The organism is Paracoccus sp. IB05, assembly GCF_016405985.1.
Lineage (GTDB): Bacteria > Pseudomonadota > Alphaproteobacteria > Rhodobacterales > Rhodobacteraceae > Pseudogemmobacter.
Genome location: NZ_JAEFCF010000011.1, coordinates 1 through 55775 on the forward strand (window position 1 = coordinate 1; position 55775 = coordinate 55775).

The 55775-nt window shown below is 64.5% G+C and carries 56 protein-coding genes (1 of these 56 running past the window's edge); 33 read left to right on the forward strand and 23 right to left on the reverse strand.

What is annotated here, in order from left to right:
- Positions 1-380 precede the first annotated feature (380 nt).
- The 3 genes from JC607_RS09290 to JC607_RS09300 all read right to left on the reverse strand — a co-directional run bounded on the left by JC607_RS09290 (position 381) and on the right by JC607_RS09300 (position 2466).
- Positions 381-1172, reverse strand: a complete 792-nt coding sequence (locus tag JC607_RS09290; RefSeq protein WP_370584781.1) for a lysophospholipid acyltransferase family protein — start codon at positions 1170-1172, stop codon at positions 381-383.
- 68 nt (positions 1173-1240) lie between these two features.
- Positions 1241-2023, reverse strand: coding sequence for a GNAT family N-acetyltransferase (locus tag JC607_RS09295; protein WP_198836656.1), 783 nt, complete (start codon positions 2021-2023; stop codon positions 1241-1243).
- Positions 2024-2292: 269 nt separating this feature from the next.
- On the reverse strand, positions 2293-2466 hold the full coding sequence (locus tag JC607_RS09300) for a DUF3553 domain-containing protein (RefSeq protein ID WP_092895843.1): 174 nt from the start codon (positions 2464-2466) through the stop codon (positions 2293-2295).
- A 25-nt stretch (positions 2467-2491) separates the two neighbouring features.
- On the opposite strand from JC607_RS09300, the gene JC607_RS09305 reads away from it, so the two are divergent.
- The gene (locus JC607_RS09305) at positions 2492-3142 is read left to right on the forward strand and encodes a histidine phosphotransferase family protein (RefSeq protein ID WP_198836657.1); all 651 of its coding nucleotides are present in this window, start codon (positions 2492-2494) and stop codon (positions 3140-3142) included.
- 58 nt (positions 3143-3200) lie between these two features.
- Here JC607_RS09305 and JC607_RS09310 read toward each other — a convergent pair whose 3' ends face one another.
- The 6 genes from JC607_RS09310 to JC607_RS09335 form a co-directional block, all read right to left on the reverse strand.
- Positions 3201-3932 carry a sulfate/molybdate ABC transporter ATP-binding protein gene (locus JC607_RS09310; RefSeq protein WP_198836658.1) on the reverse strand — a complete coding sequence of 244 codons (732 nt, stop codon included), beginning with the start codon at positions 3930-3932 and terminating at the stop codon, positions 3201-3203.
- 69 nt (positions 3933-4001) lie between these two features.
- Entirely contained in the window at positions 4002-4877 is an 876-nt protein-coding gene (cysW, locus tag JC607_RS09315) for a sulfate ABC transporter permease subunit CysW (RefSeq protein ID WP_092895837.1), read from the reverse strand.
- A complete protein-coding gene (locus JC607_RS09320; protein ID WP_370584777.1) occupies positions 4870-5772 on the reverse strand; it encodes an ABC transporter permease in 903 nt (300 codons plus the stop codon). The genes cysW and JC607_RS09320 overlap by 8 nt, the downstream gene beginning before the upstream one ends.
- Positions 5773-5811: 39 nt before the next feature.
- Entirely contained in the window at positions 5812-6990 is a 1179-nt protein-coding gene (locus tag JC607_RS09325) for a sulfate ABC transporter substrate-binding protein (protein WP_233092809.1), read from the reverse strand.
- A 13-nt stretch (positions 6991-7003) separates the two neighbouring features.
- Positions 7004-7258 carry a hypothetical protein gene (locus tag JC607_RS09330; protein WP_092895833.1) on the reverse strand — a complete coding sequence of 85 codons (255 nt, stop codon included), beginning with the start codon at positions 7256-7258 and terminating at the stop codon, positions 7004-7006.
- Positions 7259-7506: 248 nt separating this feature from the next.
- Positions 7507-7959 carry an Rrf2 family transcriptional regulator gene (locus JC607_RS09335; protein WP_198836660.1) on the reverse strand — a complete coding sequence of 151 codons (453 nt, stop codon included), beginning with the start codon at positions 7957-7959 and terminating at the stop codon, positions 7507-7509.
- A 214-nt stretch (positions 7960-8173) separates the two neighbouring features.
- Between JC607_RS09335 and JC607_RS09340 the strand changes: the two genes are divergently transcribed.
- The gene (locus JC607_RS09340; RefSeq protein WP_198836661.1) at positions 8174-8647 is read left to right on the forward strand and encodes an Lrp/AsnC family transcriptional regulator; all 474 of its coding nucleotides are present in this window, start codon (positions 8174-8176) and stop codon (positions 8645-8647) included.
- Positions 8648-8790: 143 nt separating this feature from the next.
- Here the strand turns inward: JC607_RS09340 and JC607_RS09345 are convergent, their stop codons facing one another.
- Positions 8791-9396 carry a LysE family translocator gene (locus tag JC607_RS09345; protein ID WP_198836662.1) on the reverse strand — a complete coding sequence of 202 codons (606 nt, stop codon included), beginning with the start codon at positions 9394-9396 and terminating at the stop codon, positions 8791-8793.
- 72 nt (positions 9397-9468) lie between these two features.
- Between JC607_RS09345 and JC607_RS09350 the strand changes: the two genes are divergently transcribed.
- A complete protein-coding gene (locus JC607_RS09350; RefSeq protein ID WP_198836663.1) occupies positions 9469-9921 on the forward strand; it encodes an Lrp/AsnC family transcriptional regulator in 453 nt (150 codons plus the stop codon).
- Positions 9922-10087: 166 nt separating this feature from the next.
- The gene (locus JC607_RS09355; RefSeq protein WP_198836664.1) at positions 10088-11398 is read left to right on the forward strand and encodes an O-acetylhomoserine aminocarboxypropyltransferase/cysteine synthase family protein; all 1311 of its coding nucleotides are present in this window, start codon (positions 10088-10090) and stop codon (positions 11396-11398) included.
- 48 nt (positions 11399-11446) lie between these two features.
- On the opposite strand, the gene JC607_RS09360 is transcribed toward JC607_RS09355, so the two are convergent.
- The gene (locus tag JC607_RS09360) at positions 11447-12154 is read right to left on the reverse strand and encodes an SIMPL domain-containing protein (RefSeq protein WP_233092810.1); all 708 of its coding nucleotides are present in this window, start codon (positions 12152-12154) and stop codon (positions 11447-11449) included.
- Between the two features lie 171 nt (positions 12155-12325).
- Here JC607_RS09360 and JC607_RS09365 point away from each other — a divergent pair, with 171 nt between their 5' ends.
- On the forward strand, positions 12326-15781 hold the full coding sequence (locus JC607_RS09365) for a hypothetical protein (protein ID WP_198836665.1): 3456 nt from the start codon (positions 12326-12328) through the stop codon (positions 15779-15781).
- A gap of 82 nt (positions 15782-15863) precedes the next feature.
- On the opposite strand, the gene cobT is transcribed toward JC607_RS09365, so the two are convergent.
- Positions 15864-16889: a nicotinate-nucleotide--dimethylbenzimidazole phosphoribosyltransferase gene (cobT, locus tag JC607_RS09370; RefSeq protein ID WP_198836666.1), complete on the reverse strand. Its 1026-nt coding sequence runs from the start codon at positions 16887-16889 to the stop codon at positions 15864-15866.
- Between the two features lie 126 nt (positions 16890-17015).
- On the opposite strand from cobT, the gene cobS reads away from it, so the two are divergent.
- The 3 genes from cobS to JC607_RS09385 all read left to right on the forward strand — a co-directional run bounded on the left by cobS (position 17016) and on the right by JC607_RS09385 (position 18862).
- Positions 17016-17780, forward strand: a complete 765-nt coding sequence (gene cobS, locus JC607_RS09375) for an adenosylcobinamide-GDP ribazoletransferase (protein ID WP_198836667.1) — start codon at positions 17016-17018, stop codon at positions 17778-17780.
- Positions 17781-17878: 98 nt separating this feature from the next.
- Positions 17879-18343, forward strand: coding sequence for a transcription antitermination factor NusB (nusB, locus tag JC607_RS09380; protein WP_198836668.1), 465 nt, complete (start codon positions 17879-17881; stop codon positions 18341-18343).
- An 87-nt stretch (positions 18344-18430) separates the two neighbouring features.
- A complete protein-coding gene (locus JC607_RS09385) occupies positions 18431-18862 on the forward strand; it encodes an META domain-containing protein (protein WP_198836669.1) in 432 nt (143 codons plus the stop codon).
- A 16-nt stretch (positions 18863-18878) separates the two neighbouring features.
- On the opposite strand, the gene JC607_RS09390 is transcribed toward JC607_RS09385, so the two are convergent.
- Both JC607_RS09390 and JC607_RS09395 read right to left on the reverse strand, forming a co-directional pair.
- The gene (locus tag JC607_RS09390) at positions 18879-19829 is read right to left on the reverse strand and encodes an alpha/beta hydrolase (protein ID WP_198836670.1); all 951 of its coding nucleotides are present in this window, start codon (positions 19827-19829) and stop codon (positions 18879-18881) included.
- Complete coding sequence (locus JC607_RS09395) at positions 19826-20113, reverse strand: SCP2 sterol-binding domain-containing protein (RefSeq protein ID WP_198836671.1); 288 nt, start codon at positions 20111-20113, stop codon at positions 19826-19828. The genes JC607_RS09390 and JC607_RS09395 overlap by 4 nt, the downstream gene beginning before the upstream one ends.
- Here JC607_RS09395 and JC607_RS09400 point away from each other — a divergent pair.
- From JC607_RS09400 to JC607_RS09420, 5 genes are all read left to right on the forward strand, one after another.
- The gene (locus tag JC607_RS09400) at positions 20112-20753 is read left to right on the forward strand and encodes a lipopolysaccharide assembly protein LapB (protein WP_233092811.1); all 642 of its coding nucleotides are present in this window, start codon (positions 20112-20114) and stop codon (positions 20751-20753) included. The genes JC607_RS09395 and JC607_RS09400 overlap by 2 nt on opposite strands.
- Positions 20754-20772: 19 nt before the next feature.
- Positions 20773-23790 carry a helicase-related protein gene (locus JC607_RS09405; RefSeq protein ID WP_233092812.1) on the forward strand — a complete coding sequence of 1006 codons (3018 nt, stop codon included), beginning with the start codon at positions 20773-20775 and terminating at the stop codon, positions 23788-23790.
- A 3-nt stretch (positions 23791-23793) separates the two neighbouring features.
- Complete coding sequence (locus tag JC607_RS09410; RefSeq protein ID WP_233092813.1) at positions 23794-24189, forward strand: RNA-binding S4 domain-containing protein; 396 nt, start codon at positions 23794-23796, stop codon at positions 24187-24189.
- Between the two features lie 51 nt (positions 24190-24240).
- The gene (gene fdxA / locus JC607_RS09415; RefSeq protein WP_092895806.1) at positions 24241-24579 is read left to right on the forward strand and encodes a ferredoxin FdxA; all 339 of its coding nucleotides are present in this window, start codon (positions 24241-24243) and stop codon (positions 24577-24579) included.
- Positions 24580-24913: 334 nt separating this feature from the next.
- Positions 24914-25423 carry a CarD family transcriptional regulator gene (locus tag JC607_RS09420; protein ID WP_092895804.1) on the forward strand — a complete coding sequence of 170 codons (510 nt, stop codon included), beginning with the start codon at positions 24914-24916 and terminating at the stop codon, positions 25421-25423.
- Between the two features lie 169 nt (positions 25424-25592).
- Here JC607_RS09420 and JC607_RS09425 read toward each other — a convergent pair whose 3' ends face one another.
- Positions 25593-26189: a riboflavin synthase gene (locus JC607_RS09425; protein WP_198836672.1), complete on the reverse strand. Its 597-nt coding sequence runs from the start codon at positions 26187-26189 to the stop codon at positions 25593-25595.
- A 241-nt stretch (positions 26190-26430) separates the two neighbouring features.
- Between JC607_RS09425 and JC607_RS09430 the strand changes: the two genes are divergently transcribed.
- From JC607_RS09430 to JC607_RS09440, 3 genes are all read left to right on the forward strand, one after another.
- Positions 26431-27717: a capsule biosynthesis protein gene (locus JC607_RS09430; protein ID WP_198836758.1), complete on the forward strand. Its 1287-nt coding sequence runs from the start codon at positions 26431-26433 to the stop codon at positions 27715-27717.
- 90 nt (positions 27718-27807) lie between these two features.
- A complete protein-coding gene (locus JC607_RS09435; RefSeq protein WP_198836673.1) occupies positions 27808-28944 on the forward strand; it encodes a polysaccharide biosynthesis/export family protein in 1137 nt (378 codons plus the stop codon).
- 8 nt (positions 28945-28952) lie between these two features.
- The gene (locus JC607_RS09440; RefSeq protein WP_198836674.1) at positions 28953-31022 is read left to right on the forward strand and encodes a capsular polysaccharide biosynthesis protein; all 2070 of its coding nucleotides are present in this window, start codon (positions 28953-28955) and stop codon (positions 31020-31022) included.
- Here the strand turns inward: JC607_RS09440 and JC607_RS09445 are convergent.
- Together JC607_RS09445 and ppk2 are read right to left on the reverse strand one after the other, a co-directional pair.
- Entirely contained in the window at positions 30981-32375 is a 1395-nt protein-coding gene (locus JC607_RS09445; RefSeq protein WP_198836675.1) for an MATE family efflux transporter, read from the reverse strand. The two genes, JC607_RS09440 and JC607_RS09445, sit on opposite strands and share 42 nt — an antisense overlap.
- Before the next feature lie 56 nt (positions 32376-32431).
- Complete coding sequence (ppk2, locus tag JC607_RS09450) at positions 32432-33418, reverse strand: polyphosphate kinase 2 (protein WP_233092814.1); 987 nt, start codon at positions 33416-33418, stop codon at positions 32432-32434.
- 378 nt (positions 33419-33796) lie between these two features.
- On the opposite strand from ppk2, the gene JC607_RS09455 reads away from it, so the two are divergent.
- The 3 genes from JC607_RS09455 (at position 33797) to JC607_RS09465 (ending at position 37825) form a co-directional block, all read left to right on the forward strand.
- Complete coding sequence (locus JC607_RS09455) at positions 33797-34456, forward strand: glutathione S-transferase family protein (protein ID WP_198836677.1); 660 nt, start codon at positions 33797-33799, stop codon at positions 34454-34456.
- 139 nt (positions 34457-34595) lie between these two features.
- Positions 34596-35615: an LLM class flavin-dependent oxidoreductase gene (locus JC607_RS09460; protein WP_198836678.1), complete on the forward strand. Its 1020-nt coding sequence runs from the start codon at positions 34596-34598 to the stop codon at positions 35613-35615.
- Between the two features lie 233 nt (positions 35616-35848).
- Positions 35849-37825, forward strand: coding sequence for a type IIA DNA topoisomerase subunit B (locus JC607_RS09465; RefSeq protein ID WP_198836679.1), 1977 nt, complete (start codon positions 35849-35851; stop codon positions 37823-37825).
- Positions 37826-37865: 40 nt separating this feature from the next.
- Here JC607_RS09465 and JC607_RS09470 read toward each other — a convergent pair whose 3' ends face one another.
- Both JC607_RS09470 and JC607_RS09475 read right to left on the reverse strand, forming a co-directional pair.
- Complete coding sequence (locus JC607_RS09470; protein WP_198836680.1) at positions 37866-38525, reverse strand: thermonuclease family protein; 660 nt, start codon at positions 38523-38525, stop codon at positions 37866-37868.
- A 183-nt stretch (positions 38526-38708) separates the two neighbouring features.
- The gene (locus tag JC607_RS09475) at positions 38709-39020 is read right to left on the reverse strand and encodes a hypothetical protein (RefSeq protein WP_198836681.1); all 312 of its coding nucleotides are present in this window, start codon (positions 39018-39020) and stop codon (positions 38709-38711) included.
- On the opposite strand from JC607_RS09475, the gene JC607_RS09480 reads away from it, so the two are divergent.
- From JC607_RS09480 to JC607_RS09510, 7 genes are all read left to right on the forward strand, one after another.
- Positions 39019-40038, forward strand: a complete 1020-nt coding sequence (locus JC607_RS09480) for an MBL fold metallo-hydrolase (protein WP_198836682.1) — start codon at positions 39019-39021, stop codon at positions 40036-40038. The two genes, JC607_RS09475 and JC607_RS09480, sit on opposite strands and share 2 nt — an antisense overlap.
- On the forward strand, positions 40035-40538 hold the full coding sequence (locus JC607_RS09485) for a DUF6173 family protein (RefSeq protein ID WP_198836683.1): 504 nt from the start codon (positions 40035-40037) through the stop codon (positions 40536-40538). The genes JC607_RS09480 and JC607_RS09485 overlap by 4 nt, the downstream gene beginning before the upstream one ends.
- 146 nt (positions 40539-40684) lie before the next feature.
- On the forward strand, positions 40685-40834 hold the full coding sequence (locus JC607_RS09490; RefSeq protein WP_198836684.1) for an aa3-type cytochrome c oxidase subunit IV: 150 nt from the start codon (positions 40685-40687) through the stop codon (positions 40832-40834).
- A gap of 97 nt (positions 40835-40931) precedes the next feature.
- On the forward strand, positions 40932-41558 hold the full coding sequence (locus tag JC607_RS09495; RefSeq protein ID WP_198836685.1) for a hypothetical protein: 627 nt from the start codon (positions 40932-40934) through the stop codon (positions 41556-41558).
- Positions 41559-41606: 48 nt separating this feature from the next.
- Entirely contained in the window at positions 41607-42191 is a 585-nt protein-coding gene (gene mobA / locus JC607_RS09500; protein ID WP_198836686.1) for a molybdenum cofactor guanylyltransferase MobA, read from the forward strand.
- A complete protein-coding gene (mobB, locus tag JC607_RS09505; protein ID WP_198836687.1) occupies positions 42188-42688 on the forward strand; it encodes a molybdopterin-guanine dinucleotide biosynthesis protein B in 501 nt (166 codons plus the stop codon). The genes mobA and mobB overlap by 4 nt, the downstream gene beginning before the upstream one ends.
- Complete coding sequence (locus JC607_RS09510) at positions 42678-43289, forward strand: GNAT family N-acetyltransferase (protein WP_233092816.1); 612 nt, start codon at positions 42678-42680, stop codon at positions 43287-43289. Before mobB ends, JC607_RS09510 begins: the two co-directional genes overlap by 11 nt.
- Before the next feature lie 25 nt (positions 43290-43314).
- Here the strand turns inward: JC607_RS09510 and JC607_RS09515 are convergent, their stop codons facing one another.
- Complete coding sequence (locus JC607_RS09515; RefSeq protein ID WP_198836688.1) at positions 43315-44346, reverse strand: hypothetical protein; 1032 nt, start codon at positions 44344-44346, stop codon at positions 43315-43317.
- Between the two features lie 12 nt (positions 44347-44358).
- Entirely contained in the window at positions 44359-44829 is a 471-nt protein-coding gene (greA, locus tag JC607_RS09520) for a transcription elongation factor GreA (protein ID WP_198836689.1), read from the reverse strand.
- Positions 44830-45145: 316 nt separating this feature from the next.
- On the opposite strand from greA, the gene JC607_RS09525 reads away from it, so the two are divergent.
- The 3 genes from JC607_RS09525 to JC607_RS09535 all read left to right on the forward strand — a co-directional run bounded on the left by JC607_RS09525 (position 45146) and on the right by JC607_RS09535 (position 49947).
- Positions 45146-46810, forward strand: a complete 1665-nt coding sequence (locus JC607_RS09525; RefSeq protein WP_198836690.1) for an electron transfer flavoprotein-ubiquinone oxidoreductase — start codon at positions 45146-45148, stop codon at positions 46808-46810.
- A 373-nt stretch (positions 46811-47183) separates the two neighbouring features.
- Positions 47184-49085, forward strand: coding sequence for a tetratricopeptide repeat protein (locus JC607_RS09530; RefSeq protein ID WP_198836691.1), 1902 nt, complete (start codon positions 47184-47186; stop codon positions 49083-49085).
- Entirely contained in the window at positions 49024-49947 is a 924-nt protein-coding gene (locus tag JC607_RS09535; RefSeq protein ID WP_198836692.1) for a 4-(cytidine 5'-diphospho)-2-C-methyl-D-erythritol kinase, read from the forward strand. The genes JC607_RS09530 and JC607_RS09535 overlap by 62 nt, the downstream gene beginning before the upstream one ends.
- 128 nt (positions 49948-50075) lie before the next feature.
- Here the strand turns inward: JC607_RS09535 and JC607_RS09540 are convergent, their stop codons facing one another.
- Positions 50076-50411, reverse strand: a complete 336-nt coding sequence (locus JC607_RS09540; protein WP_092895770.1) for a TIGR02300 family protein — start codon at positions 50409-50411, stop codon at positions 50076-50078.
- 168 nt (positions 50412-50579) lie between these two features.
- Between JC607_RS09540 and JC607_RS09545 the strand changes: the two genes are divergently transcribed.
- Both JC607_RS09545 and JC607_RS09550 read left to right on the forward strand, forming a co-directional pair.
- The gene (locus JC607_RS09545) at positions 50580-51272 is read left to right on the forward strand and encodes a M48 family metallopeptidase (RefSeq protein WP_198836693.1); all 693 of its coding nucleotides are present in this window, start codon (positions 50580-50582) and stop codon (positions 51270-51272) included.
- Positions 51273-51347: 75 nt separating this feature from the next.
- Positions 51348-52004, forward strand: coding sequence for a GntR family transcriptional regulator (locus tag JC607_RS09550; RefSeq protein ID WP_198836760.1), 657 nt, complete (start codon positions 51348-51350; stop codon positions 52002-52004).
- A gap of 3 nt (positions 52005-52007) precedes the next feature.
- Here the strand turns inward: JC607_RS09550 and JC607_RS09555 are convergent, their stop codons facing one another.
- The gene (locus JC607_RS09555) at positions 52008-53702 is read right to left on the reverse strand and encodes an acyl-CoA dehydrogenase (protein WP_198836694.1); all 1695 of its coding nucleotides are present in this window, start codon (positions 53700-53702) and stop codon (positions 52008-52010) included.
- A gap of 159 nt (positions 53703-53861) precedes the next feature.
- Here JC607_RS09555 and JC607_RS09560 point away from each other — a divergent pair, with 159 nt between their 5' ends.
- Together JC607_RS09560 and JC607_RS09565 are read left to right on the forward strand one after the other, a co-directional pair.
- A complete protein-coding gene (locus tag JC607_RS09560) occupies positions 53862-54821 on the forward strand; it encodes an L-threonylcarbamoyladenylate synthase (RefSeq protein WP_198836695.1) in 960 nt (319 codons plus the stop codon).
- A 122-nt stretch (positions 54822-54943) separates the two neighbouring features.
- Positions 54944-55775 carry the beginning of a DNA polymerase III subunit gamma/tau gene (locus tag JC607_RS09565; RefSeq protein ID WP_198836696.1) on the forward strand. Its footprint extends 968 nt past the window's final position, so 832 of the gene's 1800 nt are visible here — the first part of the coding sequence; its start codon is at positions 54944-54946; its stop codon lies beyond the right edge, outside the window.

Below are 55775 nucleotides of genomic sequence, written 5' to 3' on the forward strand. Positions count from 1 at the left end.
CGTCCGTTCCGTTTCGGTGAGGCGGTATCTAGGCCCGGCAGACGGAACCCGCAAGCATAAAAATGCGTTTCGTGACGATTTTTTGTCAGGCGCCAATAAAATAAGGCCTCTCCGCGAAACACCGCCCGAAGCCCGAGCAGCCTTATCCCCAGAGTTGCGCCCAAAATGGGCATAACTTCCCCGGCCAAAGCCCTCAAACACCAGAATCACAACGATGATTCTGCCAAAATCCCGCCAGAAAACCCAAACCAAACCAGAATCGGCCTCAGAAACAGAACCGCATCCCGCCCCAGACACCCCCCGCCGCGCCAGGACCGCTCAGGAAACAAATGAAAATGGCCCGGCAGGGGCCGGGCCTTATGGTGTCTCTCTCTTACAGGTCAGTGGCGCGCCAGTGGATGGGCAGTTCGGATCACCCGCTCGCAATAGAGAGCCAGCTCCTTCCGTCCGGGAAAGGCATCCACCGGCACCGGCGGATGCCAGATCACCTCGACCCGGCCCTGACGCGGCACCGACAGCACCCGGAGAAGATGCGTCGCGAAGTCCATATCGCCCCACCAGCCATAGAAACGCGGATCCTCGCCCGCCGGCGCATGCCAGACCACGGTCACCGGCTGGATCAGCAGCACGCGGTCCAGCCCATGGGTATAGAAAGCCTGGAACAAAGTTGATTTGAACGGCAGCACGGTCAGGCTGTCGGTCGAAGTCCCCTCTGGAAAGAACAGGAGCTGATGTCCGGCGCGCAGACGGGTTTCGAAGACCTCTTGCTGACGTTTCGCCTCGGTCCCCTTGCGCGAGATAAAGACCGTGCCGGTGGCTTTCGCGAGCAGGCCGATGCCGGGCCAGGAGGAAACCTCGGCTTTCGAGACGAAATAGATGCTCTGCCCGGCATTCAGGGGAAAGATGTCCAGCCAGCCGGCGTGATTGGAGACCACGGCACCCTTATGGGTCATCGGCGCGCCCCTGGTCGAATAGCCGATCCCCAGGATACGCAGCGCGATACGGCAGACGAGCCGGGTGATCCGGGGCGTCATCGGGCGATTCCGGCCACAAAGCGGCCATTCGATCAGGCGCATCAGCGAATGGACCATCAGGCCCAGCATAAGGAAGACGACCAGAACAGTTCCGCGCCCGACAATAAGCAGCCAGCCCACTGGCCCGATCCGGCGCAGCGGTGGCGGCGCATCGTCTCGCGAGAAAGCGGTATCGGAGGGTTCAGGCGGGCGGTCTGCGGTCTGGCTCAAATCGTTCCCTGTTTGCGCGTATAGAAATCCCGATGGCGGGCCGACATTTTCCCGGTATCCATCAGAAGGCAAACATCGGTTGTATTGAAGGGGCGGTCAATAAAGGCGCCGTCGCCCACGAAACCGCCCAGCCGAAGATAGGCTTTGATCAGCGCCGGCATCTGCGCCATGGCCGAGGCGCGGTCGAGATCCTCATTCGCGATCAGATCCATGCCGGCACGGCCCGGCTCCAGCGCGCGGACGCGCAGCTCGGGCGGTGCCAGATGGTGATGCCAGAGCCAGGACAGAGGTTTTGCCAGCGCCGCCACATCGGTGCCATGGAACGAGGCCGGGCCGAACATCACCTCGATGCCGCGCTCCAGCACATATTCCGCAAGGCCGTTCCACAGCAGGAACATCGCAGCCCCGCCCCGGTGATCGGGATGGACACAGGTTCGTCCGAGTTCCAGCAGGCGCCGCCCCGTCGCGCGCAGTGGCGCGAGGTCATATTCATCTTCCGAATAAAAACGCCCGCCCTCGGGCAAACGGTCACAGGGCAAAAGCCGGTAGGCCCCGACCACATGGTCGCCGGTCTCGGGCGGGATGCGTTTGTCGATCAGCACGAGATGGTCGAAGATCGCGTCAAAGGCATCGGTCTCGATCCGGCGCTCATGATCGATCATGCCGCCGCTGGCGCCCAGCTCTTGGACAAAGACCAGATATCGCAAACGCTGGGCTGCGAAAATATCGACCACTTCCGTCGCGAGGCGGAGCGTATAGTTGGGTTCTTCGGCAAGCATATCGTCAGGAGGCGACTTTTTATGAGGGACGTCTCTGGCGCTGGTGGCACGGGGTCTCCCCTGCGCCACACTGTTCCGGCTCTCTTCCTGACTTAATCATGTAACAGTCTTGTTGCAATCCAAAGCTCTGTGATCAGAGTTCGGCCCCGAGGGCGCGAATTTGGCGGGAAAGGCCGGTCTGGCGCGATCGCGTCGCCACGGCGTGCGCTGCCCGTTGCGGTCGCAATGCCGTTAATCCTTGATAATTCTGGAAAAACATTCCACGCTTCTCAGATACCGAATTCGGGACGCAGATCCACATACCTGCTGTCGATCACCTGCTTTCCCGCGTGTTCAAAGTTAACGGTTACCCGTCCTGCGATATTTGACTGGACCTGCCCCAGCCCCCAGTCGGGACGCGACGGGCAGCTCACGAACATACCAGGTTCCAGGAGAGAATTCATTTAAGCAATTTCCCGGGGTTATCAGATGCAAGACAAAACCGATCTCGCAGCGCTTATCGGATCACGGATCTGCCATGACCTTATCAGCCCAATCGGAGCGATCGGCAACGGGGTCGAGCTGATGATGATGGATCGCAGCGCCGCTTCGCCTGAACTGGCGCTGATTGCCGAAAGCGTGGAAAGCGCGAATGCCCGGATCCGGTTCTTCCGGGTGGCGTTCGGCCTCGCCGGAACCGATCAGCGCATTGCGCGCAGCGAAGTCACCGGCATCCTTTCGGCCATGTCGCGCGGCGGCCGGCTGAAACTGGACTGGTCCAGCGGCACCGATCTTGACCGGCGCGATGTCAAACTGGCCTTCCTGCTGCTGCAATGTCTGGAAAGCGCCCTGCCCTATGGCGGCACCATCCGCGCCGTCCATAGCAGCGCCGCGCAGAAGGAGGGCGCTCACCCCTCTGGCGGCTGGCAGATCATCGCGGAAGCGGCGCGGATGCGGGCAGAGCCGCGGTTTTGGGATATGTTCAGCCCCGCCTTCGCCGGGCTGCCTGCCAGGGACTGCGAAGGCACGCCGATTGCCGCCTCGCATGTGCAATTCGCGCTCGCCGTTGCAGAGATCCGGGAGCGCGGCCTGACCATGGCTTGCGAAATCACCGAAGGCGCGATCCGGCTGGGCTGGTAGCCTCCCGGACCTCAACCCCCACCGCGCCCGGCCCCGCCCCGATCGGCCGGGGGCGTGATCAGGCCGCGATAAAGCTGCGGACGAAATCGCTCGCGGGCCGGGCGCGGATATCGGCAGGTTTGCCAATCTGTTCGATCCGCCCGCCGGTCTGCGAGCCGGACATGACCACCACCAGATCGGCAAGTTCCATCGCCTCTTCCTGGTCATGGGTTACGAAGACCGTGGTCAGACCGGTCTCGTCATGGATGTCGCGCAGCCCCTGGCGCAATTCTTTGCGCACTTTCGCATCCAGCGCGCCAAAGGGCTCGTCCAGCAAGAGCATCCTCGGCTCGATCGCCAGCGCCCGCGCAAGGGCCACACGCTGCCGCTGACCGCCGGAAAGCTGGCTCGGATAGCGCGCGCCGATCTCGGGAAGCTGGATCAGCTCCAGCAGTTTCGTCACCCGCCGGGTGATTTCCGCCTTTGGCGGACGGACCGCGCGCGGGCGCGCCCTGAGCCCGTAAGCGATGTTCTCGAACACTGTCATATGGCGAAACAGCGCGTAAGACTGGAACACAAACCCCGCGCGGCGTTGTTGCACCGTCAAGCCGGTCGCATCCTGGCCGTCAAACAGCACCCGCCCCGAGGTCGGAAATTCCAGCCCGCCAAGGATCCGCAGGAGCGTGGTCTTGCCCGATCCTGACGGGCCCAGCAGCGCCACCAGCGCACCCGAAGGGATCGAGAGCGAAACCGGCGTCAGCGCGGCGGTGGTGCCAAAGGCTTTCGAGATTTCGTCGATTTCGATTTTCAAGGGCGGCTCCTGTGGCTGCTGGCGGTGGGGCTCTGCCCCACACCCCGGAGTATTTGGATCAAGAGGAAATCAATGGCCGCGCCGGTTGGCGGAGAGCTCTCCGGCGTGGCGGTTTTCGAGCCAGGTCTTGAGGAGAAGTGTGAGCAGCGCGAGGAAGGCGAGCAGCCCCGCCATCGCAAAGGCGGTGGCCCCCTGGTATTCATTATAGAACATCTCGATCTTGAGCGGCATAGTCGTTGCAGATTCGCGCCGGCCTGAAACCACGGCGACAGCGCCGAATTCGCCCATCGCGCGGGCATTGCTGAGCAGCACACCGTAAAGCAGCGCCCAGCGGATATTCGGCAGGGTGACGGTCAGAAAGGTCCGCCAGCCCGAGGCGCCAAGGGTCAGCGCGGCTTCTTCTTCGGCGCGACCCTGTTCGATCATCACCGGGATCAGTTCGCGCGCGACAAAGGGGAAGGTGACGAAGACCGTGGCCAGCACGATCCCCGGCAGGGCGAAGACGATGGGGAAACCATGGGCCACAAGCCAGGCACCGATGGCGGTATTGGCGCCGAACAGCAGCACGATGCACAGACCCGCGACCACCGGCGAAACCGAGAAGGGCAGATCGATCAGAGTGATCAGGAAGGCCTTGCCGCGAAAGTCGAATTTGGTGATGAACCAGGCGGCGGCGATGCCGAAAGCGGCGTTCAGCGGCACCGCGATGGCCGCAACCGTCAGCGTCAGTTTGATCGCCGGCAGGGCCTCGCGGCTGAAAAGGCTCTTCCAGGCCGCTTCCCAGCCTTTTGACAGCGCTTCGACAAAGATCGCGATCAGCGGTGCGAAGACCAGCACCGCCAGCGCCAGCGTCACGAAACCGATCAGCAGCCAGCGGGCCAGCGGCGCCTCTTCGGTCGGAGCGCGGAAACGGCGGGCGGGGGTTGCGTGGCTCAGATCAGACATAGCCAATTCTCCGGCGGCTCCAGACCTGGATCAGGTTGATCACCAGGAGCATGGCGAAAGAGATCACCAGCATCGCAATGCCGATGGCGGCGGCACCATCATAGCTGAATTCCTCAAGCTGGATGACGATGAGGAGCGGCGCGATCTCGGTCACCAGCGGCTTGTTGCCCGCGATGAAGATGACCGAGCCATATTCGCCCACCGCCCGCGCCAGCGAGAGCGCAAACCCGGTGAGCGCCGCGGGCAGGAGCATCGGCCAGACCACACGGCGCAAAGTATGCAGGCGCGAGGCGCCCAGCGTGGCCGAGGCCTCTTCGACCTCGCGGTCGATTTCATGGATCACCGGCTGCACGGTGCGGGCCACGAAAGGCAGGCCCACGAAAACCAGCGCGATGAAGATCCCCATCGTCGAATATGCGATGCGCGGCGGCACCTGCAGCGACCAGGGTTCAAAGCCAAGGCCGGTCACCAGCACATTCAGCGCAGCCTCGGGCCAGGCGAGGCCCGCATTCAGCGCAGGCGCAATGGTATGGGTCCAGCTGGCGCCGAAAAACCCGTTGGGCGCGTAAAGCGCGGTCAGCGCGATCCCGGCCACGGCGGTCGGCAGCGCGAAGGGCAGATCGACCGCCGCATCAAGGATCCGGTGCCCCGGAAAACGGTAACGCGCCAGCACCCAGGCCAGGATCACCCCGAAGATCAGGTTGAACACCGCCGCGTAGAAGGACAGGCGGAAGGAAAGATAGAGCGCCTTCCAGACCCGCTCGCGGTTGACGGTGGCCCAGATCCCTTCGGCCCCATAACTGACGCCCTGCAAAAGCAGGGCGCCGATGGGCAGGAGAACCACAATCGAAAGCATCGTGAAGGTGATCCCCATCGACAGGCCGAGGCCCGGCATCGGAGATCTGTGGACGACAGGCCTGCCCATCTTGGGTCCTTACTTTGCGACGTAGATCTGGTCGAAGGTGCCGCCATCCCCGAAATGCTCGGGTTGGGCTTTTTCCCAGCCGCCGAAATCGGCGATGGTCACCAGATCAAGTTTCGGGAAACGTGCCACATCTTCGGGATTGGCGGCCGATGTGTCCCAGGCCCGGTAGAAGTTTTTGAAGGCAATCGCCTGGCCTTCGGGGCTGTAGAGATAGTTCAGATAGGCCTCGGCCAGTTTGCGCTGTTCGTCGCTCCTGATATTGCCTTCGACCAGGGCGACCGGCGGTTCGGTCAGGATCGAAACGCTCGGCACGACGATGTCGAAACTGTCTTCGCCGATCTCCTGCAGCGCAAGATAGGCCTCGTTTTCCCAGGCGAGCAGCACATCGCCGATCTCACGCTGGACAAAGGTGGTGGTCGATCCACGCGCCCCGGTGTCGAGCACCGGCACATGTTCGAACAGCGCTTTCACAAATTCCTTCGGATCCTTGCCGTTCTTTTCGGCCCAGGCCCAGGCCGCCAGATAATTCCAGCGCGCGCCGCCCGAGGTTTTCGGGTTCGGCGTGATCACCTCGACGCCGTCTTTCAGCAGATCGCCCCAGTCATTGAGCCCCTTGGGGTTCCCCTCACGCACGAGGAACACGATGGTCGAGGTATAGGGCGAGGAGTTATGCGGCAGTTTGGTCTGCCAGTCTTTCGGCAGCTTGCCGGTCTCGGCCACCCGGTCGATATCGCCGCCAAGCGCAAGGGTCAGCACCTGGGCCTCAAGCCCTTCGACCACGGCACGGGCCTGCGCGCCGGAGCCGCCATGTGAGACCTCGATCTCCGGCGCTTCATTGCCCTGCTCGACCCAGTATTTCGAGAAAGCCTCGTTGAACTCGCGGTAAAGCTCGCGGGTCGGGTCATAGGAGACGTTCAGAAGCGATTCCGCCTGGACCGGAGCGGCGAGCGCACCGGAGACCACGAGAGCGATCCCGGCCACGGCGCCACGGATCAGCCGCGAAACCGGCCAGCCCTCAAGACTGCGAAAGCCGGAGAGGATCGTCGAACGGGTCTCGCGCGGGGTGTCGATGCGGGGCGTCTGGATGGTCATATCTGTCTCCTGCAAGCTGGTTTTGTCGCCCTGTGCGTCCCGGCTGCGCGGCAGCTGCAGGAAGGGCACGAGGCCGAAAAGGGTCTGATGGGTCATCGTTGCGCGCTCCTTACGGTTCGATCGGGTCGATGCGGGCTTCCCAGACCGACCGGTCGCGGCCGGAAAGCAGTTCGGCCACCGCCTCGGACGGGCGCCGGGTGAAGATCACCAGCGGCGTGCCATTGACGCGATGCGTCATCCCGGTGCGGCGGTCGATCAGGCGAACGACACAGGTGCCGGACATGCCCTGACCCTGGGCCGGGCGGCCGATGGGGGTATAAGCGTTGCCCGTTGCGGGCGTTCCGAAAGCGAATGCTGCGGTCATCCTGCACTCTCCTGCACTTGTCCTGTCCGGCACCATGCCAGCCAATACACATAATAACGACAGGATTACTCGTTATTTGCAAAGGAAAGTTTCGGGTGAATTCCCCCGGCCATGTAGAAGAAAATTCTACGAATCGCGCAAACCGAAGTTAAAACCATTCGTCCCTGAGAGGACTGGTTTCACAAAGGGATCAGATCAGGGAAGAATCGCTGGCCGCCGCGGGCCTCCCGACCGGCCAGGCCGCTGGTTCAGCCGCCCAGAACCTGTTCGGCCACCTTGTCTGATCGCAGCATGTCGGCAAGCGTCAGCGATTCGATGATCACCAGATAGGACCAGAAGACCTCGGCAAAGACCTTGCGGATGCGGCAGCTCGCCTCATCGGTGCAATCCTCGCATCGCTGATAGGCGCGGCGCGACAGGCAGGGAAGCGGCGCGATGGGTCCGTCGATCAGCCGCAAGAGTTCCGAGATCGAGACCTCGACCGGTTTCTTGATCAGCGAATAGCCGCCCGAGCGCCCGCGTGTCGACGCAATCACCCCGGCATTCCTGACCTCAAGCAGAATATGTTCGAGGAATCGTTTCGGCGTCCCCGAGCGGCGCGCGATCTCTTCGATGGTCAGCGCCACGGGCTCAGCTTTGCCGGCTTCGTCACCAAGAACGAGAAGGGCCTTGAGGGCATATTTCATCTTCTGGGTGATCATACGGGTAAGCCTATGGAGACAGTCAGCGCGAATCAATCTGGCAAAGCGAGGTTTTCCCCGTTCCACGGGTTCATCTGGAATGATTGCCCGCGAAAAACAAGGGATTCCGGGCCAGTTTCCCTGGATGGAATTAAAGACGATTTAACCAGTAGACAAAATTGTATTTATGCGACCAGAATGAGAACGAACCCACTGCCGGATGCAGGAGCAACAGATGGACAATCTCGATCTGATCGACCGTAAGATCGTGGCCGAGCTGATGCGCGACGCGACGCTGCCCGTGGCGCAGATCGCGGACCGCGTTGGCCTGTCGCAGACCCCCTGCTGGAAACGCATCCAGAAACTCGAAACCAATGGCGTGCTGACCGGGCGGGTGGCGCTGGCCAATCCGGCGCGGCTGGGCTTTGGGCTGACGGTCTTCATCGGCATTGAGGCACCCGATCATTCGGCGACCTGGCGCGATACATTCTCGCGGGCCGTCGGGCAGTTCCCCGAGGTGATGGAAGTCTACCGCATGGCCGGCGAGATGGATTACCTCTTACGGGTTTCGGTCGCCGATATGGAAAGCTTTGACCAGCTTTACAAACGGCTGACCGATGCGGTGCCGATCAAGAACCTGACCTCGCATTTCGCGATGGAGCGGATGAAGTTCACGACCGCCTATCCGGTGGATACCCGCAACCGCTGAGCGCCCCGCGGGCCATTGGGCGGGGCCGCCCTCTGGCGAGGGCGCGGGGGCGCTGCCCCCGGGTCCTGCGGACCTCCCCCGGAGTATTGAGGTCAAGAGGAAGAACGGGCCGGCCTGACCTCCGGCGCTTTTGGGCCTTTGCCTTATTGTGCCAGTTTCATCGTGATCACCGGCCAGAGGGACAGGACCAGCAGCACCGCCATCGTCCAGTTGAAGGCGCGCAGGCGGGAAGACTGCGAGAGCCAGCGCTGCAACCCCTGCCCTGCGGCAGCCCAGGTCGATGTGGACGGGATCGAGACCAGCGCGAAGGCAATGGCGGCCAGGGCGAGCGACCTCGCATCGGGATGCGGGACATAGGCGGCAACCCCGCCCAGAGCCATCGCCCAGGCTTTCGGGTTCACCCATTGAAACGCCGCCGCCTGTATCAGCGTCATCGGTTTCGCACCGGTGCCGCGCTCTCCGGGCGCCGAAGACATGGCAATCTTCCAGGCGAGCCAGAGCATATAGGCGACCGATACCGCTTTCAGCACGTTCAGCGCGGGCGGCCAGACCTGGAACAGGCCCGCAACGCCCAGCCCGGTCAGGAGCACGAGACTCACCACGCCGAGACAGATCCCCAGCATATGCGGGATGGTGCGGCGAAAGCCGAAATTCACCCCCGAGGCGATCAGCATCATATTGTTCGGCCCCGGGGTGAAGGTCGTGGCCATGGCAAAGCCCAGAAGGGCGAGGAAAGCGTCATATGTCATGGCGCAAACATTGCCCGGATCTGCCGCAATCTGATTGCAAATATGCGCGCTGAACGGCAATATTTGCAACTTATGACGGATATAGATCAGATCGACGAAAAGATATTGCGCGCCCTGACGGCGGACGGGCGGCTGACCAATCTGGCGCTGGCGGCGAAGATCGGGCTCTCGGCCTCGGCCACTTTGCGCCGGGTGCAGGATCTGGAGCGGATCGGCGTCATCCGGGGCTATCGGGCGGTGCTGGACCCGGAAAAGCTCGGGATCGGGTTCATCGCCTATATCACCGTCGGGCTGAACACCCATACCAAGGCCTCGCAGGAGGCGTTTGAACGCGCGGTGATCCTCGCGCCGCAGGTGCGGGAATGCCATAATGTCACCGGCGCGGTGGAATATCTGCTCAGGGTCGAGACGCGGGACCTCGCCAGTTACAAGCACTGGCATACCGAAATCCTTGGCACATTGCCCCAGGTGCGTTCGGTCACCTCTTATGTGGTGATGGGCAGCCCAAAGGATGACCGCACCTGAGGGCGCGCCCTGTGGCACGGATGCAAAGCCACTCCCCCGACCGGGAAGCATGTCATATTCGCATGATCCTTATGAGAAATGAGGCAGGTCCTGGCCGCAACCAGACATTGCCGCGCCGGTTGGCTTTGCCTAACCTCGCGCCGGAATGGAGACATGGGAGGACCATATGACCGAAAACACCGAGCCGAAGCCGCATGGTTTCGACACGCTGGCAGTTCATGCCGGCGCCACCCCCGACCCCGCAACCGGCGCCATCAACCCGCCGATCTATCAGACCACGGCCTATCAGTTCAAAGATGCAGACCATGCGGCACGGCTCTTTGGCCTGGAAGAGGTCGGCTATATCTATTCACGCCTGACCAATCCGACCGTCTCGGCGCTGGTCGCGCGGGTTGCCGCCCTTGAAGGCGCTGTGGGCGGGATTGCCTGTTCGTCGGGCCATGCGGCGCAGATCATGGCGCTGTTCCCGCTGATGGGTCCGGGCAAGAATATCGTTGCCTCAACAAGACTTTACGGCGGCACCATCACCCAGTTCAGCCAGACCATCAAACGCTTTGGCTGGTCGGCGAAATTCGTTGATACCGATGATCTGGGCGCGGTGGCGAAGGCCGTTGACAAGAACACCCGCGCGATCTTTGCCGAGACCATCGCCAATCCCGGCGGCTATATCACCGACATCCCCGCGCTGGCGAAAATCGCCGACCGCAAGGGGATCCCGCTGATCATGGACAACACCACGGCGACGCCCTATCTGTGCAACCCGATTGCGCTTGGCGCGACGCTGGTTGTGCATTCGGCGACGAAATATCTGACCGGGAATGGCACCGTCACCGGCGGCATCGTCCTCGATTCGGGCAAGTTCAACTGGTCGGAAAGCGATAAGTTTCCCTCGCTCTCGCAGCCCGAGCCCGCCTATCATGGCCTCGTCTTCCACCCGACTTTGGGCGGCATGGCCTATACTTTCCACTCGATTGCGGTCGGGCTCAGGGATCTGGGCATGACGATGAACCCGCAGGGCGCGCATTACACGCTGATGGGGATCGAGACGCTGGGTCTGCGGATGGAACGTCATGTCGCCAATGCGAAGAAAGTCGCGGAATGGCTGGAGGCTGACCCCCGTGTCGAATTCGTCACCTGGGCCGGGCTGAAATCTTCGCCCTCGTATAAGAAGGTGAAGAAGATCACGCCGAAAGGCGCCGGGGCGCTGTTCACCTTCGCGCTGAAGGATGGCTATGACGCCTGTGTCAGCCTGATCAACAACCTGAAGCTGTTCCGCCATGTCGCCAACCTGGGCGATACGCGGTCGCTGGTCATCCATTCCGCCTCGACCACCCATCGCCAGCTGACCGAAGAACAGCAGGTCAAGGCGGGGGCTGCGCCAAATGTGGTGCGGGTCTCGATCGGGATCGAGGATGCCGATGACATCATCGCAGATCTCGACCAGGCGATCACCGCCGCCACCGGCAAGCGCCGCTGACGTAAAGCCCTGCGGCGGGTTATCCCCGCCGCAGGATATTTGACAGGATCAGCCGCCGATTTCCCAGGTGATGGTGACGGTCGCCTGATAGCTGACATCGCCTTTTTGCACCGGGACCGAGGCGGCATCCGCCTTGAACATCGGCGCCGGGCCACCGCTATAGCCGCCGCCATCGGTCAGCGAGACCAGGTCACCCAGCTTGACCCCGGCCGCTTCTGCCAGGAGCTCGGCCCGCGCGCGCGCATCGGCCACGGCAAGCTTGCGCGCCTCATCCAGCGCAGGGCGCGGGTCGACCAGGGCGAAGGTGACGCCGTTGAGCGTATTCGCCCCATCGGTCACAACCTGATCAAGCGTCGCGCCCAGCTTGTCCAGATCGCGGATGCCCACCGTCAGGTAGTTCATCGCGGTAAAACCGTCGATCTTCTGTGTGCCCGAAGACGAATAGGAATTCGACCAGTTCGGATTGACCGAAAGACCCGAGGTCTGCATGTCCCCCTCGGCCACGCCCAGCTCTTTCAGGCGCGCAATCACCTTCTCCATCTCGGCAGAATTCAGCTTCAGCGCCGAACCCGCATTTTCCCCGACCGAGGTGACCCCGACCGAAATCGTCGCCATATCAGGCGCCTTCGAAACCGAGGCCTCACCATTGACGGTGATAACCGCCTTGCCATCAGCCAGCACCGGCGAGGCCGCGATCAGCGCCGCGCCAAAGGCCGCGGCCGAAAGGGAGGTTTTGAACAAAGACCGCATACGCATGGAAGACTCCTTATCACTGCGACTGCTTACAGAACATTAACGCATGTCGAAGACCATTCCCTGGTCTGCTCACGGGTCTTTTTCTTTTATTCGGCGAAAAGCTGCTATAGGGAGGAGTGATCCCGTCCGGGCGCGTTTCCGCGCCCAGTTGTCCTGTGCTAGGCCTGTGGAATGAAACCAGATTTTGCCCTCAATTTCACCGATACCAGCATCGCGCTTCTGCACCGGACGGCGAAGGGCTGGCTGAAGATTGGTGAAACACCCTTCGACGCATCCGATCTTGAGGATGCGCTTGATTACATGCGCAAGACCGCCCTTGGCCTCTCGCCGGGCGGTTTCACAACCAAGCTGGTGATTCCGGCCTCGCAGATCCTTTATACCGAGGTGGATATCTCCGGCGGCGATGACGCCCGCACCGCGCAGGAAATCACCAATGCGCTTGTGTCGCGGACGCCGTACCGCCCGGATGAAATCGTCTGGGACTGGTTGCGGGGCGAAGGTCGCACCGCCCGGGTCGCCGCCGTGGCGCGCGAAACCCTGGCCGAGGCGGAAGCCTTTGCAACCACTCATAAATTCAGCCCTGTTGCCTTTGTTGCTATCCCGGATGAGAGCGAATTCGACGGCGAGCCCTGGTTTGGCGAGGCAGCAGATGCCCGCAATTTCCTCGCAGATGGCGAGGAGATCGAGCGCGACAGTGCCGCCATTTTGCTGATCGACGAGGCCCGCGCCGCCCGCCGCCGCGCGAAAGCCGCACGCCAGGCCGAGATCGAAGCCGCAAGCCAGAGCGAATCGCCCCCCGAAGCCGAAGCGGAAAGCACTGGTGCCGCAGCCGCTGCACAGGACTGGTCTGCGACCGGCGCTCCCGCGACCGCCGCAGCAGAGACGAGCCCAGCGGCGCAACCGGCGGCAGAATCACCCGCTGAAGATGTCGCGGCCTTCCGTTCTGCGGAAGAGGCGCCGGAAGTCGCCTTTGGCGGAGTGCCCGCTCCGGCTGCTGCGGCTGTTTCGACTGCCGCGCGCGAGGCTCAGGCTGAATTGCCTCTGCATTCCGACAAAGGCTTTGACGAACCAGCCCCCTTTGTCCGGGCGGCCGCGCCGGCACCTGCCTCCCCCCCCGTGGCTCAGGCGCCAGGCCCGCGCGTCACGATCACAGAAATCACGCCGCTTGGCAGCGTAGCCGCTCCCGCCGCTGCGCCTGCGGTCGCGCCGCCCCCCCCCGCTGCCGCGTCGCCGCGGGTCAGCCTGACCGCCGGAGTGGTCCAGGCACCCGTGACGCCAGCCGTTTCCGCCCCAGTCCCGGCCCCGGCCGCATCTGCTGCGCCTCCTGTCGAGGCGGACCCGGATGAGGCGCCCTTTGCACATGTGCCGGAAAACACGTCTTTCCCCGAGACCGACGAAGCCCCGGATCTGCCCCCGCTGCCGCATCTGGCGCGCCGCATGGCAGGGCTTGCACCGGCGACAGGACAACCGGCCGCGCCCGGGCCGCTCGCGCGGGCCTCGGCTCTGAACCAGGCTTCGGGCAGCCAGGCTTCGGGGGGCCAGGCTTCGGGCCCGGCCTCCGCCCCACGCGCGCAACCAGCGATACAGACCGCTGCTGCCGGTAAAATGGCGGATCCGATCGGGGAGCCCGACGACGACCTGCCGCCCGCACCTTCGGCCGCAACCCTTGCCGCCTATGGCCGTTCGGGCAGAAACGCTCCGGTCAATGCAGCGCGCACCGCCATTTCTTCCGCTCCGCCGGTGATGGCCGGCGATGACGCGCGGGCTGCTCCAACCGCCGCACCGACTGCGATGCCGGGCGATCCTGCCGGGTTCGCAGCGCCAGTTCGCAACGGCGCAGCAGCAGGCGCTGCCGGCAAGACCGCACGCGGTGTTGGCAGCCTTGCCGGCCTCATCACCGCGCCATCCATCCCCGGCACCCGCAAGACCCGCGCGCAATCCGTCGCCGCAGGCCAGATGCCGGCCGGTGCCAGGCCCCGCGCGGCCGATGGCACGGATGATGCAGCCCGCAGCCTCAGCCAGTCGCCCTTTGCTCCCCGGAATACCAGGGGCAAGCCGCGCTTCCTGGGCCTGATCCTGACCGCGATCCTGTTGCTTTGCCTCGCTCTGGTTGCGGCCTGGTCTTCTTTCTACCTCACCTCCAACCGCACCTCCGGCGGGGAAGAAACCCAGTTTGCCGGCACCGCAGACGAGGGCTCAACGGTCAGCGTGGATGACGAGATGCTGGCCGACGGGCTTGACCCCGCGGCAGAAGGCGAGACGGCGCAACAGGTCGCGACCACCACCGATGCCGCAGATCTGCCTGATGCGGCTACGGATCCGGCACCGGAAACCGCGTTGGAGAGCGAAAGCCCCGCAGCGGTTGCCTTGCTTGATGCCGAGGATGAGATCTTCCTCTCCAGCTCGGATGCGCCGCCGCCTGCCTTTGATGCGCTCTCGCTGCCCGGGCCCGACACCTCAGCCGAAGCGCCACCGGGGGTTCCGATGCCGCCGCCGCCCTTTGGCACTGTCTATCGTTATGACGAAAACCAGATGCTGATTCCAACCGCTGCGGGGCTGCCAACCCCCGGCGGTTATATGCTTTTCGAGGGTAAGCCGCCGCGCGTGCCACCGCCGCGCAGTGCCGCAGCCACCGCCGCAGCTGAAGCCGCCCGTGCCGCCACCGCAGCCGCCTCTGCCCCTGCGGCAGCCCCCGCCCCGGCGACCGCACCGGAGGCCTCCTCCGGAACCGCCCCGGGCGCCGCCGCCATGACGCCTTCGGGCGAGACCACTGCCGCCCCGGCCGGAGCGGCGGGCAATCCGTCTCTGGCCGGAGGGGCTGTCGGCACCGCCCCGGCAACGGTCACCGCCGCCACGACCGAACCCGCCGCCCAGCCCGATCCCGAACTTGCCGACCGGCGCCCCCGCGCCCGTCCGGACCGGCCCGCGACCGATGATGACGCGGCCCTGCAACCTGCGACGGCTCCGGTCGATTTCGCCAGCCTGCGCCCCCGGCAGCGACCGGCCATTGTCGAAGCCGCCAGTGCAAAGGCCCGTGCCGATACGGCTGCCGCTTCGCTTGCCAATGAGGCAGAGGTCCAGCTTGCCTCGGCCACCGTTCCGGATACCGCCGGGCTCAGCGCGGCCGATTTGGCCAACCCGTCGCTCATGACGATCTCGCGGCGCCCCGCTGCGCGCCCGAAAGATTTCAGCCGTGCGATCGAGGCCGCAGTTGCCGCTGCCGTTCGTGCCCCGGAACCCGCGCCCGCACCGGTCGAGACCGCCTCTGCCCCGGCGCCGGAGCCGGCGCCGAAGAGCAAGGGCAAATCTGCCGCGAAACCCGAGGAGCATGATGAGATCGACGAGCCGGAGGTCGCTTCCGGCCCGGCACCGAAGATCCCGACCAAGGCCAGCGTCGCGAAACAGGCCACCTATGCCAAGGCGATCAACCTGTCGAAGGTCAACCTGATCGGCGTCTATGGCATGCCCTCCAAGCGTTATGCTTTGGTGCGGACCGCGAATGGCAAATATCACAAAGTCTCGGTCGGCGACCGGATCGACGGCGGTCAGGTCAAGGCGATCACCCAGAATGAGGTGCGGTATCAGAAAGGTGGCCGGCTGGTGGCGCTGGCAATGCCCAAAGGCTGACAGCGGCAGAATGTTTAAGAACGGAAAAAGGGGCCGGATGATCCGGCCCCTTTCTCATATCAGATGTTCGAAAAGGGCAAGCTCAGGCGCCGCTGACTCCGGCCTCGGCGAAGGTCGCCATACCGCAATGGCAGGCCAGCGCCGCCCGGATCAGGCCAAGCGCGACCCCCGCGCCCGAGCCTTCGCCAAGCCGCAGCCCCAGTGACAGCAGCGGCTCCTTGCCAATCGCCTGCAAAAGCCTGCCATGCGCGCCCTCGGCGCTTTGATGCGCAGCCATACAGTGATCCAGCGCGCCGGGCTGCGCGCGTTCCAGCACCGCCGCCGCCGCACAGGCGATAAACCCGTCAAGCAGCACCGGCACCCGCAGCAACCGGGCATGCAGCACGGCGCCGGTCATCGCCGCCACCTCCCGCCCGCCAAGCCGGCGCAGCGCTTCGAAAGGGTCGCTCAGATGGCCATCATGCAGATCAAGCGCCAGTGCCACCGCCGCCTCTTTGCGCCGCAAACCGGCATCATCCAGCCCGGTGCCGCGACCGCACCAGCCCGCAATCCCGCCATCATGTCCGAAAAGCGCCGCTGACAGCGCCGCCGCCGATGTCGTATTGCCGATCCCCATTTCGCCCGCGATGTAAAGATCGGTGTCGGGCCGCACCGATTGCCAGCCGGCCCGCAGCGCGGCGACAAGCTCCGCCTCCTCCATCGCGGGGGCGGCGCAAAAATCCCGGGTCGGGCGGTCCAGATCCAGCGCGATCACCTCAAGCTCTGCCCCGAAGGTCCGGGCGAGCTGGTTGATCGCAGCCCCGCCCTGGCGGAAATTCTCGACCATCTGCACCGTCACCTCAGCGGGAAAAGCTGAAATGCCGCGCGCGGTCACACCGTGATTGCCGGCGAAAACCGTGATCTGCACCCGCCCGGCCTCGGGCACCGCCCGCCCCTGCCAGGCGGCAAGCCAGCGGGTGATCTCTTCAAGCCGGCCAAGCGCACCGGGGGGTTTCGTCAGGACCGCATCACGCGCCCTAGCCGCCGCAACGGCGCCCTCATCCGGGGCCGGCAGCGCGGCGCAAAGAGCGTGAAACTCAGCGAGGGTGACCGGATCCGGGCTTTGCATGGAATTCTCCGGGAAAGCGGCGCCATTACAAGGCGCCGGAAAAGGCGCAGGACGGGGGCGGGAGTTGATCCTGCCGCGCCCAGCGGTTACCCCATGATGATGCGCCGTTCCAGCCGGAAAGCCCCGATGACCGAAAACAGCCCGCAACCCGCGCGCTTCCCCGCCGGGCGCATCCTCCAGGACCTGCCTTCGGCCTTTGCGCTCCTGACCCGGTTGCCGGTTCCGGCGCATCGTCACAGCGGCGCGTCAAGCGCCTGGGCCTGGCCGCTGGTCGGCCTCATCTGCGGTGCGATCGGCGTGGCAGTGATCTGGCTTGGAGAGGCGGCAAGGCTCTCGCCGGGTGTGATCGCAGCGATCACAATGGCTGTGATGGCGATGGTGACCGGCGGGCTGCATGAAGACGGGCTCGCCGATACGGCTGACGGGCTTTTCGGGGGCCGCACGCGCGAACGCCGGCTTGAGATCATGAAGGACAGCCATATCGGCAGCTTTGGAACCCTCGCGCTGCTGCTGGTGACGCTGGCCGCCTGGTCGGCGCTCTCCGCGCTGATCCGCACCGGACAGGCGGTGCCGGCGCTGCTGGTGGCCGCCGCGCTGTCGCGGGCGCCGATGGCGGCGATCATGGCGGCAATGCCGCCGGCGCGTCAGACCGGGCTTTCGGCAGCAAGCGGCCGTCCGGGGCTTGCCACGGCGCTGATGGCGGTGGTGATCGGGTGCGGGCTCGCGCTGGCGATTGGCGGGCGCGCGGCGCTCCCGGCGCTGCCGGCGGTGCTGATCATCTGCGGGCTCCTGGCCAGCTCGGCGGCACGTCGCATCGGCGGCCAGACCGGCGATATCCTTGGCGCAAGCCAGCAACTGGCCTTTGCCGCCAGCCTCGCGGTCTTCGCCTGATGCCACGCGAACAACCGCGCTGGCTCTTGCGTCCGCGCCCACATTGGCGCAAATGACCCGCCTGTGTTAAGAAGCCAAATGAACAGCGGAACGGCCCCATGACCTCGCGCGAAGAAAAACGCCAGATGAAATCGGCCGCGAGGCTCTACGCGGTCCAGGCCCTCTATCAGATGGAGATCTCTGGCCAGACGGTCAAAGCCGTGAGCCGGGAGTTCGAAGCCCATCGCTTCGGCGCCAGCTATGAAGAGGGCGATTTCGCCGAAGGCGATACCGGGCTGTTCCGGAGCCTCGTCGAACATGCGGTCAACTGGCAGGCACTGGTCGATCAGATGACCGACCGCGCGCTGGTGGCGAAATGGCCGATTGACCGGATCGATCCGGTGATCCGGGCGCTGTTCCGCGCTGCCGGGGCCGAACTGACCCAGATGGACACGCCGCCGAAAGTGGTGATCAACGAATTCGTCGACATCGCCCGCGCCTTCTTCCCCGAAGGCCGCGAGCCGGCTTTCGTCAATGCGGTCCTTGACCATATGGCGCGCGAGGCAAAGCCCGCGTCCTTCTGATCGGGCGCGCCCGGGCTTTCAGAAACGGGTACTTCATGCAAGGCTGGGTCCTGTCACGAGACCGGGAATCACCCGGAAGGAGATCAGATGCGCGCCTCCCCTGCCTTGTCCCTTGCCCTGGCCACCAGCCTCACTCTCGCCGCAGGAGGTGCCATGGCCGCCGAAACCATCACCGGCGGCGAATGGCTTGTGATCGCCCAGGACGGCGTGCGGGTCAGCTATGAGGCCAGCTTTGCTATTGATGCCGATGGCCAGATCACCGGAAAGGCGCCCTGCAATCGCTATTTCGGGCCGAACAAAGCCGAGCTGCCGGCGCTTGCGCTGACTGCGATTGCCTCGACACGGATGGCCTGTGACCGCATGGCGGATGAGCATGCCTATCTGACCGCCCTTGGCGCGATGACCGGTGCCGAGATCCGGGGCGAGACACTGGTCCTGACCGGGCCCGATGACAGCAGCCTGGAATTTGCCCGTGATCCTGGGTCGAAATCACTGGTCTGCGATACCTGCGGCGGCTGATCCTGTCGCCCTGACCTCAGCCGAGCGCCGCCGAAAACAGATCATGCGCGCTGTTGTAGAACCGCGCCCGATGCTCCGGCGTCTCCATCGGAACCTCGTGACGGGCGCCGGGATAGAGGTCCAGCCGCCCGCCCTGCCAGGCCCGCATCCGCCGCCGGATCGGGCCGGGCATCACGATATGTTCACGGCTGCCAAGCGCCACCAGCGAGGGCAAAGCCGGCGCCGGGATCCGCGTCATCCGGGCGCATTCGCGCAACGCATCGCGCAACCAGCCCAGCGATGGTCCCCCAAGCCGCAGCCCCGGCTCGGTTTCCAGCTGCCGGCGCAGCCAGGACCAGGTCGGTGCATCCCCGGTCAGATGATTCTTCTCGAAACTGGTGCGCAGGATATAGCTTTGCGCCGAGGTGCTGGGCGCATAGCCGCGATCCTGCGGCAAAGCGAGCGGCAGGCGTTGCATCAGCCCGGCCAGCGGCTTGCCCCAGATCGGGATGCGTATCCCCCACATCGGCGCCGAAAAGGCCGTGGCCCTGAACGGCAACCCCCGTGTCAGCGCCCGGAGCCCGATCAGCCCGCCCATCGAATGCGACATCTGCATCAAAGGGCCGCTCACGCCCGCCCCCGCGCCCTCTGCGGCAATCCAGGCCAGAACCGCATCCAGATCGCGCTGATAATCGGTAAAATGCTCGACATGGCCCAGCATGGGATCGGGCAGCGCACGCTGCGACAGGCCCTGGCCGCGCCAGTCCAGCGTGACCATCGACCAGCCTCGCCGGCGCATCTCGCGCGCGGCGGGGCCGTATTTCTCGACATATTCGGTGCGCCCGGGCAGCAAAACCACGGTGCCAAGCGCCCCCCCCGGCCAATAGCCAAGCCTTATCCGCACCCCGTCCGATGCCCGGAGCCAGACCGCGCGCCCCCCTTCGGGCCCATCGGCGAGACTGTCGAACAGGGGTGCTGCTTCGCTCACGACAGGGCGGATCCGAGCTTCATCGCCATGCCCATCGCGCCGTCAACCGAAAGCTTGCCGGTCATAAAGGCCATGGTCGGGTTCATGTCGCCTTCGAGGATCGCCCGGAAGGTCTCGGCGCTGGCGGTCAGGGTGACATCCGCCTCTTCATCGCCCGCCCGCACGCCCTGGCCGTCCAGCATGATCGTCCCCTCGCCCGTGATGACGAATTTCGCCACGCCATCGAACCCGCCCGACAGTTTCGCTGCCAGCTTTTCGACAGCCTTGTCGATGAGGTCGCTCATGTCACGTCTCCCTTTCGTTACCCCGAGACCGCTGGCATTTCGCCACCGATCGGTTACGATCCCCTATATGAAAGCGCAGTTCCGGTTTCACAATCATATCGTTGCGGCAATATTTCCGCTGGTCCTGTCGCTTTTCGCGGCCCAGAGCGGTTTTGCCCAGGACTCAGGCAAGCTTGACGATCTCTACAACCGGCTGAAGGATGCCGATGAGGGCGCCGCCCTCAGGATCGAAGGTGAGATCGTCACCGAATCGGGCAAATCGGGGTCGGCAACCATCGACCTCCTGATGCGGCGCGGCTCCGAGGCGCTGGAGGCCGGCAATAGTGCCGCCGCAATCGAACATCTGACCGCTGCCGTCGATCATGCGCCCGATTTCATCGAGGCCCGCGCCACCCGCGCGGTGGCCTATTATTCCGATGGCGAGATCGGCCCGGCCATTGCAGATCTCGGCTGGGTGTTGGAACATGAGCCGCGCCATTTCGTGGCCTGGTCCATCCTTGGCACCATTCTCGAGGAATCGAATATGCCGGAACGCGCCCTTGCCGCCTATCGGTCGGCTGCGGCCATTCATCCGCATATCCCCGAGGTGAAGGACGCCATCGGCCGGCTGGAAAAACAACTTGAGGGCCAGGCCCTCTGACTGCGGGAAACCTGATCTGATGGATGCCCGTAGCAAAGACGAGCGTGGCCGGGTAACGGCGCTGCTCGGACCGACCAATACCGGCAAGACCCACCACGCGATCGAGCGGATGCTGACGCACCGGACCGGTGTGATCGGCCTGCCGCTGCGTCTTCTGGCGCGCGAAGTCTATGAGCGCGTCGTGGCGAAAGCGGGCGTCAGCCGGGTGGCGCTGGTCACCGGCGAAGAGCGTATCATCCCCGAACGCACCCAATACTGGGTCGCCACGACCGAGGCGATGCCACTGGAGATCGGCGCCGATTTCGTCTGTGTCGATGAGATCCAGCTGGCCTCCGACCCAGAACGCGGTCACGTCTTCACCCACCGCCTGCTCCATGCGCGTGGCCTGATCGAGACACTGTTTCTGGGATCTGACACGATGCGCGGCGCGATTGCCGGGCTGGTGCAGAACCACTCTTACGTCAAACGCGACCGTTTCTCGACTTTGACCTGGTCAGGTTCGAAAAAGATAAGCCGGATGCCCGAACGCAGCGCAATTGTCGGCTTTTCTGTTGAAAATGTATATGCGATTGCCGAGCTGATCCGCCGCCAGAAGGGCGGCTGCGCGGTGGTGATGGGCGCGCTTTCGCCCCGCACCCGCAACGCCCAGGTCGAACTTTATCAGAATGGCGATGTTGATTACCTGGTTGCAACCGATGCCATCGGCATGGGGCTGAACCTCGACATCAAACATGTGGCGTTTTCCTCGACCTCGAAATTCGACGGGCGGCGGATGCGGGCGCTCTTGCCGCAGGAGATCGCCCAGATCGCAGGCCGCGCCGGGCGCCATACCGAGAATGGCACTTTCGGCGTCACCGGCGAGGCGCGGCCGTTTTCTTCGGAACTGATCGACCAGATCGAGGCACATAAGTTCGCCCCCGTCAAAAAACTGATGTGGAGGAATGCCGATCTTGATTTCGGATCCGCCAGCCATCTGATCCGCTCACTGGAGCAGCCAACCTTCAACGACTGGCTGTCGCGCGCCCGCGACGCCGATGACGTCGTGGCGTTGAAGGCCCTGTCTGCAATGCCTGAGGTCCAGGACAGGCTGACCAATCCGAAACGCGTGATGCTCCTCTGGGATGTCTGCCGCATCCCCGATTTCCGCAATATCTCCGAAACCGATCACCACACCCTGCTGGCGCGGATTTTCGACTTTCTCGTCGGGCGCGGCATTGGCGGCGGGCGCATCCCCTCGGACTGGCTGGCAAAGGCCGTGGCCCGGATCGACAAAACCGATGGCGATATCGACCAGATTTCGCGCCGCCTGGCACATATCCGCACCTGGACCTACGTTGCGCAGCGCAAAAACTGGGTGGATGACGAATCCCATTGGCGGGGAGAGACCCGCGCGGTAGAAGACCGCCTGTCAGATGCGCTGCACCAGCGGCTGACGCAACGATTTGTCGACCGGCGGACAAGCGTATTGCTTCGCCGGTTGAAGCAGAAGGAGGACCTCGTGGCAGAGGTGAATGACAAAGGCGAAGTGACCATCGAGGGCCAGTTCACCGGCAAGCTCGAAGGGTTCCGCTTCCAGCAGGACGCAAGCGCATCGGCAGATGAGGGCAAGACCCTCCGTCAGGCCGCAATCCAGGCGCTGAGGCCTGAATTCAGTCTGCGCGCGGACCGCTTCTACAATGCGCCCGACACCGAGATGGATTTCACCGAACAGGGGGGCCTGATGTGGGGCAACTCGGCGGTGGGCAAGCTCGTGAAGGGCGCCGATCCGCTGAAACCCTCGGTCGAGGCTTTCGTGGACGAGGAAGCCGGCGATGACGTGACCGAAAAGGTCCGCCGCCGGTTGCAGCATTTCATCGACCGCAAAGTCGCCGCGCTTTATGAGCCGCTGCTGGCTCTGGGCCGCGACGAGACGCTGACCGGGCTGGCGCGGGGCTTTGCCTTCCGCCTGACCGAGGCGCTTGGCGTCATCCCGCGCGAGCAGGTCGCGAATGAGGTCAAGGAGCTTGACCAGGAAGCCCGTGGTGCTTTGCGCAAACATGGTATCCGGTTCGGCCAGTACACGATCTTTCAGCAGGCCTTGCTGAAACCGGCGCCGACCCGGCTGCGGCTTGTGCTCTGGTCCTTGTGGAACGGCCTCTCGGAATTCCCCGAAAGCCCGCCCCCGGGCCTCGTGACCATTCCGAACATCGCCGAAGTGCCGAAGGAGCATTATGCGCTGTCGGGCTACCGCCCGGCAGGAACCCGCGCCATCCGCATCGACATGCTGGAACGCCTCGCCGATATCCTGCGTCAGAAAGACAGCCGCGCAGGATTTGAAGCGGTGCCGGACATGCTCTCGATCACCGGCATGACGCTGGAGCAGTTCTCGGATCTGATGGGCGGCCTGGGCTATAAGGCCGAAAAGGGCGAGCGCCCGCGCGTAAAAGCCGTGACGCCCGCCGTGGCGCCGGAGGCCGAGGTGGCCGCCGCGCTGGAGGCGGCGATTGCCTCCGGTCAGCCGATCCCGGAAGAGGTCTCGCTGCTGGCGCCCGCGCCTGAGCCGGAGCCGGAACCTGCCCCCGAGGCTGAAGCCGGGGCAGAAGGTGAGGCATCGGCCGAAGCCGCCACCCCCGAGATGGAGGTCTACTACACCTTCACCTGGGCCCCGAAGCCGCGCTTCCAGCGCCCTGAACGTGGTGCGCCGCGCGGGGATCGTCCACAGGGGGACCGCCCGCAAGGGGATCGTCCGCAGGGCGAACGCCGCGATCGCCCGCAGGGTGAACGTCGGGACCGCCCGCAAGGCGAGCGCCGTGACGGCGAGAAGTCCGGTGAGAAGTCTGGTGAGCGTGGCCCCCGCAAGGAGTTCGGCAATCGTGAAGGCGGTCGTGACAACAATCGTGGCGGCAAGCCCGATGGCAAGCATGGCGGCAAACACGGCAAACCGGCCCAGCGGCACGAAGGCGCCAAATCCTTCGAGGCCCGCCCGCCCCGGAAGGACAAGCCGATCGACCCCGACAACCCCTTCGCCGCGCTGCTGGCACTGAAGGGCAAGGTCTGAGCCTTGGCGAAGACCGGTGGCGGCAGATCGGGTGCCGGCAAAGCTAAAGGAGGCCGGGGCGGAGACGCTCCGGCTTCGCTCGTTCCGGCCTCCGGGATCCGCGCAGGAAGCGAGCCGAAACTGCGGCTCGACAAATGGCTCTGGCAGGCCCGATTCTTCAAAACCAGGACCCTGGCAGCGCTGGTGATCGAAGAGGGCCATATAAGGGTGAACGGAACCCCGGTTTCGCGCCCGTCGCGCGAGGTCGGGCCGGGGGATGTGCTGACTTTCCCGCAGGGAAGAAATATCCGCCTGATCCGTGTATTGGGAACAGGTGTTCGCCGCGGACCGGCCTCCGAGGCACAGGCGCTCTTTCTTGACCTCGATGCCCCTGTCGTGACACCTCAACGCCTTGAATGATCCGGGCCACTGGCTTAACTGACGCCTCAGAGAGTGTTCCGGAACCGTCCCATGACCTATGTCGTCACAGACAATTGCATCGCCTGCAAATTCACCGATTGCGTCGAAGTCTGCCCGGTGGACTGCTTCTACGAGGGCGTGAACACTCTGGTCATCCATCCGGATGAATGTATCGATTGCGGCGTTTGCGAACCGGAATGCCCGGCAGATGCGATCCGCCCCGATACTGAACCGGATATGGAGGAATGGGTCGCCTTCAACCGCAAATATGCCGAGATCTGGCCGGTGATCACCGAGAAACGCGACCCGCTGCCCGGCTATGCCGAGCGGGATGGTGAGGCCGGCAAGCTGGAGAAGTATTTCGACCCGGCGCCAGGCGAAGGCAGCTGAGACCGCGGGTTAGCCCGGGCTTCATCCCACAGCCTCACATTATATCCCGATCGCGTGAAATTCGGGGAAATCCCTCCCGTTTCGCGGCGCGGTGCTCTGGCCAGACCGCTCAGGACGGTTGGAATCACGGTGATTCTGTGTTATGGTTCTTTCATAAACCATCATGGATGCCTGATTCTGCCTCAGGACTGCTCGCCTGAGACAGCTATTCTTGTGACAATATTGCCCTTCACCACAGGCCCCCGGCACCGGGCGCTGCCTGGGAAGGGTCTTGTTCGTCCTGACGAATGGTTGTGCGCGCGGAAAACCTGCATCTGACCGAGGAAGCGTCTGAATGACCAAGTCGAAGAAGCCTGATTTCCGCCCCAACGAGTTCGTTGTCTACCCTGCTCATGGTGTTGGCAAGATCATCTCTATCGAAGAGCAGGAGATTGCCGGTTTCAAACTGGAACTCTTCGTCATCACCTTTGAAAAGGACAAGATGACCCTGCGGGTTCCGACCAATAAGGCGACCGATGTGGGGATGCGCGCCCTCTCGGCCCCTGATGTGGTGACCAGGGCATTGGAAACGCTGAAGGGCAAGGCCCGGGTGAAGCGCGCCATGTGGTCGCGCCGCGCGCAGGAATATGAACAAAAGATCAATTCGGGTGATCTGATGGCGATTGCCGAAGTGGTGCGCGACCTGCACCGCACCGATGATCAGCGCGAGCAAAGCTATTCCGAGCGTCAGCTCTATGAAGCAGCACTTGAGCGCCTGACCCGCGAAGTCGCCGCTGTTTCGGGCGTAGACGAGGCCGGCGCACAGAAGAAAGTCGAAGAAGTCCTGGTTTCGCGCGCAGCCTGACCTCTCGGACTGAAATCGGTCAGAAACGCCAAACGGCGGCCTCATCCGGGGCCGCCGTTTTCAATCACCCGGCTCAGTCATGGGGGCGCCGAAATCTGTACAGATTTCGGGCCGGTTTCTGATCAGAAACCGGGGGCCAGGCGGAAAGTTTTGATCCCCTGCCCCCGTTTCAGCGCCACTCTGCCAGCCGGGCTACATAGCGCGCCATCGTATCGACCTCGAGATTGACCAGATCACCCTCGGCCAGCTGGCCCCAGGTCGTGACCTTGCGCGTATGGGGGATGAAATTCACCCCGAAATCCCGCCCCTCGACTTCGTTCACCGTCAGCGAGGTGCCGTTCAGCGCCACCGAGCCTTTCTGCGCGATGTATTTGGCCAGCCCCTCCGGTGCGCGGAAGGTCACCCGCAGGCTGTCGCCTTCCGGGGTCATCCGCACCACCTCGGCCACGCCGTCGACATGGCCCGAGACGATATGCCCGCCAAGCTCGTCGCCCACTTTCAGCGCCCGCTCCAGGTTGAGCCGCGCGCCCACATGCCAGCCGGAGAGATTGGTCTTCGACACCGACTCGGCGCTGATCTCGACATCAAACCAGTTGCGCGGCTCTGTCCCTTTATCGATGACCGTCAGGCAGACGCCCTCGCAGGCGATTGATGCGCCAAGGTCGATCCCCGCAGCCGGATAGGCGGTCGCGATTCTCGCGCGCAGATCACCGCGTTGCTCCAGTTCGATGATTTCGCCAATATCGGTCACGATTCCGGTGAACATCGCCATCCCTCTTTGCCGCTTAAATCCTGACTGCAGGTCTATCCCCGCCGGCTTCCCGCTGGCAAGCCCCGCGACTGCGACCAGCGCCTGTGGCCCGCGGACTATGGCCTGCAACCGCGGCCTGACCCTGGCCCCGCCCTAATCCTGCCGCAAGCGCCGGCAATATTGCCCCATAGGCAAGTGCGGCAACACCGGATATCCGGGCCAGAGCGGCGGCGCAGTTCACAGATGACTGGTGGGTATGAAACCGGAAGAGACCAAACATTTCCTGTTGCTGCAGGGTCCGCATGGGCCCTTCTTCTCACGTCTTGGAAAGATGCTCAGCCATTCCGGCGCAAAGGTCTGGCGCGTCGGCTTCAACCGGGGCGACCGCGCGCTCTGGCATGACGGCGCAAGCTATATCCCCTGGCGCGGCCGCCCTGAGGACTGGCCGGCAGGGTTTGCCGCCATCATCGAGGAAAAAGGCATCACCGATCTGGTGCTTTACGGCGACACCCGTCCCAATCATGCCAAAGCCATCGCCGTCGCGCGCGCGATGGGCGTGACCATCCATGTCTTCGAGGAAGGCTATCTGCGCCCCTATTGGGTGACCTATGAGCGCAATGGCTCGAACGGCAATTCCCGGCTGATGGATACGAGCGTCGATGAAATGCGTGCCGCCCTTGCACGCACCGATACCGATCTGCCCGATGCTCCGGCACGGTGGGGCGATATGCGCCAGCATATGTTCTGGGGGGCGCTCTATCACTGGTTCGTCTGGGCCGGATTCTGGGATTATCGCAATTTCCGCCCGCATCGCGCCCTTACCGTGCGCCAGGAATTCCTGCTTTATGTAAAGCGGCTGTGCCTGCTGCCCTTCCACGCGCTGGAACGCCGCCTGGCCACCTGGCGCATCCGCTATGGTGGTTTCCCCTATCATCTGGCGATCCTGCAGCTGGAACATGATGCCAGCTTCCGTGACCATTCGCCCTTCACCACCATGGGCGAGTTTCTCGATGTGGTGATCCAGGGCTTTTCTGAGGGCGCGCCGAAACACCATCATCTCGTGTTCAAGGCGCATCCGCTGGAAGACGGGCGCATCGCGGTGAAATCGACCATCCGGCGGCTGGCGCAACAATATGGTGTGGCCAGACGCGTGCATTTCGTGCGCGGCGGCAAACTCGCCGCATTGCTGAACCATGCGCGGTCTGCGGTGACGGTGAATTCGACCGCCGGGCAACAGGCGCTCTGGCGCGGATTGCCGCTGCGGACTTTTGGGCGTGCGGTCTATTCCAAGCCGGAATTTGTCTCTTCCCAGCCTGCCGCGCAGTTTTTTGCCGAAGGAAAACGCCCCGACACCCGCGCCTATCGCGATTACCGGCATTATTTGCTCGAGACCAGTCAGGTCGCCGGTGGCTTCTACTCCTCGCGTGGGCGGCGTGAATTACTACGACAGGTTGTGGATATGCTGCTCTCCGGGCAGGATCCCTATGATGCTTTGACCAGCGGAAACGCGGCACCAAGGCAACAGTTGCGGCTGGTGACCTGAGTTTCCGAAAACCAGAGACTTTCAATTTCCGTGATATTCCGTATTGTTGCGGTCAAAACTTGAGGCAAATCCGCTAAAGGAGCCCGAGCAGTGATCGGACATACCACGAGGGGGGCGAAAGCCCTGGCCTTGATCGCCATTGTCGCCGTGACCGCGAGTTGCGGCCTGCCGCGGTCGGGGCCGAACAAGAAAGAGATCTTTGCAGGCTCGGTCCTGAAAGAGGGCGATGCCTTTATCGTCAGCGTCAATCCAAGGGTCACGCGCGCCACCGCCGTGCTGCCCTCTTTCGGGTTTTCAGACAGCTTCCAGAAGGCCGGCAAGATGGGGTCGGACACGATCTCGAATGGCGACCTGCTGTCGATCACCGTGTTTGAAAACGTCCGCGACGATCCGCTTCTGGGCAATACCGGCCAGCGCGTCTCGCAGCTGACCGAGGTCCAGGTCGACGGCCAGGGCTTTGTCTTCATCCCCTATGCCGGCCGGATCAAAGCCGCCGGCACTTCGGTCGAGGCCGTGCGCTCCGCCATCACCCGCAAGCTTGATGCGCAAACGCCGGACCCGCAGGTCCAGGTGGCGCGCGTGGCCGGCGACGGCTCGACCGTGACGATCAACGGCTCGGTCACCGCCCCGGGTGTCTTCCCGATCGAACAGCCGACCCGCACGCTGGCCTCCATGCTGGCCCGTGCCGGCGGCGTCGTGATTGACCCGTCAACAGCGCTTGTACGCGTGACCCGTGGCGGTCAGACCGGCAAGATCTGGCTGAAAGATCTCTGGGCCAATCCGAAAATGGATATCGCGCTGCGTCCCGGCGACCGGATCGTGATTGAGGAAGATGAACGCAAATTTACCGCCCTTGGCGCGACCGGCACGCAAACCGTGGTCCCGTTCGAGAGCGAAAGCCTCTCGGCCATCGAGGCCCTGGCCACGGTGGGCGGGTTGCAGACCATGGCTGCCGACCCGACCGGCGTCTTCGTCTTCCGCAACGAACCCGAAGCCATCGCCAATGCCGTGCTCGGCCGCAGCGATCTCAGGGGCGATCAGCGGGTGGTCTATGTGCTCGACCTGACCGCGCCGACCGGCATGTTCGAAGCGCGTGACTTCCTCGTCCGCGATGGCGACACCGTCTATGTCACCGAGGCGCCCTATGTTCAGTGGCAGAAATCGCTTTCCGTGCTGACGGGATCGGCCGGGGCCGCGGCGAGCCTCAACTCCGCCGCCGGCAACTGAGGCCAGCATTGGCCGTCGAACGTGACCCGAAACCAGAGGCCGCCGTGGTGATCCCACGGCGGCTTTTCCATCAGAACCTGTCCTTCCTGCGCGACCGCCGGCTGAAGCGGATCCTCGCTCTCGCCGGGCATGAGCTGCGCTTCGGCCTGCCGAAACCGGGCGACGGCGTCGTGGTCTGGGGCGCCAGCCCCACCGCCTGGCGCGGCGAGAAAGTGGCGGCAAAACGCGATGTGCCGCTGGTGCGGCTGGAGGATGCGTTTCTGCGCTCGATCCGGCCGGGGCGAATGGGCGAACCCGGGCTGGGCCTGCTGATCGATGCAGAAGGGATCCATTTCGACCCTTCGGATATCTCGCTGACCGAGCGGATTCTCTCGACTGATCCCCTGGACAATTCGAACATTCTGAGCCGCGCAAAGGTCGGAATCGAGCGGCTTCGCGCGCTTGAATTGTCCAAATACAATCTGCACGATATTTCCCTGCCTCCACCACCGCCGGGGTATGTGCTGGTGGTCGATCAGACGCTGAACGATGCCTCACTGCGGGCTTCGGGTGCGGATCGGGGATCTTTCGAGGACATGCTCGAGACCGCGCGCCGCGACTGGCCGCATCTGCCGATCCTGATCCGCGCGCATCCTGAAACTGCCAGGGGGCTGCGCCCCGGTCATTACGGGCCCGAGCATCTGCGTGACCCGGACGGGCCGGGGATCAGCTTTTCCGACCCCGCCATCCCGCCTTACGCGCTGCTGGAAGGCGCGGTGGCGGTCTATACCGTGTCGTCACAGCTTGGGTTTGAGGCCATCCTTGCCGGGCATCGCCCCCGCGTCTGGGGGTTGCCCTTCTATGCCGGCTGGGGGCTGACCGAAGACCGCACCCCGCCGTCCCGCCGCAGGCGCAAGCTGACACGGGCGCAGCTCTTTGCCGGTGTGATGATCCTCGCGCCCCGCTGGTATGACCCCTGCCGCGACCGGCTGTGCAGCTTTGAAGAGGTGGTCGATCAGCTGGAGGCCGAGCTGCGCGCCTTTCGCCAGGATCGTCATGGCCATAGCGCCCTGGGGATGCGCTTGTGGAAACGCTGGCGGTTGCAGGCGTTTTTCGGGCGCGAGAAGCCGCTGCGCTTTATCGAGGGGGCGGCGCAGGCGAAGGGGGAAAGCCTGCTGGTCTGGGCCGGGAAAGCGCAGGACTCCCTGCCCCCGGGCGCGCTCAGGGTCGAGGATGGGTTCCTGCGCTCACGCGGGCTCGGGGCCGAACTGGTGCCGCCTTTGTCACTGGTGGCCGATGACCTCGGGATCTATTACGACCCCGCGCAGCCCTCGCGGCTGGAAGAGCTGATCAAGGCGCCTCTTCCCCCCGGCGGACATGCCCGTGCAACGCGGCTGATCGAAAGGTTGCGCGCGGCCAACCTGACAAAATACAACATTGAAGGTGCCGTTCCGGCGCTTCCTGACCACGAGACCGACCAGAGATCCCGCATTCTGGTTCCGGGCCAGGTCGAAGACGACGCCTCGATCCTGAGGGGCGCCGGTGCCATCCGGACCAATCTCGATCTGCTGAAAGCCACCCGCGCAGCCAACCCGGACGCGCTGATCCTTTATAAACCGCATCCCGATGTCGAGGCCGGTCTGCGCCCCGGGGCGCTCCCCGCCGATCAGACTGCACCGCTGGCCGATCTGGTCCTGACCCATGCCAGTATGGCGGCCGCGCTGGATGAGGTGGACGAGGTCTGGACCATGACCTCGCTCACCGGGTTCGAGGCCCTGATCCGGGGCAAGGCGGTCACGACCTTCGGTGCGCCCTTCTATGCCGGCTGGGGGCTGACCCGCGATCTGGGCGAGATGCCGGAACGCCGGCTCCGCCGGGCCGATGGCGCGTTGCTGCCCCGGCCCGATCTGGCGCAGCTCGTCCATGCCAGCCTGATCGCCTATCCGCGCTACTGGGATCCGGTCTCGCGTCGCCCCTGCCCGGTCGAGGTCGCCCTCGACCGGCTGGCCAGCGGCACCATCCCGCATCCCGGCCTCATCAACCGGCTGATCGCGAAGTTACAGGGCCGCTTTGCCAGCCATGCCCGGCTTTGGCGCTAACCGCCAGAAGCGGATCATCAGGCTCACCGCCGCCCCGACCAGGCCGATCACCAGCCCCGACCACAGCCCGACCCCGCCAAAGCCCAGCGGGAAAGCCAGCCCATAGCTGACCGGAATTCCGATCACCCAATAGCTCAGCGTGGCGAGCCACATCGGCACCGCCGTATCCTGAATTCCGCGCAACAGGCCAAGCGCCATCACCTGCATCGCATCCGCGAGCTGGAACAAGGCCGCCAGCGCCAGCAGCGTCATCCCGAATTGCAGAACAAAATCAGACCCCGGTTTCTCAAGGTCGAGGAACTGCCGCACCAGCAATTCCGGCACGCTCAGAAAGACGATGATCACCACAACCGCGACAAGGAAAGAGATCAGCAGCGCCGCGCCAGAGGCCAGCCGTATCCCCGCCGGATCCGCGCGCCCCGAAGCCTCGGCCACCCGGATCGTTGCAGCATTCGACAGGCCGACATGGCACATGAAGGCCAGCGCGGTGATTTCCAGTGCAATGCCATGCGCGGCCAGCTGACGGGTGCCGATCCAGCCCATCATGAGCGCGCTGGCCTGGAAGAGCCCGCTTTCCGCAAGCCCGGTCAGCCCGATCGGCAGGCCCAGCCGCCAGACCTCGCGCAGCGCCGCCACGTCGATACGCCAGAACCGCCGGAAGAGCTGAAACTGCCGCAGCGCCGGCAACAGCCCGGCATAAAGCCCCAGCCCCAGCAGCGAAAAGACCTGTACCACCAGCGTCGCCACGCCTGCGCCGCCGACCCCCATCTCGGGCGCGCCGCCATTGCCGAAGATCAGGAACCAGTTGACGATGATATTGACCACCACTGCCGCCACCGTGACCCAGAGCACGATCTGCGTCCGCCCAAGCGCTGCGAGCCAGGCCTGCAACACCGCCACGCCAAGCGTCGGCACCATGCCAAGCCCTGCGATGCGCAGGTAATATTGCGCCTCGGCCGCCACTTCGGGCTTTTGTCCAAGCGCCAGCATGATCGGCCCGGCAAACCAGAATATCGGATAGACCAGCAGGCCAAAGCCGATGGACAACCAAAGTCCCATCCGCGCCGCGCGCCGGAGCTCGGTGTCATCGCCACGCGCCCTTGCGCTCGCGGCCAGCGGCATCACCGCGCGTGCAAAACCCGAGCCCACGACGAAGAGAATGAAAAAGCTCGACGCCGCGATCACCAGCGCGCCCTGCTGCACCACGCCATACCAGCCGACCATGGCGGTATTGACCACATGCAGCGAAAATTGCGCGATGGAAGACCCGGCCAGCGGCAAGCCAAGCCGCAGCGTCTCACGCAGATGCCTGGCGAATGTGAGCGGACGGGCGGGCTGCGACAAATTATCCATGCCGCAGGTCTATCCTTTGATCAAATTAGCAGCAAGGCGCCGCGAGATGCGGCGTCTCAGCCATTCCGCACAGCCGGATGTTTGGCGCTGCCCGGGATATGCCCCGCCCCCCGCAAAACCTGCGCCGCCGAGCCGATGATCAGCGGATCTGGCTGCATCACCAGCGCGTGATCCTTGCCGGGATAGTCCAGCGAGGCGAGGAAATGCTTCATACAATTCAGCCGGGCGCGTTTCTTGTCATTCGACTTCACAATGGTCCAGGGCGCATCGGCAGTATCGGTGTAGAAGAACATCGCCTCCTTGGCCTCGGTGTAGTCATCCCATTTGTCGAGGCTCGCCTTGTCGATGGGCGAGAGTTTCCACATTTTCAGAGGATCGGTCTCGCGCGCCCTGAAGCGTTTGAACTGTTCGCCTTTGGTGACCGAGAACCAGTATTTGTAAAGCCGGATCCCCGAACGGACCAGCATCCGTTCCAGCTCCGGCGCCTCGCGCATGAATTCGAGATATTCCGGCGGGGTGCAAAAGCCCATCACCCGCTCGACGCCCGCCCGGTTGTACCAGGACCGGTCAAAGAACACGATCTCGCCGGCGGTGGGCAGATGCTGGATATAGCGCTGAAAGAACCATTCGCCCTTTTCCTTGTCCGAGGGTTTGGTCAGCGCCACCACCCGCGCATATCGCGGATTCAGATGTTCCATGAACCGCTTGATGGTACCGCCCTTGCCGGCCGCATCGCGCCCCTCCATCAGAAGGACGAATTTCTGCCCGGTCTCCTGCGCCCAGATCTGCACTTTCAGCAACTCGGCCTGAAGCTGCGCCTTTTCCCGTTCATAGGCGACACGCCCCATCATTCGCCCATAGGGGTAGCGCCCGCTTTCGAAAGCCTCGCGAATTTCATCCTGGGTCACGGCGGGAAAATGGCGCGGCGGCGCGAGAGTGTCGCCGGTCTCAAGCGGCAGCACCGGCCGGGCCGGGCTATCTCCCGGGACAGCCTCTGGCTCAGACGGTTGTTCATTGCCGCTGACATGCAGATCTTTGCTCATAAGGAACTCCTTCACCATACTGCAAAACGACACCCGTCTTGTCGGGGCTCCGGGCGGGGCGGGCCGGACCGGAAGGGGCAGGCCGAAGCATAATCCTGACCGCAGCATCTGACCTTGATCCTGGACAAACGAGGCGCGCGGCCAGGCCTGCATCCGAGGAGAGACCGGCAAAGTCAGCCGCAGAACCGGAGCGGAGCCCCCCCCGCCTTTCCCCGCAAACCCCACCCGCGCGAAAAACGCTCCTGCCTGGCGGGCTCTCGCAGGAAATCTCTTCCCAATCGGGTGAGCGACCCCGGCAGCCAGTGGATTTTCGTCCCGCTTCTGCTATTGGGGCCGGGTCATTTCAGGCAAACTCTGCCCGGCTTTGGGGACCCCGCCATGATCACCCTTTACGGCGTCTATCGTTCACGCGCCTCGCGCCCGCTCTGGCTCCTCGGCGAGATCGGCTGCGATTTCACCCATGTGCCGGTGATCCAGGCCTATCGCCTCAAGGATGCGAAGGCAGAGGATGCGGTCCTGAACACCGCCTCGCCCGATTATCTCGCCGTCAATCCGCAGGGCCAGATCCCCGCGATGGAGGATGACGGGCTATTGCTGACCGAGTCGCTGGCGATCACCCTCCATATCGCGCGCCGCCATGGTGGCAGCTTTGGCCCGGCCGACGGGTCCGAGCAATCACTGATGGAGCAATGGGCGCTTTACGCGGCAACCTCGCTGGAACCGCCGGCGCTCGAAATCCTGCTTGCCGTCGAATCCGGCGGCGACACCCTGCCCGAGACCCGCGCCGCGATCCGGGTCAGCGCAGAAAAACTGCGCCGGCCGCTGAACCGGCTGGAACGGCATCTGAGCGGACATGACTGGCTGGTGGGCGACCGCTTTACCGCCGCCGATATCAATACTGCCGAATGCCTGCGCTATGCCCAGGGCTATCCCGCGCTTCTGGCGGAATACCCGCATGTGAGCGACTGGCTCGCCCGCTGCCAGGCCCGCCCGGCGTTCCAGACCTTCTGGGCCAGGCGCGAAGCAGAGCCCGCCTGACCCCGGGAACGGGCACCTGCGCACAGTGGTTGCGCGCCGCTGCTTCTGGCATTGGCGCGCCGATCGCCCCATCTTTCCGTCAAACGATCCGGCGCGGCCACTGGCCCGGCCCGGATCTCAGGATCAGGGGATTTGAACCATGAAGAAAATCGGTTTTCTGTCTTTCGGCCATTGGTCGACCCAGCAGGGCTCGGCCACCCGTTCGGCCCAGGATGTGCTGCTCCAGAGCATCGAGCTGGCCGAAGCCGCCGAAGAGCTTGGCGCGGACGGCGCCTATTACCGGGTTCACCATTTCGCCCGGCAGCTGTCTTCGCCCTTCCCGCTGCTCGCCGCCATCGGCGCGCGCACGAAGAAGATCGAGATCGGCACCGGCGTGATCGATATGCGCTATGAGAACCCGCATTACATGGTCGAGGATGCCGGCTCTGCCGATCTGATCTCCGGCGGCAGGCTGCAACTGGGGATCTCGCGCGGCTCGCCCGAACAGGTGATCGATGGCTGGCGCCATTTCGGCTATGCGCCGGCCGAGGGCGAGACCGACCAGGATCTGGCCCGCGACCATGCGCTGACCTTCCTGCAATTGCTGGAAGGCCAGGGTTTTGCCAAACCCAATCCACGCCCGATGTTCCCGAACCCGCCGGGCCTCTTGCGGCTGGAGCCGCATTCCGAAGGGCTGAGGAACCGCATCTGGTGGGGGGCGGCTTCGGATCAGACTGCGATCTGGGCGGCGCAGCTGGGGATGAATCTGCAAAGCTCGACCCTGAAATGGGATGAAACCGGCGAGCCTTTCCATGTGCAACAGGCCAACCAGATCCGCAAATACCGCGCGGCCTGGAAAGAGGCGGGCCATAGGCACACGCCCCGCGTCTCGGTCAGCCGCTCGATCTTCGCGATCACCACGGCGCAGGACCAGATGTATTTCGGGCAATCCCGCCCCGACCAGGACCAGGTCGGTGTGATCGACGACCAGCGCGCGGTGTTCGGTCGCTCCTATGCCGCCGAGCCGCAAAAGCTGATCGAGGAGCTGCGCCAGGACGAAGCCATCGCCGAGGCCGATACCCTGCTTTTGACGGTGCCGAACACCCTGGGCGTCGATTACAACGCCCATGTGATCGAAAGCATCCTGAAACATGTCGCCCCGGCGCTTGGCTGGCGCTGAGGAAAAGACGTCCGGCCCCTTCCGGGGCCGGATGCCTCCGGCGGGGATATTTAGAGACAGAAAATGATAAAGCTTCCCGCATATTTTCTGTCTCTAAATATCCCGGGGGAGGCTCCGCCAGGAGCCGGGGGCAGCGCCCCCTTCCCGGCCTCCACAGGAAAATCCCCCCTGGATCTTGCGCGCCTGCCCCTCGCAGTGGTCTAATGCTGTGCTACAAACCATAAGAGCAGCGCATGGCCCCGAATGATTCCGGCGATCTTCTCGCCGCGCCGAACCAGCAAACCTATGACGCCTCCTCGATCGAGGTGCTTGAACCGCTTGAAGCGGTGCGGATGCGGCCCGGCATGTATATCGGCGGCATTGACGAGCGCGCCTATCACCATCTTGCCGCAGAGATCCTCGACAATTCGATGGACGAGGCGGTTGCCGGCCATGCCAATCGGATCGAGGTCGAGCTGTTGGCCGATGGTTCGGTCTCGATCAAAGATAACGGGCGCGGCATCCCGGTCGATCCGCACCCGAAATTCCCCGACAAATCCGCGCTGGAGGTGATCCTCTGCACGCTGCATGCCGGTGGCAAGTTCAATGGCGACGCCTATGAAACCTCGGGCGGGCTGAACGGCGTTGGCTCATCTGTGGTCAATGCACTGTCCGACCATATGCGGGTCGAGGTGGCGCGGAACAAAGAGCTCTACGTCCAGGAATTCTCACGCGGCAAGCCCCAGGGCCCGGTCGTCAAAGTCGGCCCGGCGCCGAACCGGCGCGGCACGACGGTGATCTTCCACCCCGATGCCGAGATTTTCGGCCATCAGACCTTCCGTCCGGCGCGGCTGATGAAGATGGTCCGTTCCAAGGCCTATCTTTATTCCGGCGTTGAGATCCGCTGGAAATCCGCCATCCCGGACGGTGATATGCCGCTGGAAGCGACCTTCCATTACCCCGGCGGCCTTGGCGAATATCTTTCCGAACAGCTGCAATCCGACCAGACCTATGCTGAGCGGCCTTTCGCGGGCAAAGTCAGCTTCAAGGAGAAATTCGGCGTGCCGGGCTCGGTCGAATGGGCGATCAACTGGACGCCGATGCGGGACGGGTTCATCTCCTCTTACACCAACACGGTTCCAACCCCCGAGGGCGGCACCCATGAAGCCGGTTTCTGGGCCGCGATCCTCAAGGGCATCCGCGCTTATGGCGAGCGGGTGAAGAACCGCAAATCCGACCAGATCACCCGCGAGGATATGCTGGCGGGCGGCTGCGCGCTGATCTCGGTCTTTATCCGCGAGCCGCAATTCGTCGGCCAGACCAAGGACCGGCTGGCCACGGAAGAGGCCGCGAAATGGGTGGAAAACGCCGTCCGCGACCATTTCGACACATGGCTTGCCAGCGATCCGAAATCTGCCGGTGCGATCCTCGATTTCCTCGTGCAGCGCGCTGAGGAACGGCTCAAGCGCCGCGCCGAAAAGGAAACGCAGCGCAAGACCGCGACCAAGCGACTGCGGCTCCCCGGGAAACTGGTCGATTGTTCGGCCTCAAACCGCAGGGGCACCGAGCTGTTCCTCGTCGAGGGCGATTCGGCGGGCGGCAGTGGCAAGGGCGCGCGCGACCGCAAATTCCAGGCACTGCTGCCCTTGCGCGGCAAGGTGCTCAACGTGCTGGGGGCTGCGGCGAGCAAGCTCTCGGACAATGCCGAGATCCGCGACATTTGCGAAGCGCTTGGCGTTGGCATGAAAGAGCGCTTCCGCATCGACGATCTGCGTTATGACAAGATCATCATCATGACCGATGCCGATGTGGACGGCGCCCATATCGCCTCGCTGCTGATGACGTTCTTCTATGAACAGATGCCGCAGCTGATCCTGAAAGGGCATCTCTATCTCGCCTGCCCGCCGCTTTACCGCCTGACCCAGGGGCCAAAACGGCTCTATGTCTCGAATGATGCCGAGAAAGAGGCCTGGATGGCCAAGGGCCTCGGCGGGCGCGGCAAGATCGATGTGCAGCGTTTCAAGGGCCTGGGCGAGATGGATGCCAAGGATCTGAAAGACACGACGATGAACCCGGCAACGCGCAAGCTGATCCAGGTCTCGATCAATGAGGAAGAGCGCGAATCGACGAAAACCCTGGTCAATGACCTGATGGGCAAAAAGCCGGAGCTGCGCTTTCAGTTCATTCAGGAAAAGGCCCGTTTCGCCAATACCGAAGAGCTCGACATCTGAGCCCGGCAGCAGCCCGGAACCAGGTCCGCGCGGCCCGGCGCTATTTCCAGCGCGCCGGGCGCCAGCCTGCGGCCTGGGCCTCGGCCTCGTCGCAGAACCAGCGCTCGCCCTGATCCTCGCGGATCACCGTCTTTGCATAGGCCGGTGACCAGGGCAGGTGGTAGATCCGCTCGCCCGATTTCGAGATATTGCCTTTGATCGGACAGCCCTCGAGCGGCGTATCCTGATCGGCCGCATTCCAGCGCGCGGCGCGAAACTCCCAGGCGGGTTGTGACGGCGCGGCCCAGATGCCGTGACCGGCCGCCTGCGCCAGGGTCTGCTGCGGCAGATAGGCATCGGAATAGGCGATATAGGCCCAGGCGAGGCCATCCGAGACCATCGCGGCGCCGATATCCTCGCCGCCGGCCTCACAGCGCGCGACCACCCTTCCATAGCGGTCGCGCTCCAGCGCTTCGCAGGTCACAGCCTTGCCGGCGATCAGAGCCTCCAGCCGCCTCGTCGCCGCGAGGCCACAGGCCCAGCTGCCACCACCGGCACTGGCACAGCTTTGGCCGGATTCCGGGGCGTCAATGCCATGAAGCCGCACCACGACCGGCCCGAACCGCAGCGTGTCACCATCACTGACCTGGGGCGCGCCCGAGATCAGCGGCGCGGCAGCAACAGAGGTTACGAAGGCAAGTTGTAGAATGAGACCGGACATCAGACGGGCCTGGCCGATGCCGCCGGCTTTGTCCAGCGCCTGCGTTAACAAAGGTTAACGCAGATCTTGCCCCCCTTTCACCGCGAGGGTCCCCCGCGCGATTGCTCTGCCATGCCCGCCGGGGGGCCATCCTGGTGCCCCTGGGGTCCTGGTGTCGCCGGTTCGCGGCCTGTCCCTGCCGGATCAGCGCCATAACAGGAAAGCAATCACCAGCGCCCCGACCAGGGCCGCAATGAAAAGGATCGCCACGGCACCGCCCGAACCGCGCGTATCATCGCCCTGCAGGGCCCGATCTTCGCGGGCGTCTCTATCGGGATCATCCAACGCAACCCCTCCCCAAAATACAGAATTTGTTTCAATTCCACAAACGTGCGATATGCCCGGCAACAGTGCAAGCCTGAACACGCGCGCATCCCCAATATAGGTTCCCCCTGAACCCGGCGTCCTGAACATCAGCTTGCCCGCACCGCGCGTTCCCGGCATGTAACGGGCCATGAGTGAGATCCGCCACCCCTTCCCCGATGCCCCCGCAGCCGGTTCCGCGACCGAGGTCGCGCCGGGTGTTTTATGGATGCGGCTCTCGCTGCCCTGGGCGCTGGACCATGTGAATGTCTATGCGATCGACGAGGGTGATGGCTGGACACTGATCGATACCGGCATCAGATCGCGCCGTGCCGTTGCGGCATGGCAGGCGCTGTTGGCCGGGCCGCTGGGCGGCAGTCCGGTAAAGCGGCTGATCGTCACCCATCATCACCCGGACCATATCGGCATGGCGGGCTGGTTCATCGAACAGGGCGCGGCCCTTCTGATCACCCGCACCGCCTGGCTTTATGCAAGGATGCTGCTGAACACGCCCGAAGAGCGTCCCTCTCCCGAGACGGTCACCTTCTGGAAGCGCGCAGGCATGCTGCCCGCCGATCTGGAGCGGCGGATGAATGAGCGCCCGTTCAACGCCTCGGATTGTGTGGCGCCGCTGCCTCTGGGCTTTACCCGGATCAGCGAGGGCCAGACCCTGCGGCTGGGCGGGCGCGACTGGCAGATCCGCATCGGTCACGGCCATGCCCCCGCGCATGCGACGCTCTGGACGGACGGCCTGGTCCTTGGTGGCGATCAGCTGCTGCCCGGGATCTCTGCCAATATCGGTGTTTATCCGGCGGAACCCGAGGCCGATCCGCTGGGGGAATGGCTGGAAAGCTGCACCCGGCTCAGCGCTTTCGCGCGCGAGGATCAGCTGGTGCTGCCGGGCCATAAGCTTCCTTTCACCGGCCTGCCGTTCCGGCTGCGCCAGATGGTGGAAAACCACCTCTCGGCCCTGGACCGGCTGCGCGATTTCCTCACCGTGCCCAATACGGCGGTGGGTTGCTTCCCGCTGCTGTTCCGCCGCAGGATCGGCGAAAGCGAGCTTGGCCTCGCTCTGGTCGAGGCGGTGGCGCATCTGAACCACCTGCTGCACCGTGGCGAGATCACCCGTTCCCCCGGCCCCGATGGGGCATGGCTCTGGCAAAAGACATGACCGAGAAAACCCTGACCAAAGCCGCCGCCGCTGGCAGCGCCGCAATCCCCGCGAAACGCAAAACGACGGCAAAGGCTACGGCCATTGCCCCGCGCAGCCCTGCGGCAACGGCCCCAAAGACCACGACCAGGAAAGCAGCGGCGCAAAAGACCCCGGCCGAATCGGCCTGTGAGCGGCTGGTGCTCTATATCCGTCAGTTCGAAAGCCAGCTCGATCAGAGCCAGGAGATCGCCATGGGCTTTACCGGCAGCGCCGCCGGGGTGCTCCGGATCGAGGGGCTGGGCTGGTCGGCGCCGGACCTGCTCACCTTCTTCGGCCGGGATGAGGACGGCATCCGCACCCAGATGGTGCAGCATGTCAGCCAGCTTTCGGTTTTGCTGCGCGCGGTGCCGAAGCTCGCCCCCGAAGCACCGCCGGTCCGGATCGGCTTTCGGCTCTTGCAGGGCTGGGACGGTGGCGAATCCGGGGATGCTTCGGTCTGGCCGGTCACGGGCGGCTGAGCGCCCGCCACCGAAGGTCAGGGCGCTTTCGCGGGAAAGATACATCACTGCCGCATCTTCCTGCATCAGAGGCCACGCCCGATGGGTGACAGCGGGTGGTGAATCGGCTAACAGGCGGAAAAGCATCTGTTCCCGGGGAATGAAGAATGGCCGATGATCAGCACGTCAAACACGAGCATGGCAGCATGGATATCCGCACTCAGGAAAAATCCTTTGCCGCATTCGTCAAAGTGGCAACCTGGACGGTCGTTGTCTGCGCCGTGATTCTGGTTTTCCTGGCCCTCGCCCGGACCTGATATCGGCGCCCTGATATCGCCGCCCTGATATCGCCGCCCCGAATTGCCGCCCTGCAACCGGCCCCGTATGGGCCGGCACAGGGCAGGGAGAGGTTACATGTATCGCCTTCTTGCCGCGCTCGCGGTGCTGCTGACGCTTTCGGCCTGTGCCGAACCGGTCTGGGCGCCGGATGATCAGGTGTCGCGCGCCAGCTATGTCGCCGGCCCGCCGACCGAGATCACGCTTCTGACCACCATCAATGACCGTACCGGATCAGGCTCGCATTCGGCTTTGCTGATCAATGGCTCGCAACGTGTGCTGTTCGATCCGGCCGGGACCTGGCATCATGATGCCGCGCCTGAACGCAATGACGTGCATTTCGGCATGACCGACCGGATGGTGAATTTCTACCTCGATTACCATGCGCGCGATTCCGAGAAAGAGCAGTTCCACGTCATCGAGCGCAAGCTGCAGGTCTCGCCCGCCGTGGCCGAGGCGATCTTGCAAAAGGCGCTGGCGAATGGCGCGGTGCCCAAGGCGCATTGTGCCAGCTCGATCACCGGGATCCTGCGGTCTGTGCCAGGTTTTGAGGGCGTGACCTCGACTTACTTCCCGAAAAAGCTGGATGCGTCTTTCGCGGAACTGCCGGGCGTCACCACCCGTATCGTGACCGAGGAAAACGACAATCCCGGCGCCGGGCATGGCGTGATCCTCATCGACAAAAAGGGCCAGCGGGTCAATTGATCCGCTGGCACCGGCAGAATTCCAGTCCTGCATAAGGTGCATTCACGCGTGAGCCTCTTCGCCGTCATTCTCGCTGGGGGACAGGGGCGCCGGATGGGCGGGGCGGATAAGGCGCTTTTGCCCCTCGCCGGCCAGCCGCTGATCGCCCATGTGATCGCGCGGCTGCAGCCCCAGGCCCGGCGCCTTCTGATTTCGGCCAATGGCGATGCCGCGCGCTTTGCCTTTACCGGGCTTGAGGTACTGCCCGATGAAACGTCACTCGGGCCGCTGGCCGGGATCCTCGCCGGGTTGCGGGCAGCACAGGCGGCAGGCGGCACCGCGCTGGTCTCGGCCCCGGTTGATGCGCCTTTCCTCCCGGGTGATCTGATCGCACGCCTTGCCACTGCGCTGCCGGGGCCGGGATTTGCCCGGGCCGGCGGGCGCGACCATAATGCGACCGCGATATGGCCGGTCGCACTCGCGGATCCGCTGGCCGATTTCCTTGCCTCGGGCGCGAAACCGAAAATCGCCGATTTCGCCGCCCGCCATGGCGCGCATGCCGTCGATTTCCCCGATGCGGCGGCCTTCGACAATCTCAACACGCCCGAAGACCTCGCCCGTGCCAATAGCCGCAGTGAGGGCCGCCCCGCATGAAGATCTATGGTGTGATCGGCTGGCAAAACAGCGGCAAGACCACGCTGATGGAGCGTCTGGTCGCAACCCTTACCCGACGTGGCATGTCGGTCTCGACGGTCAAACATGTGCATCACGATGTCGATCTCGACCAGCCCGGCAAGGACACCTGGCGCCACCGCGAAGCCGGCGCGCAGGAAGTCGTGCTGGCCTCTGCGAAACGCTTCGCCATCCTGCGCGAACATCGCGGGCCCGAGCCGGACCTGACAGAGGTGCTGGCCCGCCTCGCCCCGGTCGATCTGGTGCTGGTCGAGGGCTACAAGCGCGACGCCCATCCGAAAATCGAGGTCTGGCGCGCGGGCGTGGCCGACCGCCCGATGATCCAGCCCGGCGATCCGCTGGTGCGGGCGGTGGCGTCCGACGCCGCCCTGAAGGGGCTGAGCGTGCCGGTCCTCGACCTGAATGACGCCGGGGCCATTGCCACATTCATCCTGAAGGATTGCGGGCTTGCGCCCTGAGCACTTCTCTATCCGGCGCGGCTTTCCCCTGGACCAGCGCGACGAGGCCGCCCGCATCTATTGGGAGGCTTTCGGCGCCAAGCTTGGCCGCGTCATGGGGCCTGACGCGCGTGCGCTGGCTTTCCTGACAAGCGGGCTCAGGCCCGATCACTGCTTTTCCGCGCTGGACGACAGCGGCCGGCTGATCGGGCTTGCCGGCTTCAAATCGGTCCAGGGCAGCTTTTCGGGCGGCACCAGGCGCGATCTGCGCCGGGTTTACGGCGTGTTCGGATCGGCCTGGCGCGCGGGGCTGTTGCGGCTTTTAAGCCATGAGGTCGATAATGAGCGCTTTCTGATCGACGGCATCGCCGTGGCGGCACAGGCGCGCGGCCTCGGCGTCGGCACCGCGCTGATCACCACGCTGTGCCGCGAGGCGAAGCGGCGCGGCTATCCTTCGGTGCGCCTTGAGGTGATCGAGGGCAACCCCCGCGCCCGTGCCCTCTACGAGCGCGAAGGCTTTGCTGCGACCCATACCGATCAGCTTGGTCTTTTGCGTTTTGCCTTCGGCTTTGCCGCCGCGACGACCATGGTGCGGCAGCTCGACGATTTCCCTGCGGATTAGGCCCGCCCCCGGTGGACCCTGGTGATCAGTCGAAGACCCCGGCCACACGGCCCAGCACCATGAAGGCGCGCGCGGTGCGGGTATCGGCGAAATGGATCAGCTCATTGTCGCTGGCATTTTGTTCAAACACCTGGAAGACCCGGTCAAAGGTGCGCAGGAAGTGATGCGACGCATCGCGGAAAATCGTATCCTCGCGCAGCCGTCCGGCAGCCAGCGCCAGCGACGAGCGATCCCGGATACCGCCAATCGCCGCGATGCCGCGCCCCCGCTCGCCGGCCGAGAACCGGCGCCAGATATCGGGATGGCAAAGCTCGGGCCGCAGGTCATCCATATAGATGCCCTCCTGGCTCAGAAGCGTCAGCACATCCTGGGCGGCGCGGATCAGCTTTGCGACCTCGCGATCCTCAAGCGCCAGACGCAGGGCGCGGAAACCCGCCTTGTCATCGGGGCTTTCGGGGAATTGCAGGGCGGTGATGAAATCTTCGATCGAGAGCGGCTGACGCGCCATTTCGCCGGGCGTGCCAAGTGCCAGGGCCGGCTGTTCGGCCTCGGGTTCCGGGCGCGCCGGCGTCAGCGCGACCTTGCGGTCTGCCGAGGGCACCGAAAGCGACTGATCGCGGCGCGACGAGAAACTGGCGGGTCCGGCCATCGCATTCCCCGCAGGCTCTGCCATCTGGGCCGCCGCAACCGGCGCCTCGGGGCGGGTGATCACGCTGCGGATCTCCTGGCGCGCCTCAAGGAAAGAGCCCCGCATACCGTCAATCGCGGCTTTCAGGCTGGCCGCCTCAGCGCGCAGATCGGCGACCAGCCGCAATGTCACCACCGCGACCCAGATCAGGGCCAGCGGCAGGAACAGAATCAGCAAGGTCATCACAAGCCCCGGCAGCCGCGATTCGGTGCCTTCGGGCGCGGTAAAGACCCAGGTCAGCACCGCGACAACCCAAATCCCCGACATCACGCCGGCGGCGATCTCGGTCACCGGCGCGCCGCCGAGGCCCCCCGCCCGCGGCCTCGTTACATTCATATCCTCGGGCATGTCCTCAGGATCTTTCGCCATGGCGGCTCCGGCTCAGATATAGCGCACCGACAGGATTTCGTAGCTCTTCTGCCCGCCCGGAGTGGTGACATCAACGCTGTCGCCCTCTTCCTTGCCGATCAGCGCGCGCGCAATCGGAGACCGGATGTTCAAAAGCCCAAGCTCGATATTGGCCTCGACCTCGCCGACGATCTGCCAGGTCTTTTCCTCATCGCTGTCTTCATCGACCACGGTGACCGTCGCCCCGAATTTGATCGAGCCCGACAGCGAGGTCGGGTCGATCACTTCGGCCAGCGAAATGATGCCTTCGAGTTCCTTGATCCGGCCTTCGATAAAGCCCTGCTTTTCACGCGCCGCATGGTATTCTGCATTTTCAGACAGGTCGCCATGCGCCCGGGCCTCGGCAATGTCGCGGATGATCGCGGGCCGCGCCTCACTTTTCAATTGCCGCAGTTCCGCGTCCAGCACTTCAAAGCCGCGCCTCGTAACCGGAATTTTTTCCATATCGCTGTCGTCACTTTAAAAAAACAGAAGCCACGAACCGGTCACCCGGGTCATGACTTCGCGCCTCGTGTTCCGGCAACCTCACCCGATGGGCAAAGAAAAAGCAAGGGCCATGGCGTCCTGCATGCGCGCCCTGTCGCTTAACGGCAAGAATATTGCGACCGGCATCGGCCTTATGCGGATGATGTTGCGTCACGGTTGACGCGCGCCTGCCCATAGGGCAATCACGAAACGCCCGGCCAACAGGGCCCAACAGGAATTCCCAGCCAGAGTATGCGGCGCTGACAGACCGCAGCAAGGAGCGAGAAAGAAGCCGATGACCGATCCCAACACAGCGATCACCCGCGAGTCGATGGAATATGACGTTGTGATCGTGGGCGCAGGGCCTTCGGGTCTTTCGGCGGCGATCCGTCTGAAACAGCTTGACCCCGATCTGAGCGTGGTCGTGCTGGAAAAAGGCTCCGAAGTCGGCGCGCATATTCTCTCGGGTGCGGTGCTGGATCCGGTCGGCCTCGATGCTTTGCTGCCCGACTGGCGGACTATGGACGCGCCGGTCAAGGTGCCGGTGAAAGAGGATAATTTCTACATCCTCGGCCCGGCCGGCAAGATCCGTGTGCCGAATTTCCCGATGCCGCCTTTGATGAACAATCACGGCAATTACATCGTCTCCATGGCGAATGTCTGCCGCTGGATGGCGGGCGTGGCCGAAGGCCTCGGTGTCGAAATTTTCCCCGGCATGGCCTGCTCGCAACTGGTCTGGTCCGAAGATGGCACGAAGGTCGCCGGTGTCGTCGCCGGTGAATTCGGCCTTGATCCCGAAACCGCCCTTCCTGGCCCCGCCTATGAACCGGGGATGGAGCTGCGCGGCAAATATGTCTTCCTCTCGGAAGGCGTGCGCGGCAGCCTCGCGAAAGAGGTGATCAACCGGTTCAACCTCTCAGATGGCCATTGCCCGCAGAAATTCGGCCTCGGCATGAAAGAGATCTGGGAGATTGACCCGGAGAAGCACCGCCTGGGCACCGTCACCCATACGATGGGCTGGCCGCTGGGCGGCAATGCGGGCGGTGGCTCCTTCATCTACCATCTTGAAAACAATCAGGTCTATGTCGGTTTCGTGGTTCACCTGAACTACAGGAACCCCCATCTCTACCCCTATATGGAATTCCAGCGTTTCAAGCATCACCCGATGGTGGCCGAGCTTTTGAAAGGCGGCAAACGCGTGGCTTATGGCGCACGCGCGATCTCGGAAGGCGGCTTCCAGTCGATCCCGAAAATGGTGGCGCCTGGCGTGGCGCTGCTGGGCTGCTCGGCCGGCCTCGTCAACGTGCCCCGCATCAAGGGCAACCACAACGCGATGCTCTCGGGAAAAGCCGCCGCAGAAGCCGCTTATGCGGCGATCAAGGCGGGGCGCCAGGGCGATGAGCTGACCGATTACGAGACGGAGGTGCGGGCCGGCGCCATCGGGAAAGATCTGAAAAAGGTCCGCAATGTCAAACCGATGTGGTCGAAATGGGGGCTCAAGGCCTCGCTCACCCTCGGCGGGCTCGATATGTGGACGAACACGCTCGGCTTCTCGCTGTTCGGAACACTGAAACATGGCAAGAACGATGCGGCCGCGACCGGGAAGGCCAAAGATTTCAAAAAGATCGACTATCCGAAACCGGATGGCGTTCTCTCCTTCGATCGTCTGACCAATGTCGCCTACAGTTTCACAAACCATGACGAGAACCAGCCCGCCCATCTGCGGCTGAAAGACCCGTCGATCCCGATCAAAGTCAATCTGCCCGAATATGACGAGCCCGCGCAGCGCTATTGCCCGGCCGGTGTCTATGAGGTGCTGGGCGAAGGCCAGGATGCCAGCTTCCGCATCAACTTCCAGAACTGCGTCCATTGCAAAACCTGCGACATCAAGGACCCGTCGCAAAACATCAACTGGACCACTCCGATGGGCGGCGGCGGGCCGAATTACCCGAATATGTAAGGCCCGGGGGCTGTGGTCAGCGAAGCCGAAGTCCTTGCCTGACCGCAGCCCCATAGCCGTGGCACAAACGTGCTGAGAGCCCGGTCTTACGCAACAGGGCCGTCATGATGCGGACCTCCTGCAAGGCTGTGGTGCAATTCCTGGCGGTCGGTCTCTTTCTTTTCTGGCTCATGGACTCAGGACCGTTTCACGAAGAGTTCACCCGGCGCGGCGCCCGGACAGGCAATCCTCACCCCGATCCGCACCGCCCTGCATTGCGTGTGGCAAAACGGGGCGTTAGCTTCAGCCTCAGTACGGGCACGTCCGAGAGGTCCGGCGGGGGCGGGCCGGTTCTGACGGGCTCCGCCAGAGGCAGTCCAGGGAGTATTCCGCAATGATCCGTTCTCTGCTCACGCTGACCACCGCGCTTGGCCTGAGCCTGTCCGGGCTCTTGCCAGCGGTCGCGCAAGAGGCCCCTGCCGCCGCGCAACCCGCTGATGCCGCACCCGAAACGGCAGCCGAGACTGCGGCCATCGCCGAAACTCCCGTCGATTCCGGTGCCTTCCTTGCCGCCCGCAATGCCGAAACCGCCGGCGATTTTCGCGCCGCCTCGGCCTGGTTCACCCAGGCGCTCAGCGTGGATCCCGACAACCGGCTTTTGATGGACGGCTCGATCTTCGCCCTGCTCAGCCTTGGCAAGATCGCCGATGCGGCCAGTGTTGCCGAACACCGCCACGCCCTTATGCAGGAGGGCGACCAGCCCGCCCAGCTCGCCGATCTGGCGCAGATCAGCCAGGCTGGTCTGAACAGTGATTTCGCTGCCATCAGATCCGCGCTGGATGACGGGAAATCCATTGGCCCGCTGGTCGATGGCCTTGCCCGCGCCTGGGCCGATATCGGCCAGGGCCGCATGACCGAGGCCCTGGCCGAGTTTGACGAGATTGCCAAACGCCGCGGGCTCGAGGCGCATGGCATCTATCACAAAGCCCTGGCGCTTGCGCTGGCGGGCGATTTCGAGGGCGCCGACAAGGCGCTGTCGGCGCCCGGTCTGGGGCTGAACCGGCGCGGGGTGCTGGCGCATGTGCAGATCCTGTCGCAGCTCGAACGCAACGAGGATGCCATCGCGCTGATCGACAAGACCTGGGGCACCACGCCTGAGCCACTGGCCGAAGTGTTGCGCGCCCGGCTTGTCGCCGGCGAGACCATCCCCTTCGACACGGTGAAAGATGCGCGCGAAGGCATGGCCGAGGTGTTCTGGTCACTGGCCACCCTGCTCAGCGGCGAGGCGGAGCCGGCCTTTGTCCAGCTGAACTGCCGCATCGCCGTGGCGCTGAAACCCGATCATGACGATGCGATCCTGCTCGGGGCGGCGATGCTCGACCAGATGGGAGAATACGATCTGGCCGAAGCGGCTTATGATGAATTCTCGCCCGATCACCCGTCCTGGTATGATGCCCAGCTCGGCCGCGCCAATGCGCTTTATTCCGCCGGTCGCAAGGAGGCGGCGATCGAAGTGCTGAAACAACTGACCCGCAGCCATGGCAAGCTGCTGGTGGTCCAGGTCGCGCTTGGCGACATGCTGCGCAATGAACAACGCTGGGCCGAATCAGAGGCGGCCTATAGCGTGGCAATCGGCCTTCTGCCCGATCCGCCGCCGCGCGCGGCCTGGCTGCTTTACTTCAGCCGGGGGGCGATGCGGGAACGTCAGAACCTCCATACCGGCGCCGATCTCGATTTCCGCGAGGCGCTGCGCATCAATCCGGGTCAGCCGGAGGTGCTCAATTATCTGGGATACAGCCTGCTGGAACGGCGCCAGGACCTTGATGAGGCGCTGGCCATGATCAAACAGGCCGTGGCCGGAGCGCCCGATTCGGGCATGATCCTCGACAGTCTCGCCTGGGCCTATTTCATGCTCGGCCGCTATCAGGAGGCATTGCAGCCGATTGAGCAGGCCTCGCTCCTGGAGCCGCTGGAGGCAGAGATCACCGACCATCTCGGCGATATCTACTGGATGAACGGGCGCAAGCGGGAAGCGGAATTCCAGTGGCACCGGGCGCTGTCTTACGGGCCGGACGCCGCCGACGCGATCCGCATCCGGCGCAAGCTTGAGATCGGCCTTGATGCGGTGATGGCCGAAGAGGCCGCCCGGGCCCCGGCGCGGCCCGCATCCTCCCCCGGTGCTCCTGCCCCGGCTACGGCACCCGCCCCGGGGGACGGCACCGCCGTCGCGCCAGATGGCAATAGTGAGGGCGACGTCGAGGGCAGCCCGCCGGAGGACGCCCCTGCCGAGAATTGATCCCATCCGCGAATTCGCGCCTGCGAAGGTCAATCTCTGCCTGCATGTCACCGGGCAGCGGGCCGATGGCTATCACCTGCTGGACAGTCTGGTGATTTTTGCCGGTATCGGCGACTGGCTGGAGGCAGCACCGGCCACGGCGCCTTCGCTTGAGCTGGCCGGCCCCTTCGGACCGGCGCTGCCCGCTGGCGCGGAGAACCTGGTCTCGCGCGCCGCCGCAGCGATCCTGCCGGGGCTGTCCCTGGCGTTCCGGCTGGAAAAGCACCTGCCGCCGGCCTCCGGCATCGGCGGCGGATCTTCGGATGCGGCGGCTGCGATCCGTGCCGCCCTGCGGCTGGCCCCGCCCGGGGCGCGGCCTGACCCGGCGGAGATTGCCCGAATCGCAGCCCGGCTTGGTGCCGATATACCGGTCTGCCTGAGCCCTGCCCCCGCCCGGATGCGCGGCATCGGCGAAATCATCGAGCCGCTGACCGGCTTCCCCTCGGGCGGGATTCTCCTCGTCAATCCTGGTGTCGGGGTCCCCACGCCGGCGGTGTTTCGCGCCCTGACCCGGCGCGAGAACCCGCCTTTGCCGTCGCGCCTTCCCTCCTGGCCCGATATCACCACGCTTGCCGCCTGGGCCAGGAACCAGCGCAATGACCTGGAGCCGCCCGCACGCGAGGTCGCGCCGGTGATCGGCGCGGTGCTGGACCAGCTCAACGCGCTTCCCGGCGCGCTGATGGCGCGGATGTCCGGCTCGGGCGCCACCTGTTTCGCGCTTTTTGCCGATGAAGCCGCAGCCAGTGCCGCTCTGCCGCTGATCGCCCGTGCCAATCCCGGCTGGTGGGCAAAGGCAGGCCCGATCCTGCCCGCGCCCGGCTGAGCGCCCGACAGGATCTGCCCGGTCTGCCCCCTGCCCGCCTCGCAGGGCGAAATGAAAAAGACCCGCCGGAGGCGGGTCTTTTCCTGTTTCACAAGGCATGCCCTGCGGAACGTTTCTGCAGGCCGGTCTCAGCCCTCTTCGTCGCTTCCGGCCACATCGGCCAGTTCGTCGAGCGAGACATTGTCATCGGCATCATCTTCAAGCAGATCATCGTCGATATCATCATCGCCGCCTTCTGCCGTTTCCAGCAGATCTTCTTCGGCTTCGAGATCGTCGACCAGAACTTCATCGTCCTTCTCGGGCGAAACGCGCGAGATCACCGCAGCCGCCAGCTTGCGGCGGGCCGATTCGATATCCACAACCTCGCCGGTATAGGGGCTGACCACCGGCGTCCGGTTCAGGTCATAGAACCGTTTACCGGTCGTCGGGCACAGTCGCTTGGTGCCCCAGTCTTCCTTGGCCATGGGTTGTCCCTTCACTTTCGCCCTGATGACAGGGTAATCCGAACGCTGCCCCTTGCCACAGGCCGGAGCGGCTGTCAAAGCCTTTTGCATAAGCCGTCAGATGCGCCTTTACCGACGCGGAATCAAGCGGGACGGCGCGTGAATTGTGGCCTCTGGAACGAGAATTTGATGCTGTTGCTGCCCGGACCGCCGCCGGTCGAGATCAATATGCGCCGCTCGGCCCGGGCGAAGCGGTTCTCGCTCAGGGTTTCGCGACTCGATGGCAAGGTGACGCTGACGCTGCCGCCGCGCGCAAAAGACCGTGATGCGCTGAGTTTCCTGCACGATCAGGAGGGCTGGCTGCGGACTGTGCTGGCCTCGATGCCCATGGCGCGGCTGGTGCCGGTCAGCCATGGGGCAGAGCTGCCGGTTTTGGGGCGGATGATGCGAATCACCCCCTCCGAAGGGCGCGGTGTCCGGGTCGAGGGCGACAGCCTCCTGGTGCCGGGGCGGCCGGATCAGGCCGGCGCGAGGGTGGCGGCCTGGCTCAAGGCACTGGCGCGCGACCGGCTGGCCTATAGTTCGACCCATTATGCGGGCCTTGTCGGGCGCAGCTATGCGCGGCTGGTTCTGCGCGACACGCGGTCCCGCTGGGGATCTTGCAGCCATGACGGCACGCTGATGTATTCTTGGCGCCTTGCCATGGCGCCGCGCGAGGTGCTTGACTATGTCGCGGCCCATGAGGTCGCGCATCTGGTCGAGATGAACCATTCCGCCGATTTCTGGGCAGTGGTCACAAAGATCCGCCCCGGCTGGAAGGCCGAACGCGACTGGCTGAAACGCGACGGCCAGACGCTGCACCGCTACAGTTTCGCGGGCTGAACACACCATGCCCGCCCCCGTTTCCGTCCCGATATCGGTTGACCCCGCTTTGCCCAGGATGTTCCGATGCCCGCCATGATCATTCCTGCCGGCCCCCGCCCGCCCGACCCCAATGCCGCCGCGCATGAGCGGCTCTACCGCACCCTGCGCCAGCAGGTGATGCATGGCGAACTGGCGCCCGGCCAGTCGCTCACGCTGCGCGGGCTCGCGAAAGATTTCGGCGTCTCGATGACGCCCGCGCGCGAGGCTTTGCGCCGCCTTGTGGCCGAAGGCGCGCTGACGCTGTCCTCCTCGGGCCGGGTGTCCACGCCGGAGCTGACGCCCGAGCGGATCGAGGAACTGGCCGCGATCCGCGCCATGCTGGAGCCGGAACTGGCCGCCCGCGCCCTGCCCCGCGCGCATTTTGCCCTGATCGAGCGGCTGGCGGCGATCAACACCGCCAATACCGAGGCCGTCGCGCGCCACGATGCGGTCGCCTATTTACGAACCAATCTGGAATTTCACCGCACGCTTTACCTGCGCGCCCAGGCCCCCGCGATGCTCGCAATGTGCGAGACGGTCTGGCTGCAGCTGGGCCCCACGATGCGGGCGCTTTACGCGCGTCTGCGGCGACGCGAGGCGCCGCCCTATCACCGGATGATCCTCGCGGCGCTGAAAGCCGGTGACGAGCCGGGGCTGCGCCTTGCCGTCAGAACCGATGTGACCCAGGGGCTGCGCCACCTTGCAGGGTAAGGCTCAGCCGAGCATCGCGACCGGCACCGCGTAAAGATCTGCCGCCCGCTGTCGCGCGGCGGAAAGCCGGGAGACCGCATCCTCTGTGAGACGGGTGAGCATCACCCGCGCCAGCGGCAGACGCTCCGGATCGGCCTGCGCGGCCCGCAGATGTGCATCCGCCCCCAGCACAAGGGCAAAGGCCCGCAGATAGGGCACCGCACCGGCAAAACGGTCGTTCATCTCCATCGCAAGCATCTCTTCGGTCGCCCCCCGCAACGATCTCGCCACCGCGCCGAGAATCGCTGCAAGCTCCGGCCAGTGCTCCTCCGCCGCGATGGATCGGGCGATGATCCCGTCGATCAGCTCATAGGCCACCGCGCCGCCATCTGCGAGTTTGCGCCCGACCAGATCCATCGCCTGGATGCCATTGGTGCCCTCGTAAATCGCAGTGATCCTGGCATCGCGCAGATACTGCGCGGCGCCGGTTTCCTCGATAAAGCCCATGCCTCCATGCACCTGCACCGCCATATCGGCAACTTCGATGCCGGTATCCGTGCCAAAGGCCTTCGCGATGGGCGTCAGGAACGCCGCCCGCGCCGCCCAGGCGGCATCGCCGGTCGCGCGGGCCATATCAATCGCTTTGGCGCAGGTGAGGCCGATCACCCGTGCCGCGAAAACCCTGGCCCGCGCCTCAGTCAGCATGCGGCGCACATCGGCATGGCCGATGATCGTGGCAGATCCGTCGGGCGTCTTGCCCTGCACCCGCTCCTGCGCGAAACCCACGGCTTTTTGCAGCGCCGCCTCGGCCACGCCGACCCCCTGCATCCCGACGCCGAGGCGCGCGTTGTTCATCATGGTGAACATCGCCGCCATCCCCTTGCCCGGTCCGCCCACCATCCAGCCGGTGGCCTGATCGAATTCCATCACGCAGGTCGGGCTGCCATGGATGCCGAGCTTATGTTCCAGGCTGACCACCCGCAGATTATTCGCCTGCCCCGGATGTCCCGCCGCATCCGGCAGGTATTTCGGAACCAGGAACAGCGAGATCCCCTTCACCCCCGGCGCGGCATCCGGCAGCCGCGCCAGCACCAGATGGCAGACATTCGGCACCAGATCCGAATCGCCCCAGGTGATAAAGATCTTCTGGCCACTGATGCGGTAGCTGCCATCCTCTGCCGGCACTGCGCGGGTGGTCAGGGCGCCTACATCCGAGCCGGCCTGCGGCTCGGTCAGGTTCATCGTGCCCGACCATTCGCCCGAAATCAGCTTCGGCAGATAGAGCGCTTTCAGCGCGTCCGGGGCGTGATGCTCCAGCGCTTCGATCTGCCCCTGGCTCAGGAGCGGTTTCAGCTGCAACGAGAGGCAGGCCCCGGCAAGCATCTCATTGACGCAGGTCGCGAGCACATGCGGCAGCCCCATACCGCCATATTCCGCACTGGCCGAGACCCCGACCCAGCCGCCCCCGGCAATGGCGCGGTAGGCGCGGTCAAAGCCGGGCGAGGCACGCAGCACGCCGTTTTCCAGCCGCGCCGGCGTCAGGTCACCATTGCGGTTGACCGGCGCCACCACTTCATCGCAAAGCCGCGCCGCGCCATCAAGGATCGCGCTTACCATGTCGGGCGAGGCCTCGGCAAAATGATCCGTCGCGGAAATTTCGGCAAAATCAATGATGTGATCCAGGATGAATCGCTGATCCGCGGCGGGGGCATGGCTCATATTCTGGTCTCCGGCGGGCCGCTGAACCGGGGCCGGCGCCCGGGAACGGTCTTGTCTGATCTGTCGAGGTCCAATATGCGCAAAAGCATAACAAATGCCCCTCACCCGCAAGATGGACGCTGCGTCACAATGACAGGACGTCACATGCCAGGATCAGGAATGCGCCAGACCGAACTCCTTGCCGCGACCGATCACGGCATTGCCCGCGCGGCCCGGCTCCTGCGCGGGGGCGAACTGGTCGCCTTCCCCTCCGAGACGGTCTACGGGCTCGGGGGGGATGCGCGTCTCGACAGCACAGTCGCGCGGATTTTCGAGGCCAAGGGACGGCCCTCTTTCAACCCGCTGATCGCGCATCTGCCGGATCTGGCGGCGGCAGAGCACTATGTGACCTTCACGCCAGAGGCGCTTTTGCTGGCGGAACATTTCTGGCCGGGCCCCCTGACACTGGTGCTGCCGCTCAGGCCCGGCGCGGGGATCTCGCCGCTGGCGACGGCGGGGCTGGAAACGCTTGCGGTGCGGGTGCCGGCGCATCCGGTGGCGCGCGCCCTGCTGCGCGCGTTCGGCGGCCCGCTGGCAGGGCCCTCGGCCAATCCCTCGGGCCGGGTCTCGCCGACCAGGGCATCACATGTGATGGCCGGGCTGGAAGGCCGGATCGCGGCAGTGCTGGATGGCGGCGCCTGCGAGGTCGGGGTGGAATCGACGATCCTGGGCTTTGGCGACGGGGTCCGGCTCTTGCGGCCCGGCGGCCTGCCCGTCGAAGCCCTGGAAACCGTGCTGGGGCAGCGGATCGCACCGCATATGACGCCGAAAGCACCTGACCGCCCCACGGCGCCCGGCCAGCTCGGGTCGCATTACGCGCCGGGCGCGCTGGTGCGACTGGAGGCAAGAGCCGCCGAGACCGGCGAGATTCTCATAGGCTTCGGCGAGGTAAAAGGCGATCTGACCCTGTCTGAACATGGTGACCTCGTGGAGGCTGCGGCGCGGCTCTTTCATATCCTGCGCGAAGCCGATGTGCTTGCAGGGACAGAAGGCCGCATCGCCTTTGCGCCGATCCCGGAAACCGGACTTGGCCAGGCCATCAATGATCGCCTGCGCCGGGCCGCCGCGCCCCGCCCGTAACGGGCGCCGGTTTCTTCAACAAGAAACCGGTCCGGAATTCGTCACGAATTCCGGCGCCAGCGGCAGCCGGTTGCCGAAAGCAATGCCGGTGCTTAGATTGAGCCAGAGCCACAGGAGGCCAGATGTCCGACCAATCGCCGCGGGCCTATAAGGTTCTCGCCCGCAAATACCGCCCCGAGACCTTCGCCGATCTTGTCGGCCAGGAGGCGATGGTCCGCACCCTGAAAAACGCCTTCGCCGCCGGCCGCATTGCCCAGGCTTTCGTGATGACCGGCATCCGCGGCACCGGCAAGACCACCACCGCCCGTATCATCGCTAAGGGGCTGAACTGCATCGGCCCTGACGGAACCGGCGGCCCCACGACCGAGCCCTGCGGCAAATGCGAGCATTGCGTCTCGATCTCGGAAGGCCGCCATGTCGATGTGATGGAGATGGACGCCGCCTCGAATACCGGCGTCGGCGATATCCGCGAGATCATCGATTCGGTGCATTACCGGGCGGCCTCGGCCCGCTACAAGATCTACATCATCGACGAAGTGCATATGCTCTCGGTCAACGCCTTCAACGCGCTCCTGAAGACGCTGGAAGAGCCGCCCGCCCATGTGAAATTCATCTTCGCCACCACCGAGATCCGCAAGGTTCCGGTCACCGTCCTGTCGCGCTGCCAGCGTTTCGATCTGCGTCGGATCGAACCCGAGGTGATGATGGCCCTCCTGCGCCGTATCGCAGGCGCGGAGGGTGCTGATATTTCCGAGGATGCCCTGGCGCTGATCACACGCGCAGCCGAGGGCTCTGCCCGCGATGCGACCTCGATCCTCGACCAGGCGATCAGCCATGGTCAGGGCGAGACGACCGCGCCCGCCGTCCGCGCCATGCTGGGCCTCGCCGATCGCGGCCGCACGCTGGATCTCTTTGACATGGTGATGAAGGGCCAGGCCTCTGATGCGCTGGCAG

Bases quoted from the DNA above. Each gene is read 5' to 3' on its own strand.
- JC607_RS09295 (WP_198836656.1), bottom strand. From the start codon at position 2,023: ATGCTTGCCGAAGAACCCAACTATACGCTCCGCCTCGCGACGGAAGTG.
- JC607_RS09300 (WP_092895843.1), bottom strand. From the start codon at position 2,466: ATGAATTCTCTCCTGGAACCTGGTATGTTCGTGAGCTGCCCGTCGCGT.
- JC607_RS09305 (WP_198836657.1), top strand. From the start codon at position 2,492: ATGCAAGACAAAACCGATCTCGCAGCGCTTATCGGATCACGGATCTGC.
- cysW (WP_092895837.1), bottom strand. From the start codon at position 4,877: ATGTCTGATCTGAGCCACGCAACCCCCGCCCGCCGTTTCCGCGCTCCG.
- JC607_RS09320 (WP_370584777.1), bottom strand. From the start codon at position 5,772: ATGCCGGGCCTCGGCCTGTCGATGGGGATCACCTTCACGATGCTTTCG.
- JC607_RS09325 (WP_233092809.1), bottom strand. From the start codon at position 6,990: ATGACCCATCAGACCCTTTTCGGCCTCGTGCCCTTCCTGCAGCTGCCG.
- JC607_RS09330 (WP_092895833.1), bottom strand. From the start codon at position 7,258: ATGACCGCAGCATTCGCTTTCGGAACGCCCGCAACGGGCAACGCTTAT.
- JC607_RS09335 (WP_198836660.1), bottom strand. From the start codon at position 7,959: ATGATCACCCAGAAGATGAAATATGCCCTCAAGGCCCTTCTCGTTCTT.
- JC607_RS09340 (WP_198836661.1), top strand. From the start codon at position 8,174: ATGGACAATCTCGATCTGATCGACCGTAAGATCGTGGCCGAGCTGATG.
- JC607_RS09345 (WP_198836662.1), bottom strand. From the start codon at position 9,396: ATGACATATGACGCTTTCCTCGCCCTTCTGGGCTTTGCCATGGCCACG.
- JC607_RS09350 (WP_198836663.1), top strand. From the start codon at position 9,469: ATGACGGATATAGATCAGATCGACGAAAAGATATTGCGCGCCCTGACG.
- JC607_RS09355 (WP_198836664.1), top strand. From the start codon at position 10,088: ATGACCGAAAACACCGAGCCGAAGCCGCATGGTTTCGACACGCTGGCA.
- JC607_RS09360 (WP_233092810.1), bottom strand. From the start codon at position 12,154: ATGCGTATGCGGTCTTTGTTCAAAACCTCCCTTTCGGCCGCGGCCTTT.
- JC607_RS09365 (WP_198836665.1), top strand. From the start codon at position 12,326: ATGAAACCAGATTTTGCCCTCAATTTCACCGATACCAGCATCGCGCTT.
- cobT (WP_198836666.1), bottom strand. From the start codon at position 16,889: ATGCAAAGCCCGGATCCGGTCACCCTCGCTGAGTTTCACGCTCTTTGC.
- cobS (WP_198836667.1), top strand. From the start codon at position 17,016: ATGACCGAAAACAGCCCGCAACCCGCGCGCTTCCCCGCCGGGCGCATC.
- nusB (WP_198836668.1), top strand. From the start codon at position 17,879: ATGACCTCGCGCGAAGAAAAACGCCAGATGAAATCGGCCGCGAGGCTC.
- JC607_RS09385 (WP_198836669.1), top strand. From the start codon at position 18,431: ATGCGCGCCTCCCCTGCCTTGTCCCTTGCCCTGGCCACCAGCCTCACT.
- JC607_RS09400 (WP_233092811.1), top strand. From the start codon at position 20,112: ATGTCACGTCTCCCTTTCGTTACCCCGAGACCGCTGGCATTTCGCCAC.
- JC607_RS09395 (WP_198836671.1), bottom strand. From the start codon at position 20,113: ATGAGCGACCTCATCGACAAGGCTGTCGAAAAGCTGGCAGCGAAACTG.
- JC607_RS09405 (WP_233092812.1), top strand. From the start codon at position 20,773: ATGGATGCCCGTAGCAAAGACGAGCGTGGCCGGGTAACGGCGCTGCTC.
- fdxA (WP_092895806.1), top strand. From the start codon at position 24,241: ATGACCTATGTCGTCACAGACAATTGCATCGCCTGCAAATTCACCGAT.
- JC607_RS09420 (WP_092895804.1), top strand. From the start codon at position 24,914: ATGACCAAGTCGAAGAAGCCTGATTTCCGCCCCAACGAGTTCGTTGTC.
- JC607_RS09425 (WP_198836672.1), bottom strand. From the start codon at position 26,189: ATGTTCACCGGAATCGTGACCGATATTGGCGAAATCATCGAACTGGAG.
- JC607_RS09430 (WP_198836758.1), top strand. From the start codon at position 26,431: ATGAAACCGGAAGAGACCAAACATTTCCTGTTGCTGCAGGGTCCGCAT.
- JC607_RS09445 (WP_198836675.1), bottom strand. From the start codon at position 32,375: ATGGATAATTTGTCGCAGCCCGCCCGTCCGCTCACATTCGCCAGGCAT.
- ppk2 (WP_233092814.1), bottom strand. From the start codon at position 33,418: ATGAGCAAAGATCTGCATGTCAGCGGCAATGAACAACCGTCTGAGCCA.
- JC607_RS09455 (WP_198836677.1), top strand. From the start codon at position 33,797: ATGATCACCCTTTACGGCGTCTATCGTTCACGCGCCTCGCGCCCGCTC.
- JC607_RS09460 (WP_198836678.1), top strand. From the start codon at position 34,596: ATGAAGAAAATCGGTTTTCTGTCTTTCGGCCATTGGTCGACCCAGCAG.
- JC607_RS09465 (WP_198836679.1), top strand. From the start codon at position 35,849: ATGGCCCCGAATGATTCCGGCGATCTTCTCGCCGCGCCGAACCAGCAA.
- JC607_RS09470 (WP_198836680.1), bottom strand. From the start codon at position 38,525: ATGTCCGGTCTCATTCTACAACTTGCCTTCGTAACCTCTGTTGCTGCC.
- JC607_RS09480 (WP_198836682.1), top strand. From the start codon at position 39,019: ATGAGTGAGATCCGCCACCCCTTCCCCGATGCCCCCGCAGCCGGTTCC.
- JC607_RS09475 (WP_198836681.1), bottom strand. From the start codon at position 39,020: ATGGCCCGTTACATGCCGGGAACGCGCGGTGCGGGCAAGCTGATGTTC.
- JC607_RS09485 (WP_198836683.1), top strand. From the start codon at position 40,035: ATGACCGAGAAAACCCTGACCAAAGCCGCCGCCGCTGGCAGCGCCGCA.
- JC607_RS09490 (WP_198836684.1), top strand. From the start codon at position 40,685: ATGGCCGATGATCAGCACGTCAAACACGAGCATGGCAGCATGGATATC.
- JC607_RS09495 (WP_198836685.1), top strand. From the start codon at position 40,932: ATGTATCGCCTTCTTGCCGCGCTCGCGGTGCTGCTGACGCTTTCGGCC.
- mobB (WP_198836687.1), top strand. From the start codon at position 42,188: ATGAAGATCTATGGTGTGATCGGCTGGCAAAACAGCGGCAAGACCACG.
- JC607_RS09515 (WP_198836688.1), bottom strand. From the start codon at position 44,346: ATGGCGAAAGATCCTGAGGACATGCCCGAGGATATGAATGTAACGAGG.
- greA (WP_198836689.1), bottom strand. From the start codon at position 44,829: ATGGAAAAAATTCCGGTTACGAGGCGCGGCTTTGAAGTGCTGGACGCG.
- JC607_RS09525 (WP_198836690.1), top strand. From the start codon at position 45,146: ATGACCGATCCCAACACAGCGATCACCCGCGAGTCGATGGAATATGAC.
- JC607_RS09530 (WP_198836691.1), top strand. From the start codon at position 47,184: ATGATCCGTTCTCTGCTCACGCTGACCACCGCGCTTGGCCTGAGCCTG.
- JC607_RS09535 (WP_198836692.1), top strand. From the start codon at position 49,024: ATGGCAATAGTGAGGGCGACGTCGAGGGCAGCCCGCCGGAGGACGCCC.
- JC607_RS09540 (WP_092895770.1), bottom strand. From the start codon at position 50,411: ATGGCCAAGGAAGACTGGGGCACCAAGCGACTGTGCCCGACGACCGGT.
- JC607_RS09545 (WP_198836693.1), top strand. From the start codon at position 50,580: ATGCTGTTGCTGCCCGGACCGCCGCCGGTCGAGATCAATATGCGCCGC.
- JC607_RS09550 (WP_198836760.1), top strand. From the start codon at position 51,348: ATGATCATTCCTGCCGGCCCCCGCCCGCCCGACCCCAATGCCGCCGCG.
- JC607_RS09555 (WP_198836694.1), bottom strand. From the start codon at position 53,702: ATGAGCCATGCCCCCGCCGCGGATCAGCGATTCATCCTGGATCACATC.
- JC607_RS09560 (WP_198836695.1), top strand. From the start codon at position 53,862: ATGCGCCAGACCGAACTCCTTGCCGCGACCGATCACGGCATTGCCCGC.